General features: G+C 65.1%; 55 protein-coding genes (1 of these 55 running past the window's edge). 29 read left to right on the top strand and 26 right to left on the bottom strand.

What is annotated here, in order from left to right:
- Positions 1 to 936, bottom strand: partial view of a ketopantoate reductase family protein gene (locus JQ617_RS34540; RefSeq protein WP_063692997.1) — the 5' portion only. 39 nt of this gene lie to the left of the window's left edge; 936 of the gene's 975 nt are visible here — the first part of the coding sequence; the start codon lies at positions 934 to 936; the stop codon falls past the left edge of the window.
- A gap of 155 nt (positions 937 to 1,091) precedes the next feature.
- On the opposite strand from JQ617_RS34540, the gene JQ617_RS34535 reads away from it, so the two are divergent.
- Positions 1,092 to 1,892, top strand: coding sequence for an enoyl-CoA hydratase-related protein (locus JQ617_RS34535; RefSeq protein WP_212030272.1), 801 nt, complete (start codon positions 1,092 to 1,094; stop codon positions 1,890 to 1,892).
- An 8-nt stretch (positions 1,893 to 1,900) separates the two neighbouring features.
- Here the strand turns inward: JQ617_RS34535 and ybiA are convergent, their stop codons facing one another.
- The 3 genes from ybiA to JQ617_RS34520 form a co-directional block, all read right to left on the bottom strand.
- Complete coding sequence (gene ybiA, locus JQ617_RS34530) at positions 1,901 to 2,452, bottom strand: riboflavin biosynthesis intermediates N-glycosidase (protein WP_212030271.1); 552 nt, start codon at positions 2,450 to 2,452, stop codon at positions 1,901 to 1,903.
- Between the two features lie 29 nt (positions 2,453 to 2,481).
- On the bottom strand, positions 2,482 to 2,754 hold the full coding sequence (locus JQ617_RS34525; protein WP_212030270.1) for a hypothetical protein: 273 nt from the start codon (positions 2,752 to 2,754) through the stop codon (positions 2,482 to 2,484).
- A gap of 159 nt (positions 2,755 to 2,913) precedes the next feature.
- Positions 2,914 to 3,798 carry a LysR family transcriptional regulator gene (locus JQ617_RS34520; protein ID WP_212030269.1) on the bottom strand — a complete coding sequence of 295 codons (885 nt, stop codon included), beginning with the start codon at positions 3,796 to 3,798 and terminating at the stop codon, positions 2,914 to 2,916.
- A 112-nt stretch (positions 3,799 to 3,910) separates the two neighbouring features.
- Here JQ617_RS34520 and JQ617_RS34515 point away from each other — a divergent pair, with 112 nt between their 5' ends.
- The 4 genes from JQ617_RS34515 to JQ617_RS34500 all read left to right on the top strand — a co-directional run bounded on the left by JQ617_RS34515 (position 3,911) and on the right by JQ617_RS34500 (position 8,064).
- Positions 3,911 to 5,278 carry an FAD-dependent oxidoreductase gene (locus JQ617_RS34515; protein ID WP_212030268.1) on the top strand — a complete coding sequence of 456 codons (1,368 nt, stop codon included), beginning with the start codon at positions 3,911 to 3,913 and terminating at the stop codon, positions 5,276 to 5,278.
- Positions 5,279 to 5,313: 35 nt separating this feature from the next.
- The gene (locus JQ617_RS34510) at positions 5,314 to 6,318 is read left to right on the top strand and encodes an ABC transporter substrate-binding protein (protein ID WP_212030267.1); all 1,005 of its coding nucleotides are present in this window, start codon (positions 5,314 to 5,316) and stop codon (positions 6,316 to 6,318) included.
- A gap of 155 nt (positions 6,319 to 6,473) precedes the next feature.
- Positions 6,474 to 7,247, top strand: a complete 774-nt coding sequence (locus JQ617_RS34505; protein WP_212030266.1) for an ABC transporter ATP-binding protein — start codon at positions 6,474 to 6,476, stop codon at positions 7,245 to 7,247.
- Positions 7,240 to 8,064, top strand: coding sequence for an ABC transporter permease (locus JQ617_RS34500; RefSeq protein WP_212030265.1), 825 nt, complete (start codon positions 7,240 to 7,242; stop codon positions 8,062 to 8,064). The genes JQ617_RS34505 and JQ617_RS34500 overlap by 8 nt, the downstream gene beginning before the upstream one ends.
- Positions 8,065 to 8,176: 112 nt before the next feature.
- On the opposite strand, the gene gtdA is transcribed toward JQ617_RS34500, so the two are convergent.
- Positions 8,177 to 9,217, bottom strand: coding sequence for a gentisate 1,2-dioxygenase (gene gtdA, locus JQ617_RS34495; RefSeq protein ID WP_212030264.1), 1,041 nt, complete (start codon positions 9,215 to 9,217; stop codon positions 8,177 to 8,179).
- Between the two features lie 199 nt (positions 9,218 to 9,416).
- Here gtdA and maiA point away from each other — a divergent pair, with 199 nt between their 5' ends.
- Entirely contained in the window at positions 9,417 to 10,046 is a 630-nt protein-coding gene (gene maiA / locus JQ617_RS34490) for a maleylacetoacetate isomerase (RefSeq protein ID WP_212030263.1), read from the top strand.
- On the top strand, positions 10,036 to 10,548 hold the full coding sequence (locus JQ617_RS34485) for a MarR family winged helix-turn-helix transcriptional regulator (RefSeq protein ID WP_212030262.1): 513 nt from the start codon (positions 10,036 to 10,038) through the stop codon (positions 10,546 to 10,548). The genes maiA and JQ617_RS34485 overlap by 11 nt, the downstream gene beginning before the upstream one ends.
- 320 nt (positions 10,549 to 10,868) lie before the next feature.
- On the opposite strand, the gene JQ617_RS34480 is transcribed toward JQ617_RS34485, so the two are convergent.
- From JQ617_RS34480 to JQ617_RS34470, 3 genes are all read right to left on the bottom strand, one after another.
- Positions 10,869 to 12,482 carry a benzoate-CoA ligase family protein gene (locus tag JQ617_RS34480; protein WP_212030261.1) on the bottom strand — a complete coding sequence of 538 codons (1,614 nt, stop codon included), beginning with the start codon at positions 12,480 to 12,482 and terminating at the stop codon, positions 10,869 to 10,871.
- A complete protein-coding gene (locus JQ617_RS34475) occupies positions 12,479 to 13,645 on the bottom strand; it encodes an FAD-dependent monooxygenase (protein WP_063693023.1) in 1,167 nt (388 codons plus the stop codon). The genes JQ617_RS34480 and JQ617_RS34475 overlap by 4 nt, the downstream gene beginning before the upstream one ends.
- A 457-nt stretch (positions 13,646 to 14,102) precedes the next feature.
- Positions 14,103 to 14,795, bottom strand: coding sequence for a hypothetical protein (locus tag JQ617_RS34470; protein ID WP_502754911.1), 693 nt, complete (start codon positions 14,793 to 14,795; stop codon positions 14,103 to 14,105).
- On the opposite strand from JQ617_RS34470, the gene JQ617_RS40115 reads away from it, so the two are divergent.
- Positions 14,794 to 15,069, top strand: coding sequence for a hypothetical protein (locus JQ617_RS40115; RefSeq protein ID WP_249157785.1), 276 nt, complete (start codon positions 14,794 to 14,796; stop codon positions 15,067 to 15,069). The genes JQ617_RS34470 and JQ617_RS40115 overlap by 2 nt on opposite strands.
- Before the next feature lie 143 nt (positions 15,070 to 15,212).
- On the opposite strand, the gene JQ617_RS34465 is transcribed toward JQ617_RS40115, so the two are convergent.
- Positions 15,213 to 16,214 carry an NADP-dependent oxidoreductase gene (locus JQ617_RS34465; protein ID WP_212030259.1) on the bottom strand — a complete coding sequence of 334 codons (1,002 nt, stop codon included), beginning with the start codon at positions 16,212 to 16,214 and terminating at the stop codon, positions 15,213 to 15,215.
- Positions 16,215 to 16,426: 212 nt separating this feature from the next.
- Between JQ617_RS34465 and JQ617_RS34460 the strand changes: the two genes are divergently transcribed.
- A complete protein-coding gene (locus JQ617_RS34460) occupies positions 16,427 to 17,725 on the top strand; it encodes a dicarboxylate/amino acid:cation symporter (RefSeq protein WP_212030258.1) in 1,299 nt (432 codons plus the stop codon).
- A 9-nt stretch (positions 17,726 to 17,734) separates the two neighbouring features.
- A complete protein-coding gene (locus JQ617_RS34455) occupies positions 17,735 to 18,664 on the top strand; it encodes an amino acid ABC transporter substrate-binding protein (protein WP_212030257.1) in 930 nt (309 codons plus the stop codon).
- 194 nt (positions 18,665 to 18,858) lie between these two features.
- On the opposite strand, the gene JQ617_RS34450 is transcribed toward JQ617_RS34455, so the two are convergent.
- The gene (locus JQ617_RS34450) at positions 18,859 to 19,659 is read right to left on the bottom strand and encodes an ATP-grasp domain-containing protein (protein WP_212030256.1); all 801 of its coding nucleotides are present in this window, start codon (positions 19,657 to 19,659) and stop codon (positions 18,859 to 18,861) included.
- 252 nt (positions 19,660 to 19,911) lie between these two features.
- Complete coding sequence (locus JQ617_RS34445) at positions 19,912 to 20,064, bottom strand: hypothetical protein (protein WP_156528319.1); 153 nt, start codon at positions 20,062 to 20,064, stop codon at positions 19,912 to 19,914.
- Between JQ617_RS34445 and JQ617_RS34440 the strand changes: the two genes are divergently transcribed.
- The 3 genes from JQ617_RS34440 to JQ617_RS34430 all read left to right on the top strand — a co-directional run bounded on the left by JQ617_RS34440 (position 20,063) and on the right by JQ617_RS34430 (position 23,197).
- Entirely contained in the window at positions 20,063 to 20,836 is a 774-nt protein-coding gene (locus JQ617_RS34440) for a ferredoxin--NADP reductase (protein WP_063693042.1), read from the top strand. The two genes, JQ617_RS34445 and JQ617_RS34440, sit on opposite strands and share 2 nt — an antisense overlap.
- A 398-nt stretch (positions 20,837 to 21,234) precedes the next feature.
- The gene (locus JQ617_RS34435; RefSeq protein ID WP_212030255.1) at positions 21,235 to 22,896 is read left to right on the top strand and encodes an FMN-binding glutamate synthase family protein; all 1,662 of its coding nucleotides are present in this window, start codon (positions 21,235 to 21,237) and stop codon (positions 22,894 to 22,896) included.
- A gap of 61 nt (positions 22,897 to 22,957) precedes the next feature.
- A complete protein-coding gene (locus JQ617_RS34430; protein ID WP_063693044.1) occupies positions 22,958 to 23,197 on the top strand; it encodes a PilZ domain-containing protein in 240 nt (79 codons plus the stop codon).
- Between the two features lie 109 nt (positions 23,198 to 23,306).
- On the opposite strand, the gene JQ617_RS34425 is transcribed toward JQ617_RS34430, so the two are convergent.
- Positions 23,307 to 24,602: a hemolysin family protein gene (locus tag JQ617_RS34425; protein WP_212030329.1), complete on the bottom strand. Its 1,296-nt coding sequence runs from the start codon at positions 24,600 to 24,602 to the stop codon at positions 23,307 to 23,309.
- Between the two features lie 229 nt (positions 24,603 to 24,831).
- Between JQ617_RS34425 and JQ617_RS34420 the strand changes: the two genes are divergently transcribed.
- Entirely contained in the window at positions 24,832 to 25,563 is a 732-nt protein-coding gene (locus JQ617_RS34420) for a sulfite exporter TauE/SafE family protein (RefSeq protein ID WP_212030254.1), read from the top strand.
- A gap of 9 nt (positions 25,564 to 25,572) precedes the next feature.
- Here JQ617_RS34420 and JQ617_RS34415 read toward each other — a convergent pair whose 3' ends face one another.
- The 3 genes from JQ617_RS34415 to JQ617_RS34405 all read right to left on the bottom strand — a co-directional run bounded on the left by JQ617_RS34415 (position 25,573) and on the right by JQ617_RS34405 (position 29,144).
- The gene (locus JQ617_RS34415; protein WP_249157767.1) at positions 25,573 to 27,504 is read right to left on the bottom strand and encodes a carbohydrate porin; all 1,932 of its coding nucleotides are present in this window, start codon (positions 27,502 to 27,504) and stop codon (positions 25,573 to 25,575) included.
- Positions 27,505 to 27,934: 430 nt separating this feature from the next.
- Positions 27,935 to 28,198 (bottom strand): hypothetical protein, encoded by a 264-nt coding sequence (locus JQ617_RS34410; RefSeq protein ID WP_063693843.1) that lies wholly within the window; start codon positions 28,196 to 28,198, stop codon positions 27,935 to 27,937.
- Positions 28,199 to 28,337: 139 nt separating this feature from the next.
- Positions 28,338 to 29,144, bottom strand: coding sequence for a creatininase family protein (locus JQ617_RS34405; RefSeq protein WP_212030253.1), 807 nt, complete (start codon positions 29,142 to 29,144; stop codon positions 28,338 to 28,340).
- Between the two features lie 161 nt (positions 29,145 to 29,305).
- Here JQ617_RS34405 and JQ617_RS34400 point away from each other — a divergent pair, with 161 nt between their 5' ends.
- From JQ617_RS34400 to JQ617_RS34375, 6 genes are all read left to right on the top strand, one after another.
- Complete coding sequence (locus JQ617_RS34400) at positions 29,306 to 30,328, top strand: ABC transporter substrate-binding protein (protein WP_212030252.1); 1,023 nt, start codon at positions 29,306 to 29,308, stop codon at positions 30,326 to 30,328.
- 10 nt (positions 30,329 to 30,338) lie between these two features.
- The gene (locus tag JQ617_RS34395) at positions 30,339 to 31,154 is read left to right on the top strand and encodes an ABC transporter ATP-binding protein (protein WP_212030251.1); all 816 of its coding nucleotides are present in this window, start codon (positions 30,339 to 30,341) and stop codon (positions 31,152 to 31,154) included.
- The gene (locus JQ617_RS34390) at positions 31,151 to 31,969 is read left to right on the top strand and encodes an ABC transporter permease (RefSeq protein ID WP_212030250.1); all 819 of its coding nucleotides are present in this window, start codon (positions 31,151 to 31,153) and stop codon (positions 31,967 to 31,969) included. Before JQ617_RS34395 ends, JQ617_RS34390 begins: the two co-directional genes overlap by 4 nt.
- Entirely contained in the window at positions 31,969 to 32,958 is a 990-nt protein-coding gene (locus JQ617_RS34385; protein WP_212030249.1) for a 2-hydroxyacid dehydrogenase, read from the top strand. The genes JQ617_RS34390 and JQ617_RS34385 overlap by 1 nt, the downstream gene beginning before the upstream one ends.
- Positions 32,958 to 33,650, top strand: a complete 693-nt coding sequence (locus JQ617_RS34380; RefSeq protein WP_212030248.1) for an AprI/Inh family metalloprotease inhibitor — start codon at positions 32,958 to 32,960, stop codon at positions 33,648 to 33,650. Before JQ617_RS34385 ends, JQ617_RS34380 begins: the two co-directional genes overlap by 1 nt.
- Before the next feature lie 372 nt (positions 33,651 to 34,022).
- Positions 34,023 to 34,211 carry a hypothetical protein gene (locus tag JQ617_RS34375; protein WP_212030247.1) on the top strand — a complete coding sequence of 63 codons (189 nt, stop codon included), beginning with the start codon at positions 34,023 to 34,025 and terminating at the stop codon, positions 34,209 to 34,211.
- Between the two features lie 46 nt (positions 34,212 to 34,257).
- Here JQ617_RS34375 and JQ617_RS34370 read toward each other — a convergent pair whose 3' ends face one another.
- The 3 genes from JQ617_RS34370 to JQ617_RS34360 all read right to left on the bottom strand — a co-directional run bounded on the left by JQ617_RS34370 (position 34,258) and on the right by JQ617_RS34360 (position 35,088).
- Positions 34,258 to 34,473: a hypothetical protein gene (locus tag JQ617_RS34370; protein WP_212030246.1), complete on the bottom strand. Its 216-nt coding sequence runs from the start codon at positions 34,471 to 34,473 to the stop codon at positions 34,258 to 34,260.
- Positions 34,474 to 34,537: 64 nt separating this feature from the next.
- The gene (locus JQ617_RS34365) at positions 34,538 to 34,780 is read right to left on the bottom strand and encodes a transcriptional regulator (protein WP_212030245.1); all 243 of its coding nucleotides are present in this window, start codon (positions 34,778 to 34,780) and stop codon (positions 34,538 to 34,540) included.
- A 98-nt stretch (positions 34,781 to 34,878) separates the two neighbouring features.
- The gene (locus tag JQ617_RS34360) at positions 34,879 to 35,088 is read right to left on the bottom strand and encodes a cold-shock protein (protein WP_212030244.1); all 210 of its coding nucleotides are present in this window, start codon (positions 35,086 to 35,088) and stop codon (positions 34,879 to 34,881) included.
- Between the two features lie 437 nt (positions 35,089 to 35,525).
- Between JQ617_RS34360 and rpsU the strand changes: the two genes are divergently transcribed.
- Positions 35,526 to 35,801 carry a 30S ribosomal protein S21 gene (gene rpsU, locus JQ617_RS34355; RefSeq protein ID WP_212030327.1) on the top strand — a complete coding sequence of 92 codons (276 nt, stop codon included), beginning with the start codon at positions 35,526 to 35,528 and terminating at the stop codon, positions 35,799 to 35,801.
- Between the two features lie 200 nt (positions 35,802 to 36,001).
- On the opposite strand, the gene JQ617_RS34350 is transcribed toward rpsU, so the two are convergent.
- Positions 36,002 to 37,390: a peptidoglycan-binding protein gene (locus tag JQ617_RS34350; protein WP_212030243.1), complete on the bottom strand. Its 1,389-nt coding sequence runs from the start codon at positions 37,388 to 37,390 to the stop codon at positions 36,002 to 36,004.
- 243 nt (positions 37,391 to 37,633) lie between these two features.
- On the opposite strand from JQ617_RS34350, the gene JQ617_RS34345 reads away from it, so the two are divergent.
- Positions 37,634 to 38,008 (top strand): hypothetical protein, encoded by a 375-nt coding sequence (locus tag JQ617_RS34345; RefSeq protein WP_212030242.1) that lies wholly within the window; start codon positions 37,634 to 37,636, stop codon positions 38,006 to 38,008.
- A gap of 109 nt (positions 38,009 to 38,117) precedes the next feature.
- Positions 38,118 to 38,426, top strand: a complete 309-nt coding sequence (locus JQ617_RS34340; protein ID WP_063693069.1) for a hypothetical protein — start codon at positions 38,118 to 38,120, stop codon at positions 38,424 to 38,426.
- Between the two features lie 68 nt (positions 38,427 to 38,494).
- Here JQ617_RS34340 and JQ617_RS34335 read toward each other — a convergent pair whose 3' ends face one another.
- Positions 38,495 to 40,402, bottom strand: a complete 1,908-nt coding sequence (locus JQ617_RS34335) for an outer membrane protein assembly factor BamB family protein (RefSeq protein WP_212030241.1) — start codon at positions 40,400 to 40,402, stop codon at positions 38,495 to 38,497.
- A 254-nt stretch (positions 40,403 to 40,656) separates the two neighbouring features.
- Here JQ617_RS34335 and JQ617_RS34330 point away from each other — a divergent pair, with 254 nt between their 5' ends.
- Together JQ617_RS34330 and JQ617_RS34325 are read left to right on the top strand one after the other, a co-directional pair.
- Positions 40,657 to 40,977 (top strand): YMGG-like glycine zipper-containing protein, encoded by a 321-nt coding sequence (locus tag JQ617_RS34330; RefSeq protein WP_063693073.1) that lies wholly within the window; start codon positions 40,657 to 40,659, stop codon positions 40,975 to 40,977.
- A 102-nt stretch (positions 40,978 to 41,079) separates the two neighbouring features.
- The gene (locus JQ617_RS34325; RefSeq protein WP_249157765.1) at positions 41,080 to 41,943 is read left to right on the top strand and encodes a DUF1444 domain-containing protein; all 864 of its coding nucleotides are present in this window, start codon (positions 41,080 to 41,082) and stop codon (positions 41,941 to 41,943) included.
- A 90-nt stretch (positions 41,944 to 42,033) separates the two neighbouring features.
- Here the strand turns inward: JQ617_RS34325 and JQ617_RS34320 are convergent, their stop codons facing one another.
- From JQ617_RS34320 to JQ617_RS34310, 3 genes are all read right to left on the bottom strand, one after another.
- A complete protein-coding gene (locus tag JQ617_RS34320) occupies positions 42,034 to 44,064 on the bottom strand; it encodes a hypothetical protein (RefSeq protein ID WP_212030239.1) in 2,031 nt (676 codons plus the stop codon).
- A gap of 262 nt (positions 44,065 to 44,326) precedes the next feature.
- Positions 44,327 to 45,040 carry a RadC family protein gene (gene radC / locus JQ617_RS34315; RefSeq protein WP_212030238.1) on the bottom strand — a complete coding sequence of 238 codons (714 nt, stop codon included), beginning with the start codon at positions 45,038 to 45,040 and terminating at the stop codon, positions 44,327 to 44,329.
- Between the two features lie 54 nt (positions 45,041 to 45,094).
- Positions 45,095 to 45,931, bottom strand: coding sequence for an intradiol ring-cleavage dioxygenase (locus tag JQ617_RS34310; RefSeq protein WP_212030237.1), 837 nt, complete (start codon positions 45,929 to 45,931; stop codon positions 45,095 to 45,097).
- 249 nt (positions 45,932 to 46,180) lie between these two features.
- Between JQ617_RS34310 and JQ617_RS34305 the strand changes: the two genes are divergently transcribed.
- Positions 46,181 to 46,621: an antibiotic biosynthesis monooxygenase family protein gene (locus JQ617_RS34305; RefSeq protein ID WP_212030236.1), complete on the top strand. Its 441-nt coding sequence runs from the start codon at positions 46,181 to 46,183 to the stop codon at positions 46,619 to 46,621.
- Positions 46,622 to 46,665: 44 nt separating this feature from the next.
- Here the strand turns inward: JQ617_RS34305 and JQ617_RS34300 are convergent, their stop codons facing one another.
- Positions 46,666 to 47,604 (bottom strand): DMT family transporter, encoded by a 939-nt coding sequence (locus JQ617_RS34300; protein ID WP_212030235.1) that lies wholly within the window; start codon positions 47,602 to 47,604, stop codon positions 46,666 to 46,668.
- 131 nt (positions 47,605 to 47,735) lie between these two features.
- On the opposite strand from JQ617_RS34300, the gene JQ617_RS34295 reads away from it, so the two are divergent.
- Positions 47,736 to 48,332 carry a bifunctional transcriptional activator/DNA repair enzyme AdaA gene (locus JQ617_RS34295; RefSeq protein ID WP_212030234.1) on the top strand — a complete coding sequence of 199 codons (597 nt, stop codon included), beginning with the start codon at positions 47,736 to 47,738 and terminating at the stop codon, positions 48,330 to 48,332.
- Between the two features lie 11 nt (positions 48,333 to 48,343).
- Here JQ617_RS34295 and map read toward each other — a convergent pair whose 3' ends face one another.
- Positions 48,344 to 49,162, bottom strand: a complete 819-nt coding sequence (gene map, locus JQ617_RS34290; protein ID WP_212030233.1) for a type I methionyl aminopeptidase — start codon at positions 49,160 to 49,162, stop codon at positions 48,344 to 48,346.
- 184 nt (positions 49,163 to 49,346) lie between these two features.
- Positions 49,347 to 50,657 (bottom strand): mechanosensitive ion channel family protein, encoded by a 1,311-nt coding sequence (locus JQ617_RS34285; RefSeq protein ID WP_212030232.1) that lies wholly within the window; start codon positions 50,655 to 50,657, stop codon positions 49,347 to 49,349.
- 224 nt (positions 50,658 to 50,881) lie between these two features.
- On the opposite strand from JQ617_RS34285, the gene JQ617_RS34280 reads away from it, so the two are divergent.
- Together JQ617_RS34280 and JQ617_RS34275 are read left to right on the top strand one after the other, a co-directional pair.
- Positions 50,882 to 52,675: a potassium/proton antiporter gene (locus tag JQ617_RS34280; RefSeq protein ID WP_212030231.1), complete on the top strand. Its 1,794-nt coding sequence runs from the start codon at positions 50,882 to 50,884 to the stop codon at positions 52,673 to 52,675.
- Positions 52,676 to 53,091: 416 nt separating this feature from the next.
- Positions 53,092 to 53,352 carry a PepSY domain-containing protein gene (locus JQ617_RS34275; protein ID WP_212030230.1) on the top strand — a complete coding sequence of 87 codons (261 nt, stop codon included), beginning with the start codon at positions 53,092 to 53,094 and terminating at the stop codon, positions 53,350 to 53,352.
- The last annotated feature ends 122 nt before the right edge of the window (positions 53,353 to 53,474 follow it).

Here is a 53,474-nt window from a genome sequence, read left to right as displayed (position 1 = left end):
CGCAAGCGCGGCGATCAGGTCGAGCGTCGGCGTAGACAGGCCGGCGGTGCGCGCGAAGGCGGCGGGCGCCTTTACCAGCACGTCGATCTCCATGGCGCGGCCAAGCTCGTAATCCTGCAGCAGCGACGGCTTGTGGTTGGGGGCGGGGCCGCTGCGCGTCACGCGTTTGACCTCGGGGATGAAGTGCTGGGCGATGTCGTTGGCCTCGTTCAGCATGCGCGGAATGACGTCGGCAAAGGCGGGGTCGTCGCGTACCCCGCGCGCGGTCTGCCCGGTGAGCAGGCACAGCACCGACAGCGACATGTTGGTCAGCAGCTTTGACCAGATCGCCTCGCGGATCTCGGCCACCGGCGGCGATTCCAGCCGCGCGTCGTTGAGGGCATTGCGAAGCTTCGTGATGCGCTCGCAATTGCGGTCGTCGCATTCGCCGATCAGGAGGCGGTTGCGGTCTGGGGTGAGGTTGTGCACCACGCCGGGCGCGGTCACCTCGTTGGAGGAGAAGATGACGCCGCCGATGATGCGCTCCTTCGGAATGCAGGCGCGCAGACGTCCGCCCGGATCGAGGAAGGAGATGTCGGGCGGGGTCGGATGCCGCGGCGGCAGGCCGATGCCGTACCACCAGGGAATGCCGTTCTGGGCGAAGACGATGGCGGTATCGTCCTGCAGCAGCGGCTTGATGCTGGAGACCAGTCCGGTCAGCGCGGTCGCCTTCAGCGTGGAGATCACGACGTCCTGCGGGCCGAGCTGGGCCGGGTCGCCCGATGCGTTCACCTTGGCGGACACCTCGGAATCGCCGACGCGCAACTTGAGGCCGTTGGCGCGGACTGCCTCGAGATGCGCGCCCCGCATCACGCACGAGACGTCGTGGCCGGCGCGCGCCAGCCGTACCGCAATGTGGCTGCCGACGGCGCCCGCGCCGAAAATGCAGATGCGCATGTTGATCCCGTCCCTGTCCCTTGAATGCCGCCCGGCGGCAGCATGACACAAGCCGCCATGCGATGGGCGCGGCCGCCCCACGCTGGAAAGATATGGATCGGTATGCGTTCCCTCGGCCATAGTGCGAGGCAAGCAAGATGACCGGAGGATCGCCGATGACTGCCAGCCCTGTCCTGTGGACCCTCGATGAGCGTGGGGTTGCGACCGTCACGTTGAACCGGCCGGAGGTGAACAACGCCTATGACGGCGCCTTGATATCAGGCGTGCTGGCGGCGATGGACGATCTCGGCAGCAAGCCGAACCTGCGCGTCGTCGTGCTCAGGGGCAACGGCAAGCATTTCCAGGCCGGCGCCGACCTCAAATGGATCAACGGCGTTCGGCCGCAATCGCCCGAGGCCAACGAGGCCGCCTCGCGCGCCACCTTCGAGGCCGTGCAGCGGCTCAACACGCTGCCGATCCCGACGGTCGCCCTGGTGCAGGGCGGCTGCTTCGGCGGCGGCACCGGCGTGATCGCGGCCTGTGATGTCGTGATCGCCGCGGACAATGCGCTGTTCTCGATCACCGAGGTACGCTGGGGCCTCACCGCCGCGATCATCATCCCGCAGCTCTGCGACGCCATCGGCGTCCGGCAGGTCCGCCGCTACGCGCTCACCGGCGAGCGCTTCGGCGCCGAGGATGCCCGCCGCATCGGCCTTGTCCACGAGGTGGTGCCGCTGGCCGATCTCGAGGCCGCCGGCGCCAAGGTGGTCGAACAGCTGCTGGCCAACGGGCCGGTGGCGATGGCCGAGACCAAGAAGCTCGCGCTGGAGAGCTCGTTCGGCGGCATGGCGGTGGACGATGCCGCTTACACGCGGCTCGTGCAGCTGCACTCGCTCAAGCGCCAGAGCGCGGAGGCGGCGGAGGGGCTGGCCTCGTTCGCGGAGAAGCGGGCGGGGAATTGGGGTCGCGGCAGCTAGGCTGCTCGCTATTTCGACCGCAGCGATTGGCGGGTCTTCATGAGGGCAAAACCCAACAGGTTGAGCCCTGGCCAATCGTGCGGATGCCCGGCTCGCTTGTCGTCGGCGGCAAGACCGATGCCCCAGACGCTATCGACGGGGCTGGCTTCCACAATCACGCTATCCCCGGTCGCGAGCAGCCAGTCTCCAAGCTCAGGGTTCTGGCCGAACTTCGCCAGATTGCCGCGCAGCACCACATCGAAGCGATGAGCGACCCAACGCTCATCGTCGTAATTTTTCACCAACCGGCCGAGCCTCTTCGCCTGAGATGGACCAGGTGCAGCGAGGATGGCGTCGAGGGTGTCTCGATCCCCGAAGAGTTCGGCCTTCTGGGCCATCATGTAGTGCTCGGCGGTTGCATAAGCCCTGCCGTCTATGACGAACGTCGCTGGCCACCACTGGCTGAGCACGTGCTTGTCGATTCTCTGATCCCTCGGGGTGTGTCCCCAAAAGAAGAGAAACTCCGGAACCCAGCCGGAGCTGATTGCGCTTTTCAGGGCATCGATCCCGTCGATTTGCATCCGGCCGGTCCTTCCGTCACCGCGGACTGTCAGCAGCCGCGGCAGATGTTGTTGATGCTGCGATAGACGGCGTCGTCGTCCTGCCGCATCTGGCGCAGCGTTTCGAGCGTCGTGCCATCGCTGGCGGGCGCGGCCGGCTTGCGCTTCGCTGCCAGCTCTTCCTCCTGGCGCTTGTAGCAGGCCTCGCGATCGGGCTTGGCCTGGATGAAGCGGCAGTTCTGCTCCACGGCTGCGGCGGGCGTGGCCGAGATCGCGAGTGCGGTCAGGGCGGCAAATGCGTACTTCAAAATGATCGAATCCATAAGGCGTTCTCTCAGGTCCGCCTGATGAGAGCAACTGCCTTGTTGTGACAAGGGTGCGACGGCGCGTAGCCCGGATGAAGCGAAGCGTAATCCGGGGCCGGTGTCCCCGCATTCCGCTGCGCTTCATGCGGGCTACGGCCCTCTCACAAATGATCCGGCCTACAGCGACGACGCGAGTGACGTCTTCAGCAGGGTCAGCAGCGCCTGCACCGCGGCGGCATTGCGCCTTCGCTCCGGAATGGCCGCCTTCACCCACAATTCCGGAATCGGAAAGTCGCGCAGCACGGGCTTCAGCCTGCCGTCGCGCAAGGCGTCCGCCACGAGGTAATGCGAGATCAGCGTGATGCCGTTGCCGGCGATGGCGCTGCGCGCCAGCACGAGGCCCTCGTTGGAGGAGAGCAGCGGGCTGACCTGGATGCTGATGCGGCCGCGCGGCCCGTCGAACGCCCATTCGGGGCCGGTCGGCATGAAGCTGAGGCAGCGATGCTCGACGAGATCGCGCGGATGCTTTGGCGTGCCGTGCTTTTTCAAGTAAGCCGGCGAAGCGCAGAGCAGCCGCTTCAATGGACACAGCGGCTCGTCGACCACGCCGCCGAAGGAATGCGGGAAGGCGCCGATGGCGATGTCAAAACCTTCCGCAACGGGATCGACCGGGCGATCGATCAGCACGATCTCCAGCTTCAGTCGCGGGTTCTGGGTCTGGAACGCGCTGAAGGCGTCGGCGAGCCGTGCCACGGTCAGCGAGGTCGGCGCCTTGATGCGCAGGTGATCGACGAGATCGTGGCCCTTCTCGCCCATGCGCGAGAGCAAATCGGTGGCATCGGTGACGACGCCGCGGGCGCGATGCACATAGCGCTGGCCGGCTTCGGTCAACCGCAATTGCCGGGTCGAGCGATGAAACAGCGGCGTGCCGATCCGCGCCTCCAGCTGCGTGACGCGTTTTGCCACCACCGAGGTCGAGACATTGAGTTTTCGCGCGGCGGCCGAGAAGCCGGCCGTATCCGCCGTGGCGAGGAAGGCCTGGAGGTTCACGAGGATGTCCATTTTGACCTTTCTCGATTCGCGAAAGCTGATCGCGTATTTTGGTGGATTGTAGCCCGCCTCGCGTTAATTCATAGTCGCCTGCAAGCAAAGGAATTCCGGGAAGGGACGCGCCATGCGGGCCATGACGATCGAAGAACCGGCACGGAAGGTGCCGCTCTACGGCGAATATGAAGTCGTCGTCCTCGGCGGCGGTCCCGCCGGCATCATCGCGGCGGCATCGGCCGCGCGCGCAGGGCGGAAGACGCTGCTGATCGAACGCTACGGCTTTCTCGGCGGCATGGGCACCGCTGCCGGCGTCACCAATTTCTGCGGCCTGCACGGCAATGTCTACGGCAAGGCGCACCGGTTGGTGCAGGGCATGGCGTCCGAGCTCCTCGCGCGCATCGACCTGCTCAATGGTCTCAACACGCCGCACCTTATCCTCGGCAAGGTCTTCGCGCAGGCTTACGACACCGCGGCCTACAAGATCGCGGCCGATCAGCTGCTCGCCAGCCACAAGGTGCACATCCTCTTCCACGCCCTCGGCGCCGGCGTGGTGATGGCCGATGACAGCCGCATCGACGCGCTGCTGGTCGAGACCAAGGCCGGCCGGCAGGCGGTGCGCGCAGACATCTTCATCGATTGCTCCGGCGATGGCGATCTCGCGGTCTGGGCCGGCGCGCCGTTCGAAATCGGTGACGAGCACGGCCATCCGCTCTACCCATCCATGATGCTTCGCCTCAACGGCATAGATCCGGAGAAGGCCGGCGATGCCTGGCGCACCATCCCGCAATTGATGGAGAAGGCCGCGGCCGCCGGCACCCACACCTTCCCGCGCAAGAGCGCGATCGTGCGGCCGCAGAAATCCGGCATCGAATGGCGGGTGAACTTCACGCAGGTGGCGCGCGAGGACGGCCATGCCATCAACGGCATCGAGCCCGACGACCTCACCCGCGGCGAGATCGAGGGCCGCAAGCAGGCGCTCGCCGCGTACGAGTTCTTGCGCAGCAGCGTGCCGGGCTTCGAGAAATCCTACATCGTCGACCTGCCGCCGCAGCTCGGCATCCGCGAGACCCGCCGCATCAAGGGCGGCTACCAGCTCAGCGGCGAGGACGTGCTGGGCTGCGCATCGTTCGAGGATTCCATCGGCGTCAATGGCTGGCCGATCGAGGCCCATGTTCCCGGCGATGTCGTCTTCACCTTCCCGCCGATCCCGGAATCGCGCGGCTATAACGAGCTGCCCTACCGGATGCTGGTGCCCGAGGGGGTCGACAATCTCCTTGTCGCCGGACGCTGCGCCTCGATGACCCATGAGGGGCAGTCGGCGGCGCGGGTCTCCGGTGCCTGTTTCGTGATGGGCGAGGCGGCCGGTTCCGCCGCGGCGCTGGCGCTCTCCGGAAACCGCATTCCACGCGAAATCCCCATTGAAAAATTGCAGGAAACGTTGAAACAACAGGGCGCCTTCATCGGGCGGGACCAGGCGGTGCCCGAGGGCCTGTAACGGACTGCAAAGAGAACGACGGCGGAGGAAACGGGATGATCGGGATGGTGCGGCTCGCACTTGCGGGCCTGGTGGCGATCATGGCGATGGGCACGGCTCGCGCCGAGGACGCGCTGAAGGCCAAGGTCGGCGTGCTCCGCCTGTCGTCCTCCGCGCCGGTCTTCATCGCGCAGGACAAGGGCTATTTCCGCGAGGCCGGCCTGGAGGTCGAGCTGAAATTCTTCGACGCGGCGCAGCCGATCGCGGTCGCGACGACCTCGGGCGACGTCGATTTCGGCGTCACCGCCTTCACCGCGGGTCTCTACAATCTCGCCGGCAAGGGCACGCTGAAGGTGATCGGCGGCATGAGCCGCGAGAAGCCCGGCTATCCCCTGATCGGCTATTTCGCCAGCAACAACGCCTATGCCGCCGGCCTGAAGACGCCTAGGGATCTTGCGGGCAAGCGCGTGGCGATGACGCAGGTCGGGTCGAGCTTTCACTATTCGCTCGGCCTGCTCGCCGACAAATACGGCTTCAAGCTCGCGGATGTAAAGATCGTGCCGCTGCAATCACTGTCGAACGCAGCCGCCGCGCTCAAGGGCGAGACCGTCGATGCCGCGCTGCTCCCCATCTCCACCGCGCGAAAGCTGATGGACGAGGGCGGCGCGAAGTTCCTGGGCTGGGTCGGCGACGAGACGCCGTGGCAGCTCGGTGCGGTGTTCGCCTCGCCGAAGACGCTGACCAACAAGGCGCTGGTGACGAAATTCCTCGGCGTCCTCGCCAAAGCCGATCGCGAATATCACGACGTCATCCTGGCCTCCATGAAGGATGGCGTCGCCCCGATCAACGAGAAGACAAAACCGCTGCTGGAGATCATCGCGAAGTACACCAATCTGCCGGTCGAGCAGGTGGTCGGCAACTGCGCCTATATCGATCCCGACGGCAAGCTCGACGTGAAGAACGTCGACAACCAGATCAAATGGCTGCAGGAGCAGGGTTTTGCGGACAAGGGCTATGACGCGGATGCGATCATCGCCAAGGATTATGTGAAGGCGGATTGATTGATGTTGCGCGCTTCGCTCTCTCTCCGTCATCCCCGCGCAACGGCGAAGCCGTTGTCGCTGGAGGTGCGAGTAGCGCAGTGCATCCGCACTGCGCTGCGAGCCTCGAAGGATGTGCGGCCCGGATGCAGCGAGACCGACACTGAGGCCGTGACATGGACCTGATCGCCAGCCACATCACCCACCGCTTCGGCGATCTCGCCGTGCTCGACGACGTCTCCTTCACCGTCGGCGCGGGCGAGGTGGTGGCGATCGTCGGTCCTTCCGGCTGCGGCAAGAGCACGCTGCTGTCGATCCTCGGCGGGTTGCTGCAGCCGACTTCGGGCGCGCCCGAGCTGCGCGGCGCGCCGCCGGCGGACAGCCTCAATCCGCTCACCTTCGTGTTCCAGGATTTTGCACTGCTGCCCTGGGCGACGGTCGAGGAGAACGTCGAATTCCCGCTGCTGCACACCCAGCTCTCGGCCGCACAGCGCCGCGCGCTGGTTGACGATGCCCTGCGCCGCACCGGGCTGACCGACTTCCGCCAGACCTATCCGAAGCAGCTCTCCGGCGGCATGCGCCAGCGCGTCGGCATTTCGCGCGCGCTTGCAGTGAAGCCCGCGATCCTGCTGATGGATGAGCCGCTCTCGGCGCTGGACTCGCAGACGCGCGAGCTGCTGATGGAGGATTTCGTCCGCCTGCTCGCCGATGGCGGTATGGGCGCGGTCTATGTCACGCATAATCTCGAAGAGGCCGCGCGGCTCGCTGATCGCATCGTGGTGCTGTCGCGGCGGCCCGGGCGCATCCGCGAGGTCGTGACCGTGCCGATGACGCGCGCGGCGCGCGGCGAGGCGGCAGCGCGCGAAAAGCTGCTCGCGCTGCAGAACCAGATCTGGTCGCTGATCCGCAACGAGGCGATCGACGCCGAGCGCGAGGTCCAGCATGCTTGATCGCGCGCCAGGCGATGTGACGTCGAAGGACGACACCACCCGCCGCGTCCGCTTTCGCGGCGCCGGCTTCGTGCCGGCCTCGAGCCGTTTCGGCGGCTGGATCGCGCTCGCCCTCGTCATCGCAATCTGGCAGGCGGCCGGAAGCGCCGGCCTCGTCAATGCGCTGTTCCTGCCGACGCCGTCGGCGATCGCGCGTGCGCTCTACGAGCTCGCGATCTCGGGCGCGCTATGGCAGCATGTGTCCGCTTCGCTGCTGCGCATCGGCGTCGGCTGGATCCTCGGGACCGCGGCCGGGGTCGCGGTCGGTTTCGCGATCGGCCTGTCCAGGCTGGCGCGCAGCGTCGGCATCACCTTCATCTCGGCGCTGTTCCCGATCCCGAAGATCGCGCTGCTGCCGCTCTTGATCCTTTGGCTCGGGATCGGCGAGGAGCCGAAGATCGCGACCATTGCGCTCGGCGTGTTCTTCTCGACCGCGATCTCGGTCTATAGCGGCGTCGACGCGGTGCCGCGCAATCTCATCCGCATGGCGCAGAGCTTCAACGTTCCCTTCGCCACCATCGTGCGCAAGGTGATCTGGCCCGGCGCGCTGCCCGCAATCCTCGCCGGCTTCCGCATCACGGCATCGGTGGCGCTGCTGCTCGTCGTCAGCGCCGAGATGATCGGCGCCCAATACGGCATCGGCGCCTTCGTGCTTCAGGCCGGCAATCTGATGCAGACCGATCAGCTGCTCGCCGGCGTGGTGATCCTGTCGGTGTTTGGCCTCGCGGTCGGCAAGGTGATCGGATGGCTGGAGACACGGCTGCTGCACTGGCGGTAGCCACATTCACCGCAGCCGTAGGGTGGGTTAGCGAAGCGTAACCCACCATCTGTTTCCACGGGAAGAAGCTGTTGGCGGATTACGCCTTCGGCTAATCCACCCTACGAGACCGTTATGCGTTGCCGCGATCTTCCCGGAACAGATCCAGCTTCTGCTGCACCGGCCGGTCCGAAAAGCTGAACAGCACCGCGTCGTCATCCGCCTCGTGCGTCACCCAGTGCCAGCTCGGCACCACGAACAGGTCGCGCGGGCCCCATTCGAACACGGCGTCGCCGATGCGGCTTCGGCCGCGGCCCTCGATCGGGCAAAACACCGTCGCATCGGTCGAACGATAGCGTGCAGTGTTAAAACCCTTCGGCAAGAGTTGGATGAAGGTGCCGATGGTCGGCATGGCGAAATCGCCGGTCTCGGGGTTGCTGAACTTCAGCTTCAGCCCGTGGCAGGCGTCCCATTCCTGGCTCGTGCGCGCCTTCTCCAGCGCTTCGCGGGTGTAGGCATATGGATAGCTGAAGATCGGCGAGGTCTTCGACGAGCGCTTGACGTCGACCGGCAGAAGATTGTGGCCGTAACGCGCAAAGCTGTCGCCGGCGGGCCTCGTGATCTTCTGCTGGTCTTCCTTCGAGCCTTCCGCGAAGGAGCAGTCGAAGAACTGCACCAGGGGAATGTCGAGGCCGTCGAGCCAGAACATCGGCTGGTCGGTCTCGTTGGAATGATCGTGCCAGGTCATCGACGGCGTGATGATGAAATCCCCTGGCTCCATCGTGGTGCGCTCGCCGTCGACAGCGGTATGGGCACCCTTGCCCTCGAGCACGAAGCGCAGCGCCGACTGGCTGTGCCGGTGCGCGGGCGCGACGTCGCCGGGCACCACCATCTGCACGCCGGCATAGAGCGAGGTGGTGATCTTGGATTGTCCGCGCAGGCCGGGGTTCTCCAGCACCAGCACGCGGCGCTCGGCCTCCTTGGCCGTGATCAGCTTGCCGGCCTCCGTCATGTAGTCGCGGATGACATCGAACTTCCAGAGGTGCGGCTGGCAGGCGCTCCGCGGCTCCGGCGTGATCAGATCGCTCATCACCGTCCACAGCGCGGTGAGATTCTCGCCGTCGATCTTCTTGTAGAAGGCCTCGCGTTCCGGCGTCTTGGTCACGGCTTCCATGGCGGCGCTCCCGTTCGTTTTGTTGATTGACAGTATACTGACGATCTAGGTAGCGTCAACATTCGCAGCCGCTAGTTGCCGTCATTCCTGGGCGATGCGATAGCATCGAACTTGGTGCGCACTTGCGCACCTGGGAATCTCGAGGTTCCGGGTTCTCGCTTCGCGAGCCCCGGAACGACAGAACAATGGGAGGGTCTCGATGAAGCTGCACGGCTATTTCCGCTCCAGCGCCGCCTACCGCGTGCGGATCGCGCTGAACCTCAAGGGTCTCGGGGCCGAGCACCTGCCGCATCATTTGCGCAAGGGCGAGCAATGTGCGCCCGCCTATCTCGCCATCAATCCGCAGGGCCTGGTGCCGGCGCTGGAGGACGGGGAAACGGTTCTGACCCAATCGGTCGCCATCATCGAATGGCTCGACGAGACCCATCCCAATCCGCCGCTATTGCCAAAGGATCCGCTGCGCCGCGCCAAGGTGCGCGCATTCGCGCTCGCGATCGCCTGCGACACCCATCCGGTGCAGAACCTGAAGGTGCTGGCCCGGCTGCGCGAGCTCGGCCTCGCCGAAGAGAAGGTCCAGGACTGGGCCGCCTGGGTCAACCGCGAGGGCCTGTCGGCCTGCGAGACGCTGATCCGGGACGAGCCGGGCCCGTTCTGCTTCGGCGATACGCCGACGCTGGCCGATCTCTGCCTGGTGCCGCAGCTCGCCAATGCGCGGCGCTTCGGGGTCGATGTGTCGGCCTATCCGCGCCTGCTCAAGGCGGAAGCGGCCGCCAAGGCTCTGCCGGCCTTTGCCAATGCCGCCCCGGAGAAGCAGCCCGATGCCGAGTAAGCCTGCCGCTCCGATCACGATCGACGCGGTCTATGCCGCGCCGGGCTATCTGTTCCGGCGCATGCAGCAGATCGCGGTCTCGATCTTCATGGAGGAGTGCAAGGCGTTCGACCTCACGCCGGTGCAATATGCCGCGCTGATCGCGATCCACACCCATCCCGGCATCGATGCGACGCGGCTCTCGGCCGTGATCGCCTTCGACCGCTCCACGCTCGGGAGCGTCATCGAGCGGCTGCAGGCCAAGGACTATATCGAGCGCAAGCCGGCGCCCGAGGACAAGCGGATCAAGCTGCTCTATCTGACGAAATCAGGCGCGGCGATCCTGCGCGAGATCATCCCCGCCGTCGAGCGCGCCCAGGCCCGCATGCTGGAGCCGCTCAAGCCCGCCGATCGCAAGGCGCTGATGGGGCTGATGGCGCAGCTCGTCGATCTCAACAACGAGGCCTCGCGCGTGCCGCTACGCGCCGAGGACGCGCTGGAGCATCTGGGGAAGGGCGGGTGAGGCGTTGCGCGCATAGATGCGTCATTCTCCGCCGTCGTCCCGGACAAGCGAAGCGCAGATCCGGGACCCATACGCCGCAGCAGCAGTTTGACGAAGACAGGCAATGACCATCTCGCCCAACAATGACTGCTGCGGCGTATGGGTCCCAGCCTTCGCCGGGACGACAGTAAGGGGGCCGCACCTCATCGCCTCAGCAGCGGTCTCGTAGGGTGGGCAAAGGCGCGAAGCGCCGTGCCCACGATCTCTCGCTCAATAGGCAATGGTGGGCACGCTTCGCTTTGCCCACCCTACGATTTCCGAACGTGTGGTGCGGCCTCGGGCTACATCCTTAGCAACGCCTGCCGGTCGATCTTCCCCGTGCCGGTCTTCGGCAGTTCGTCGATGAAGATCACCTCGCGCGGGTATTTGTACGGCAGCAGCTTGCCCTTGACGTAGTCCTGCAAGCGCCGGGTCGCCTCGCTTTGGTCGGCCGCGCGGTTGTTCATCACCACCACCGCCTTCAGCGTCATGCGCCGGTCCGGCAGCTCGGCGGCGAACACGGCGCATTCGCGAATATCAGGGTGGTCGGCGAGGCACAGCTCGACCTCGAGCGGGTAGACCCACTGGCCGGAGATCTTGATGAGATCGTCGGCGCGGCCGCGGAAGAAGTGGAAGCCGTCGGCATCGCGCACGAAGCGGTCGCCGGTGTAGATCCAGCCGCCCTCGCGAATGGTCTCGGCCGATTTGTCCGGCCGGTTCCAGTACAGCGGGGTGTTGGAATCGCCGCGCACCCACAAGATGCCTTCCTCGTTGTCGCCGACGTCGCGTCCGTCCTTGTCGCGCAGCGCGACCTCGTAGCCGGGCACGCGCAGGCCCGCGGCGCCGAGCTTCTTCCGCTCGGGACGGTTGGAGAGATAGATGTGCAGCACCTCGGTCGAGCCGAGGCCTTCGACGATCTCCAGGCCCGTGAGCGTCTTCCAGCCGTTGAAGACTTCGGCCGAAAGCACTTCGGCCGCCGAAAGCGCCATGCGCAGCGAGGAGAAATTCGTCCTGTCCGCGCCCTCCGCCTTGGTCAACGACGTGTAGAGCGTCGGCAGTCCGAAGAAGACCGTCGGCTTGTACTGTTCGATCGCGGCGAAGATCGTGGCGGGCTTCGGCTGGCCCGGCAGCAGCAGCGTGGTTGCACCGGCCGAGAACGGGAAGGTGACGGAATTGCCGAAGCCATAGGCGAAGAAGATCTTCGGCACCGAGAAGCAGATGTCGCCGGGCGCCAGCTTCAGCACGTTCTGCGCAAAGGCGACCTCGCTATAGGCCATGTCGTGCTGGAGATGCACGATGCCCTTGGGCCGGCCGGTCGAACCGGACGAGTACATCCAGAACGCCATCTCGTTGCGGCCGGTGGCGGCTTCGGCGAGCTCGGCCGGGAATTGCGCGAGCCAGCTCGCCGCCGCGACCGCGGCAGGCGCGGCGTGCTCGCCGACCGCGCCATTGACGACGACCAGCGTCTGCAGCTGCGTGTCCTTGCACGCCTCCGCGTTGAAGCGTGCGCAGAACTCGGCCTCGGCGACCGCAACGGCAGCGCCGGAATCGGCGAGATAGAATTGCAGCAGGTCCGGCGGCGTCAGCGTGTTGATCAGCAGCGGCACGAAGCCGGCGCGCACCGCGCCGAAGAACGCGGCGGGGTAGGCCGGGGTGTCGTCGAGGAACAGCAGCACACGGTCGCCGCGCTTCAGGCCGAGCGAGGCGAAGGCATTGCCCCAGCGGCAGGCGTCCGCGCAGAGCTCCGCATAGGTGCGCGTGCCCGCGGGGCCAATGAGGGCGAGCCTGTCGCCGCGGCCTTGCGCCAGATTGTCGAACAGCACGCGGCTGGCATTGTAGGCTTGCGGAACGGCAAAGCCGATCTCGCGCGCGCCCGCGCTGTCGGCGGGCACCTGGTCACGAATCTCGTTGCTCATGCGGTGGCCTCGTCAGCCGCATCTCCGCCGTCGCCTGCACCGTTCTTGGCGGCCTCGTAGCGTGCCATGAAGGCCGGTGACATGTGGCGCAGCCGTGAATCGTCGATACGGCCGGAGCGCGTGATGTAACTGTAGGCGAAATCCAGCAAATTCATCTGCATGTGCTGGGCGAAGTGCTCGTACCAGAAGGCGCTGGTGCGGGCCGCATTGATGAGCTTCTGCACCACCGGCTTTCGCTCGGCCTGGTAGCGAAGCAGCGCGGTGGTCAGATGTGCATCCGATTCCAGCGCCTTGACCAGCGCGATCGCGTCCTCGATCGCAAGCCGCGTGCCGGAGCCGATCGAGAAATGCGCCGAGTGCAGCGCGTCGCCGATCAGCACCATGTTCTTGAACGACCAGTGCTCGTTCCAGACCCAGGGGAAATTGCGCCAGACCGATTTGTTGGAGACGAGGCAATGGCCGCCGAGCGTGTCGGCAAACACTTCCTCGCAGACGCCCTTGGACTGTTCGACGTCCTTGTAGGCGAAGCCATAGGCCTGCCAGGTCGCGTGATCGCATTCGACCAGGAAGGTGCTCATGGTCGGCGAGTAGCGGTAGTGGTGGGCGTTGAAGGCGCCGCGGTCGGTCTTCACGAAGGTCTGCGACAGCGTGTCGAAGCGCTTCGACGTGCCGTACCAGACGAACTTGTTGGAGGAGTAGGACAGCGAGGTGCCGAAATCGCCCTCATAGGCGCGGCGCACCAGCGAGTTCAGCCCGTCGGCGGCGACGATCAGGTCGTGACCATTGAGCTGGTCGATGGCGTGGATCGGCGTATCGAAGCGCGGCGTGACGCCGGCGTCGAGCGCGCGCTGCTGCAGGAATCTCAACAGCTCGAGCCGTCCGATCGAGGAGAAGCCGACGCCGTCGATGGCGACGCTGTCGCCGCCGAGGTTCAGCGTGATGTTCTCCCAGCTCTCCATATGCGGGGCGATCGCATCGACCGTCTCGGGGTCGTCGGTGCGCAGGAATTCCAGGGCCTGGTCGGAGAACACAACGCCAAAGCCCCAGGTCGCGTCGGCCGGGTTCTGTTCGAACAGGTCGACTTGATCCTCGGGGTGACGCTTCTTCCAGAGATAGGCGAAGTAGAGCCCACCGGGCCCCCCGCCAATCACGGCGATCCGCAACGTCTGCCTCCCTAATTGACAGTATACTTACTATCTAGGGGTAGACTAATGTGCTCCGGCCTGCCGCGCCAGCGGAATTATCGCCAAGGCACGGCACGCCAAAGCTCACTTTCCGGACACGCGTTCGAGGCGTGCCCGAAACCGTCAGGCATGAATCATAGCCAAACCGCGCCGGATTGACCACCCACCGGTCAGACGCAGCGCTTCACGTAGACGCCGTCCACCAGCACTCTGGTGCAGCGGACCACTGGAACCGGCTTGCGGACGACGACGGCCGCGTTCGGCCCGGCGCAACCGGCGCGATAGACGCCGCGGGCGCACACCACCGCATTGGCGTCGGTGGCCGGTCTTGTGGTGATTGAAATCGGCTTTGTAAAAGGTTTGTCGCCACAGGCGCGCGAAAACTCATTCGCGCGCTCGTCATGGCCACGCGCCCGGCGCGTGATGGTGCCCTGCCTTATCGGGCCGCGAACGGAGCGAGCACGTCCTTGCACGCCGGCGACAGCGACGCGGCGTTGTTGGAGATGCATTGGATGATGCGGCCGCCGCCGGGCGCGACGCCGGCGCAGAGCGAGCGGACGTCGGCGCCGCAGGCGGAGCGGACGATGAACAGCTCTTCGCGCGGCCGCAACGGGCGCAGCACGATGACCGCCGGCGCCGCGGCGGGCGCCGCCGCTGCAGCCGGTGCGGCGCCAGCAGCAGCAGGCGCGGCGGCTGCCGTACCGCCGCCCATTGCCGCAGTCACGGCCTTGGCGCAGCCTGCCGACACCTTCGCCTTGTTCTGCTCCAGGCATTCGAGCGCGGGGGCGCCGCCCGGCGGCACACCGGCGCACACCTTGGGATAGTCGCCGCGGCAGGCGCTCTTGATCGCGGAGACCTGGGCAGAGCTCGGCTGCTTCGGTGCTGCAGCTTTCGGAGCGGCGGCAGCCGCCGGTTTGGCCGCGGGTTCGGCGGCGGGCGCCGCTTCCGTCTTTGCAGGCTCGGATTTGGCCGGCTCGGATTTAGCCGGCGCCGCTTCGGTCTTCGGCGCGGAGGCCGGCTCGACCGCGCGAACCGCGGCCTGGCATCCCGACGACAGGCTGGACATGTTCTTGGCGAGGCATTGGAACGCCTCGACTCCGCCGGGCGTCACGCTCGAGCAATGCGCCATGAAGTCCGAGCGGCACGCGGACCGGATGGCGCTCTTTTGGGCCTCGGTCGGCGATTGCGCCAAGGCTCCTGTTGTAAAGGCTCCTGTTGCAGCTGCGAAGAGTGCCGCCGCGAGCAAAGCCGTGCGCGTTGATGCATGTTTCAACGTGTTGAACATTGGGGTGAATTCCTGCCCTGTCGGTAACGCCGACGATTTATTAAAAGTGATGCAAACAATCGTCGCGGGTGATGCCGCGTGCGGCATCATTGGCCGCTTCAGCCTCTACCGCAAGTAGATATTGCCGCTTCAATTGCGACGTAACTGAGAGCATGGCCCGGCTCCGGAGAGCCGCGTGAGCGAAACGTGCGCGGCGGCTTTCCCTTGCGACAAACGCGAAACGCGTTGGCGCGGAGGTCATGCTCGAGCAAGCGATACGCGCTAGAGCTTCACCATGCGCTTGCCGCGGTTCTCGCCGGCGAGCAATCCGATCAGCGCTTTCGGCGTGTTCTCGAGGCCGTCGATGATGTCTTCCTGCACCTTCAGCTTGCCGGATTTCACCCAGCCTTGCAGATCGGCGAGCGCCCGCTGGCTGTCCTTCATGTAGTCCGTCACGATGAAGCCCTGCATCACGAGCCGCTTCACCACGATCAGCCCGGGCACGCCGCGCGGGCCGTGCGCGGAGGGCGCGCCGTCATATTGCGAGATCGCACCGCAGCAGGCGATGCGGCCGTAATTGTTCATCTGTGGCAGGCAGGCTTCCAGAATGTCGCCGCCGACATTGTCGAAATAGACATCGATCCCCTTGGGCGCCGCCGCGCGCAGCGCCTTGAACACGGCGCCGTCCTTGTAGTCGACGGCGGCATCGAAGCCGAGTTCGGAGGTCAGCCAGTTGCACTTGTCGGCGCCGCCGGCGATGCCGATGACGCGGCACCCCTTGATCTTGGCGATCTGGCCGACGATCGAGCCGACCGATCCCGCGGCCGCCGAGACCACGACGGTCTCGCCCTCCTTGGGCTTGCCGACCTCCAGCAAGCCGAAATAGGCGGTGAGGCCGGCGATGCCGAACACGCTGAGCAGGTGCGTCATCGGCTCGAGCTTCGGCATCTTGGTCAGATGCTTTGCCGGCACCGCGGCAAACTCCTGCCAGCCGGTGTCGCCGAACACGATGTCGCCGGCAGCCAGGCCCGGTGCCTTTGAGCTCACGACCTCGGCAATGGCGCCGCCGGCCATCACGCTGTTGGCCTCGACGGCCGAACGGTAGGTCGCGCCGTGCATCCACGCCCGGTTGGCGGCATCGAGCGAGATGTAACGCACGCGCAGCAAGGCCTCGCCGTCCTTCGGCTCTGGCATGCCACCTTCGATCATCTTGAAGTGCTCGGGGCCAAGCTTGCCGCTGGGCTTTTCCACCAGCAGGATCTGGCGATTGGTGCTGCCGCTCATGGCGTTCCCCTCTTCGTTTGCTTGACGATTATTGATGCAGCCGCCGCAAAGGAAACGTGCAAGCCGCATTCGTTGTGCGCTGCATGAAGGCTAGATCGCGCGTCCTCGTTTCGCAACGGGAACATTGCGCCATCGCAAGTGCACGCAAAGCGTGTTGCGTGATCGTCATATCTGCGACATCATGAAGCGGCCGGTGTAGTGGGGGTCTTTCAATGTCGAACAGGTTTACACAATACATCCTGGCCGCGATGGTGCTGGGCATCGTCATGGGCTCGGCGATCTACAATTTCCTGCCCGATACCCGCGGTGAGTGGGCCTCCGCCATCAACCTGATCGCCATGATGTTCCTGCGCCTGATCAAGATGATCATCGCGCCCCTGGTGTTCGCGACCCTGGTCGGCGGCATCGCCCATATGGGATCTGGCTCCAAGCTCGGACGCATCTTCGCCAAGACCATGGGCTGGTTCATCAGCGCCTCCTTCGTCTCGCTGCTGCTCGGCCTCGTGATGGTGAACCTGCTGCAGCCCGGCGCGAACTTCCCGGGTACGCTGCCCCAGGCGGGGCAGTCGACCGGCTTGCCGGTGTCGGCGTTCTCGATCGAGAAATTCCTCACCCATCTGATCCCGACCTCGATCGCGGACGCGATGGCGCAGAACGAGATCCTGCAGATCGTGATCTTCGCGGTGTTCTTCTCGGTGGCGATGGGCTCCATGCCCGAACGTTCGAAGCCGATCCTGGCGATGATCGACGACGTCGGCCACATCATGCTCAAGGTGACGAGCTACGTGATGCTGTTCGCGCCGCTCGCGGTGTGGGCCGCCATCACCGCGACGGTCGCCAAGAACGGCCTCGCCGTGCTCTGGAAGCTCATCGTGTTCATGGGCGGCTTCTATCTCTCGCTGGCGATCCTGTGGACGATCCTCGTCATCGTGGGCTTCCTCGTCATCGGACCGCGCTACAGCCATCTGTTGAAGCTGGTCCGCGAACCCCTGATGATCGCGTTCTCGACCGCGAGCTCGGAGGCGGCCTATCCGAAGACGCTCGAGGCGCTTAACCGCTTCGGCGCCTCGTCGCGGATCTCGAGCTTCGTGCTGCCGCTCGGCTATTCCTTCAACCTCGACGGCACGATGATGTACTGCACCTTCGCGGCCGTCTTCATCGCGCAGAGCTATCACATCGACATGTCGCTCGGCACCCAGCTCGCGATGCTGGCGACCTTGATGATCACCTCGAAGGGCGTCGCCGGCGTGCCGCGCGCCTCCCTCGTCGTGATCGCCTCGACGCTGGCGCAGTTCAACATCCCCGAGGCCGGCCTGCTCATGATCATGGGCATCGACACCTTCCTCGACATGGGCCGCAGCGCCACCAACGTGATCGGCAACACGCTGGCCACCTCGGTCGTGGCGAAGTGGGAAGGCGAGCTCGGGCCCGAGCATGAGTTGGGACCGGACGACGCCGTGCCCGGCGACTTGGTGCCGGGCGAAGTGCCTGCCATGGCCGGCCATGGTTAGGAGCGAACCATGGGCCAGGCACTGGCAAGGTCAGTGATCGGCGGTCTGCTCTGGCTCGCGGCAGCATCGCTGCTCGCGACCACGGCGTCCGCCCAGACGGCCGGCGAGGGGCTCAGCCCGACGCTGTCGGCGATCAAGAAAGCGCACACCGTGCGGCTCGGCTATCGCGAGAGCTCGCCGCCGTTCTCCTTCCTCGACCAGGCCAATCGTCCGATCGGCTACAGCCTCGAACTGTGCGAGGCCATCGTCGAGGAGATCGGCGTCGAGGTCGACGATCCCAATCTCAAGATCGACTACGTCAAGGTGACCTCGGACGACCGCATCGACGCCGTGCTCCAGAACAAGATCGACCTGGAATGCGGCTCGACCACAGCCAACGCCGAGCGCGGCAAGCGCGTTGCGTTCTCGCCCTTGATGTTCGTTGCCGGCACCAAGCTGATGGTGCCGAAGGCCGCGAGCGTCAAGCAGCTGACCGATCTCAAGGGCAAGGCCATCGTGGTGACGAAGGGCACCACCAACGAGCAGGCGATCCAGGCGGCGGACAAGAAGTTCTCGCTCGGCCTCAACATCATCACCTCGCCCGACCACGAGCAGTCTTATCAGATGCTCGTCGACGGCAAGGCCGATGCGTTCGCGACCGACGATATCCTGCTGTTCGGCCTGATCGCGCGCCACAAGGCGCAGGACAAGTTCCGCGTCACCGGCGACTATTTGTCCTACGATCCCTACGGCATCATGTTCAAGAAGGGCGAGCCGCAACTCGCCGCCGTGGTCGAGCGCGCCTTCCGCAAGCTCGGCTCCAACCGCGACCTCGTCCCGCTCTACAACAAATGGTTCATCGCAAGGCTGCCCACGGGCGAGCGGCTGAACGTGCCGATCTCGCTGCAGCTCGAGGAAGCCTTCAAGGCGATGGACGATTCGGCCAGCGCGAATAATTGAGTTCGTTGCGCTCGCGCCGCGATCTCGGTGCCCCCTCTCCCCTTGCGGGAGAGGGTGGCTCGCCGCGCAGCGGCGAGACGGGTGAGGGGTCTCCATCCTCACGAACAGTATTGCGAGTAGAAAGAACCCCTCATCCGGCGCTTCGCGCCACCTTCTCCCGCAAGGGGAGGGAAGGAAGGCCGCGTCGCGCCTGGCTAATTTCCCCCAAACACGCGGTCCAGCGCCGCATCATACGCCGCCTGCACGAGCTCCGGATGCAGCTTGCTCAGCGCTTCCATCATCACGCCGGAGTTGATCTCCAGCACGCGCCAGGCGCCGTCGACGCGGACCACGTCGATGGACGCGAAGACGATGCCGATGGCGTTCGCGGCCTCGATCGCGAGCTTGACGCAAGCGGTGCGAACCTCGCCCCCCTCCAGCAGTACCGGCTTTGCGCCGGCATCGAGATTGTGCCGCCAGTCCGAGCCACGCTGCTTGCTGTAGACGACGAGGGGCGCGCCATCGAGCAGCACCACGCGGACCTCCTCCTCGATCGCGACGTAGGGCGAGATCACGAGCCCGGTGCTCATCGCAAACACCTCGCCGGCCGCATGGTCGAGCTCCGCCTCCGTCGTCGCCTTGAACACCGAGCGCCCCGATGTCCCCTCGTTCGGCTTCACCACCACGCCTTGCGGGTGATCATGGAGCAGCCCGAGCATGGCCTCGCGCCAGGAGGCGCCGACGACGTTCGGGCCCAGCCTCGGATTGAGGAAGAGGTGATGCGGAATGGACGGCACGTCCGCCAGCGTCAGCGCCTCGGCGGTTGCCGATTTGTCGTTGGCAAGCCGGTGCGCGATGGCGCTGTTGAGACCGATGTCGTAGCCGAAGGCGAAGCGGCGCGTGTCGCCGAGATGCATCGCGATCAGCCAGCCGCCGGCGCGGACATCGATCGCGATGCCACGGCTCGCGCAATAGCGCCTGATCGCCTGGACGAAGGTCCGCTCGCTGCCTGCCATCTGCCTTGGTCGCTCTGGTATCGGTATCGCCCGTTTCAGTCGTTCTGGCGCCAAAAGCCGCAAAAATGCGGGTCTCGGCGCCAATCCGAGTGGAAAATCAGAGCTATTCTTAATGAAATTCTCGCGAGCGCGACGGAAATTAAGTGCTGCATTCCCGCCCCAGAGGGAAAAGAAATTGCCCACTTGGCGCGCCCGGCAGCAGATTCATTAATGATGCGGCCAGTTCTGCCGCAAATGCCGCTTTGACCAGCATCAATTGCATCCGAAACGAGGTTGATTATTGGTCTCAATGGCGTAGATCACACACGCGAAATCCTCCGCCATGGCAATGGTGACCGCCCCGATTTCAGGGCCGGGCAACGCTTTTGCCCTAAAACCGCAAATATTCGGAATATCGAAAATCATGAGCGCGTTTTACCGAGAGAAGGTTCTTTCCGTCCACCACTGGACCGACACGCTGTTCAGCTTCCGCGCGACGCGCGATACCGGCTTCCGGTTCCAGAACGGCCAGTTCGCCATGATCGGACTCGAGGTCGACGGCCGTCCGCTGCTGCGCGCCTACAGCATGGCGAGCGCCAATCACGAGGAAGAGCTCGAGTTCTTCTCGATCAAGGTGCAGGACGGCCCGCTCACCTCGCGCCTGCAGAAGATCAAGGAAGGCGACACCATCCTGGTCGGCCGCAAGGCGACCGGCACGCTGATCACCGACAACCTCATCCCCGGCAAGCGGCTGATGCTGCTCTCGACCGGCACCGGCCTTGCGCCCTTCGCCAGCCTGATCAAGGACCCCGAGGTCTACGAGCAGTTCGAGTCCATCGTGCTCGTGCATGGCTGCCGCCAGGTCTCCGAGCTCGCCTATGGCGAGAAGCTCGTCGCCAATCTGCGCGAGGACGAGCTGTTCGGCGAGCTGCTCGCCGACAAGCTGATCTACTACCCGACCGTGACCCGCGAGCCCTTCAAGAACCGCGGCCGCATCACCGACCTCATCAACTCCGAGCAGATCTTCAACGACATCGGCCAGGGTCCGCTCAACATCGAGACCGACCGCGTCATGATGTGCGGCAGCCCGGCGATGCTGGAAGAGCTGAAGGTGATGTTCGAGGGCCGCGACTTCATCGAAGGCTCCGGCAACAAGCCCGGCCATTTCGTGATCGAGAAGGCCTTCGTCGAGCGCTGATAGGCGCCCGTTCTCGTCGTCCCGGCGTAGGCCGGGACCCATACCCCACCGAATCCAGTTTGGCGAAGGCTGGTCGTTGTCAGTCTTCGCACAAACCCCTACGGGGCCCTGGCTCCAGTGCGCGCAGTTGCGCACAAGGCCGGGACGAGGCGGTGGGTTAAGCGCCTTACCCAATTATCTGCGCTTCCCACCCCGCCCCTCTGCTGCACTGCAAAAGCCTATCCTCTCGGCGGATTGATCTGCGCCGGCCGATTTCGCTAGCCTGAAACAAGGGCCGCGTCATATCCGTATGACAGGCGCGGGCGTATCGTACCGCCTCATGCCGGCGGGAGGGTGTTGTGGCCGACAATAAAAATCAGGATTCGCCAAAACGTCTGCCTCTGGCGCAGGAGGGGATCATGGAGACCCTGCTGCTGCCGTTCTCGCCGCGCTTCATCGTGCTGACGATCTGCGCGGTGGTCACGGCCCTGCTGATCGGCATCGGCATTGCCGACCGCAAGATCTTCGACATCCTGCTGATCCCGATCCTGATCTTCGGCGCCCTGACGCTGCTCGGCGTCCGCGACCTCCTGCAGAAGGGGCACGCGGTGCTGCGCAACTACCCGATCTCGGCGCATATGCGCTTCCTGCTCGAAGAGATCCGCCCCGAGATGCGGCAGTATTTCTTCGAGAGCGAGAAGGACGGCATGCCGTTCTCGCGCGACACCCGCTCGCTGGTCTATCAGCGCGCCAAGATGCAGCTCGACAAGCGTCCGTTCGGTACCCAGGAGGACGTCTATCGCGAGGGCTACGAGTGGATGCATCACTCGGTGTCGCCGAAGTCGCATGCCACGGAGAGATTCCGCATCACCATCGGCGGTCCCGACTGCACGAAGCCCTATTCGGCCTCGGTGTTCAACATCTCCGCGATGAGCTTCGGCGCGCTCAGCCCCAACGCCGTGAGGGCGCTGAACGCCGGCGCGAAGAAGGGCGGCTTCGCGCACGACACCGGCGAGGGCGGCTTCAGTCCCTATCATCAGGAGATGGGCGGCGACATCATCTGGGAGATCGGCTCCGGCTATTTCGGCTGCCGCCATCTCGACGGCACCTTCGATCCCGAGGCGTTCGCGCGCGTCGCCGGCCAGGACCAGATCAAGATGGTCGAGCTCAAGATCAGCCAGGGCGCCAAGCCCGGCCATGGCGGCGTGCTGCCGGCGGCGAAGGTCTCGGAGGAGATCTCCAAGATCCGCGGTGTCGCGATGGGCGAGGACTGCATCTCGCCGGCTTCGCACCGCGCCTTCTCCACGCCTGTTGGCATGATGCAGTTCATCGCCGAGATGCGCCGCCTGTCCGGCGGCAAGCCGGCCGGCTTCAAGCTGTGCATCGGCCATCGCTGGGAATTCCTGGCGATCTGCAAGGCGATGCTGGAAACCGGCATCTACCCCGATTTCGTCGTCGTCGACGGCAACGAAGGCGGCACCGGCGCGGCGCCGCTGGAGTTCATGGATCATCTGGGCATGCCGATGCGCGAGGGCGTCAACTTCGTCCACAACGCGCTGGTCGGCATCAATGCGCGCGACCGCATCAAGGTCGGGGCGTCCGGCAAGATCGCCACCGCCTTCGACATGGCGCGCGCGATGGCGATCGGCGCCGACTGGTGCAATTCGGCGCGCGGCTTCATGTTCTCGCTCGGCTGCATCCAGTCGCTGAGCTGCCACACCGACCGCTGCCCGACCGGCGTTGCGACGCAGGACCCGACGCGTGCACGTGCGCTCTACGTCCCGCTCAAGATCGACCGCGTGCACAATTATCATCATGCGACGCTGCACTCGCTGACCGAGCTGATCGCCGCGGCCGGCCTCGAGCATCCGCAGCAGCTGCGCCCGATCCATTTCAACCAGCGGACGTCGACGACCCAGGTCAGGTCCTTCGCCCAGCTCTATCCGGCGCTGCGCCCGGGCGAGCTGCTCGAAGGCACGGAAGACCCGCGGTTCGCCGACGCCTGGCGGATGGCACGGGCGGACACGTTCCAGCCGGCGCTGGTCGCTCCGCCCGCGGCCACGTTGGGCCCGATCGTGTAAATTCACCGCGAGCGGGGCTGGCAATTAGCATTTGCTTCAACTTTGGGTGTAAATTCACCCTATGGACGAACGACGCGACAAGGCCCGACATCGGGTGCTGAAGGCCGGAACGATCGAGTTCGGCGGCGGCGCCATCGACTGCACCGTTCGCAATTTCTCCGACAGCGGCGCCGCGCTCGACGTCACCAGCCCGGTCGGCATCCCCGAGCATTTCACCCTGTTCATTGCTGCCGATGGAAAGCACCTGTCCTGCACCGTGGTCTGGCGCAAGGAAAAGCGGATCGGGGTGAGGTTCGGGTAGGGGCGGGCTCGCGCCGCAAATTCCACCGTCGTCCCGGCCTGGCGCGCAATTGCGCGCTAGGCCGGGACGACGACTAACGCGACGGCATGCGTCCCGCCAGCGCGCCCCCTCACGCCGCAGCTTGCTCCCCCCGCCGGCTCGCCAGGATCTTGTCGATCCGCCTGCCGTCGAGATCGACCACCTCGATATGCCAGTCGCCGAGGTCGAAGGCATCGCCGACATCGGGCAGCACGCTGAATTGCTGCAGCACGAGGCCCGCCACCGTGTTGAAGCGATGCGGCGGCAGCTCGATGCCGAGCAGCTCGCCGAATTCGTCGACCGGCATCCAGCCGGCGACCAGCAGCGATTCGTCCGCGCGCTTGACGTAGGCCGGCTCGGGCGGGCCCTCCTCGGAGTGGAACGCGCCGACGATCGATTCCAGGATGTCGGCCGCGGTGACCACGCCTTCGAAGGCGCCGTACTCGTCGTAGACGAAGCCGACATGGACCGGAGCGGCCTTTAGGATCGTGAGCACGTCGCGCGCATCCGCCGAGGCCGGAATGCTCGGCGCTTCGCGCACCAGCGCACGCAGGTCGGGCGCGCGTTCGCTCATATAGGCGACCAGCAGGTCCTTGGCCTGGAGCACGCCGATCGGCTTGTCGCGATCGCCGTCGGATGCCGGAAAGCGCGAATGCGGGCTCTTCGCGATGACCGCCTGAATGGCCTCCGGCGCGTCGTTCAGATCGATCTCGTCGACCTCCGTGCGCGGCGTCATGACGGCGCCGACCGGCCGGTCGCCGAGCCGCATCACGCCGGCGATCATCTCCTTCTCGCCGGGCTCGAGCACGCCGGCGCTCTCGGCCTCGCTGACGAGGTGATGGATCTCGTCCTCCGAGACCTTCTCCTCGGCCTTGCCGCCGCGGCCGAGCAGCGTGAGGATCAGCTTGCCGGAGAGGTCGAGCAGGAACACCAACGGCAGCGATATCTTCGCAAGCAGGTGCATCGCGGGCGCGACGCGGACCGCGATGCTCTCGGGGTCGCGCAGCGCCACCTGCTTCGGCACCAGCTCGCCGACGATCAGCGTCGCGTAGGTGATGAGCGTGACGACGATGCCGACGCCGACGATGTCGGCGATCCCCGAGGACATGCCGAGCTCGACCAGCCATTGCGTCAGCCGCTGCCCGAGCGTCGCGCCGGAGAACGCACCCGAGAGCACGCCGACCAGCGTGATGCCGATCTGCACCGTCGAGAGGAATTTGCCGGGATCGGCCGCCAGCGTCAGCGCCCGTTCGGCGCCGCGCACGCCCTTGGCGGCGAGCAGCGAAAGGCGGGCCGGGCGAGACGAGACCACGGCCAGCTCCGACATGGATAACAGGCCGTTAATGACAATCAGGACGACGACGATAATGAGTTCGACGGATAACATTTCGCGCAAGGAGAAGGGACACCTGACCCGGCGGACGCCGGACCAAGTCCCTTATATATGAACTCCATAAGCGATTGGCCCGGTTCCGGCCCAAATTGTCGCATCCTCCCATCAAGGACGTTGCGGGGGGAACCCGGCCCTCCTAGACTTGGCATGTCGGGGACGTCGCGGCCTCCCCGTAAAGTGGTGATCCCACGCAAGCGCTGCTCGCTGATCTGTGGAGCGAGCAATGGACGGGATCGCAATCGAGCTTCCGCTTTTTTTCCTGGCCACCTTCGCGGGCGCCTTCGTCGCGGGCCTGTCGGGCTTCGCCTTCGGCTTGGTCGCGGCATCGCTGTGGCTCTACGTGCTGACCCCGCTTCAGAGCGCCAGCCTGATCGTCGGTTTTGGTCTTCTGGTGCAGGGTTACTCGGTGTGGAAGCTGCGCAGTGCGCTCGACTGGCGCCGGCTGTGGCCCTTCATCGTTGGCGCAGTCGTCGGCGTTCCGGCCGGAGTGTCGGTTCTGACCTGGGCTGACCCGAAGAGCGTCCGCATCGCGGTCGGAGCGATTCTGATCTCCTATAGCTTCTATGCATTCTTCCGCCCACAGCTCACGCTCGCCGGTGCCGTGTCGCCGGCCGCCGACATGGCGGTCGGCTTCGTCAATGGCATGCTCGGCGGGCTGACCGGCCTTGCCGGCATCATCGTCACCATCTGGTGCAATCTGCGCGGCTTGCCCAAGGACGCACAGCGCGCCACGTTTCAGCCGGTCGCCGTCGTCGTATTCGCGATGGCGACGCTCTGGCTGGGTGCCAAGGGATCGCTCACACTCAACACGGCGAAGCTGTTCGCGCTCGGCCTGCCGTTCCTGTTCGCCGGAACGTGGCTGGGCCTGAGGCTATTCGGCCGGATCGACGAGGCCGCGTTCCGGAAGGTCGCGCTCGCGCTGCTGTTCGTCTCGGGTGTTGCGTTGCTGTTCTGAGCGGGCAGCTCAGAACTCGCCGTGCAGCCGCCCCGAGAACACCGACACCGGGCCGCGATCCGCGTTGTAGGCGGGATTGACGATGAGCTGGTAGTCGGCGGTGAAGGTCAGCGCCTTGTTCAGTGCGTAGGCGTAGTAGGTTTCCAGCACGCGTTCGTGGCGGTAGTTGAGCTGGCCGTCGCCGATCAGCGGACCGAGACCGCCGGCGGCGATGAAGTCGCGATGGTCCCGCGAGAGGCCGTTGACGGCGCCGGCAATGGCGACGACGTCGTCGGGTCGGCCCCATTTCGCTCCCTTCACCGAGACGCCGCCCGACAGGCTGCGATCGATGTCGGTGAAGGCCATGATCTCGTTGCGGCCGTCGTTCCAGCTCCAGCGGCCGAACACGCCGACATCGTCGGTGATGGCCTGTTCGAGGTTGAACGCATAGCCGTATTTCAGGCGGCCGCGGCGGGTCTGGCTGATGTCCACGCCGAAGGCGGGATTGTCCAGCGTCTCGCGGTAGCTGCCCGAGAAGGCGCTGTTGACGAAACCGAGCGTGCGCAGCTTGCCGGGCTGACCGAACAGCGAATAGCGCAGCTCGAGCTCGCCGACATATTCACCGCGGCGCCCGACATTCATGTCGAAATTGTTCGAGTTGGACTGGGCGTCGATCAGGAAGTAGCCGCCGCGGATCGCCCACTGCTTCTGGTTCAATTCGGCCGTGGCGCCGTAGCCGAGGCCGAGCTTGTCCGCTGCGTAGTCGAAGGCGCCGGAGGCCCAGATCGACCAGTTCATGAAGTCCTTGCGCGGATCATGCGCATAGGAGTTGCCGTCGAACACGTCGACCACGGAGAACTTGCCGACCTGCAAGGTCAGGCGCGAGATGTCGGCCTTGCCTGCAAGCTGGAACTGGCCGCTGGCAAGCTCCTCCTGCTCGCCGCCGAAGCCGAAGGTATGGCGCACGAACAGCCGTGAAGCATTGAAGTGCGGGTAGGGGAAGCCGGACTTCTGCGCTTCGCCGTTGGGGAAGCCCGCGGCGCCCGTCGTGTTGTTGAAGCCGAAGCCCTGCAGCAGTTCGGGATTGAAGTAGACTTCGCCGCCGTCCCACAGCCGCGCATTCAGATACAGCGAATTGCTCCAGGTCTGCTGAAAATCGGGCGACGGGAGCAGGCTGTTGGTTCCGGTATAGGGCGCGTGGAAGGCGGGGTAGCCTTGCCCGAGCACGGTCGACTGGCCGTGAATCTCCCAGCGGCTGGACTCGGTGTCGGTGACGTCGGATTTCGGATTGTAGGTCGGCACGCCCGGCCAGTCGATCTTGCGATTGAGGCCGATGCGCAGGCTCTGGAAATCCATCGACGACGAATATTGCGCGCCGGAGGGGAAGGTGACGCTGGCGTTGTCGAACTTGCTGTAGAGATATTCGAGGCGCGCGCTCCAGTGCGGCGCGAAGGCGTATTCGACGCCGCCGCCGGCGGTCCAGCCGAACCGCGTGTGCAGCACCTTCTCTTCGATACCGCCCGTGGGCGTCGACAGAAAACGCTCGCCGGCAAAGGCGGCGCCGCCGGTCGCGTAAAACAGCCAGTTGCCGCTGGTGTAGCCGAGCCGCGCGCGCAGGCTCGCGACGTAATCCCAGCGCTCCTCCGTGCCCGACAGTGCGGTCGTCGCCGACGACACGACGTGATTGGAAGGCAGATAGTTCGGAAACGAGATGTCGCCCTCGACGCCGAGCAGGAGCCCGGAGTTGAGGCGCCAGTTGTAGCCGGCCTGCACGCCGCCGGTCGCGCCGGTGAATACGTGGTTGTCGGTTGCGACGGTGGGATCGGTCAGTGTCGCCGAGGACGTGCCGTAGGTCACGCCGGCATGCGCGCCGATGTAGAGACCGGTCCAGTCATAGACGGCTCTCAAAGCCGGGGCCTTCAGCGGCAGATCGGCCGCGCGGCTCGCGCTGGGCAAAACCATTACGCCCGAGGCAATCGCCGCGGCCGTTCGCAAGTATTTGTAACGATGCCCTCTCAACGTCAAAACGCACGCCCCCAAACGCGAATGTGTCCCACTCGCCGCGATATCCCTGCAGATTCGCGGCGGCCCTGTCATCAGGCTCCGGTCGTCCACGACGTCGGCCGAGATGATCTCGATTCGACGCAGTTTCTTCCCAGGTTACTGAACTTGCTGCGAACCTTATTGCGATTAATTCGCAATAGCAACTGGCGCGCATTGCCGCAGTTGATGGTTCGCACTGCTGTGTGACGGGGCTGCAACAAATTCTCTCGGCCCCAAAATGGTTGACCCGCCCGGGGGGACAACCGGGCGGGTCGGGGCACGACACGGGGTGGATGAGGCGCCCGTGTCGGACGCAGGATCCACGAGAGATCGGCCTCAGGTACTCAAATCAGTAGCAGGAGCGAACGCGGCCGACGTACTGGCCGAAGGCGTTGTATTGGGCGACCCAGCCGCAGCGATGATAGCCGTAGTAATAGGGGTCGTTGCTAGCGGCGATCGCGGAGCCGACGACGGCGGCGGTGGCGATGCCGGCGCCCACACCCCAGACCCAGCCGGGCTGCTTGGCTTCGGCCGCGGAGGTGGTGGACACGATGCTGCCGGTGACGGCGAGGGCAGCGAGAGCGACGGCGGCAATCTTGGTCTTAATCGACATGTGAAACTCCATCCGGGTTGAGGCGGTCCGTTGTGGCCCGCGTTCCCAGTTGGACGGAGGCATGGCAAAACCGGTTCGAAGGCGCCTCGAACGCGCCCCGAATCCTGATATTTTACCAGCGAATTCAGAAGGATAAGGGTTAGCCGAGGGGGCCTTTGGCGAGCCTGTTCACGTCGAAGTTATCGACCTCGCCCAGCAGCTCGCAAAAGGCGCGGGCGCCCTGGTCGATGAGCTGCTCGCCCTTCTCAGGCAACGCCTGCGTCGCGTTGCCGACGGCGCCGCTGGCGTTGAGATCCTGCGCCTGCCAGGCGAACGGCGCGGGCCGCTGCGTCGAGAGCCAGCGATATTGCTGCTCCATCGCGATGCTGCTTGCGGGAAAATCCGCGATCGCATCTGTCCGCACCTGACCGGGATAGCGCGCAAGCATGATCGAGGTTTCGACCGCGCCGCCGTGGATGCCGTGGCGCACTTCCTCAGGCGCGAACAGCTTGTCCGCGCCTGACAGTCGCGACCATGACGTCGTCACCACGAACATCTTGTGATGCGCGCGCAGATCCTGCGCGACCAGCATCATCGCCGCGCTGTTGCCGCCATGGCTGGTGATGATGACGAGCTTCCTCACGCCGCGCCGCGCGACCTCCGCGCCAATTCCGGTCCATCGCTTCAGCGCGGTCTCGGTCGGCAGCGTCTGCGTGCCCGGATAATCGATGTGCTCGGTCGAAATGCCGATGGGCTCGACGGGGAGGAAGCTGGCCGGAACGGATGCCGGCAACAGCGCGCGCACGCGGGCGAGATAGGCGTCGGCGATCAGCACGTCGGTTTCGAGCGGCAGATGCGGGCCATGCTGCTCGGTCGCCGCCAGCGGCAGCACCGCGATCCAGCGCGACACATCCGCCGGGGCAGCATCGGCCCAGTTGATGTCGATCCAGTCGCGGGACGGCGTCATTGAATGGTCCTTGGAGGTTTCTTTGCCCGAATTTGTCACGTAATTTGGGGTAGGAGGGGACGCGGGCCTGGCCGGCTCGCGTCCCCGAACTTCATGCGGTTCTATCGCGTTGCCCTCACTTGAGCCAGACGCGATTGGGCCAGCCACGACGGAGTGCCATCATGACCCCCTCTCATCTGCGGCGAGCGCTGACGGCAGGCCTGCTGGCCGCCGTGGTCTGTCTTGCGCCGGTTCACGCCGAGACGCTCGACAAGGTCACCTTCGGCACCAACTGGGTCGCGGAGGCCGAGCATGGCGGCTTCTTCCAGGCGGTCGCGGACGGCACCTACAAGAAATACGGCCTCGACGTCACCATCGTCCCCGGCGGTCCCAACGAGAACAACCGGATGCTGCTGATCGCCGGCAAGATCGATTTCTTCATGGCCGCGAACACGCTGATGTCGTTCGATGCGGTCGCCAACAACGTGCCCGTCGTCACCATCGCCGCGGTGTTCCAGAAGGATCCGCAGGTGATGCTGACGCAGCCCGACGCCAAGGTCGCCAAGATCGAGGACCTCAAGCCGCTGACGCTGTTCGTCTCCAAGGAAGGCATGACCAGCTATTTCCAGTGGCTGAAGTCCGAATACGGCTTCAACGAGAAGAACGTCCGTCCCTACAATTTCAACCCGCAGCCCTTCATCGCCAATCCCAAGAGCGCGATGCAGGGCTATGTCACCTCCGAGCCTTTCGCGGTCGAGAAGGCCGCCGGCTTCAAGCCGAACGTGCTGCTGCTCGCCGATTACGGCTTCAACACCTACTCGACCCTGATCGAGACCCGCCGCGACGTCGCCGAGAAGAAGCCCGACCTCGTGCAGCGCTTCGTCGATGCCTCCATGATCGGCTGGTACAATTACATCTACGGCGACAATTCTGCCGGCAACGCCATGATCAAGAAGCTCAATCCTGAAATGACCGACGATCTGCTCGCCTATTCCGTCGCCAAGATGAAGGAATACGGCATCGTCGATTCCGGCGACAGCTTGAAGAACGGCATCGGCGCGATGAGCGACGAGCGCTACGCCTCCTTCTTCAACAAGATGGTGAAGGCCGGCGTCGTGAAGGCCGATCTCGACTTCCGCAAATCCTACACGCTGCGCTTCGTCAACAAGGGCGTCGGCGTCGAGCGGCGCCCGAACAAGCCGTAGCGCACGGTCGATGTCCGCTGCCCAAACCTCCTCGACCGTCGAAGCCGGCCTGACGCATCTCGCCGTCAGCCTGCGCGGTGTGACCAAGGCGTACGACAACGGCGTCATGGCGCTCGGCCCGCTCGATCTTGCCGTGCGCAAGGGCGAGTTCATCTCGCTGCTCGGTCCATCCGGCTGCGGCAAGTCGACCGCGCTACGGCTGATCGCGGAGCTCACGGCGCCGTCTTCCGGGATCGTGCGGCTGGCACGTCACGAAGGTCCCGCGCAGCCCGGCCGTGGCATCGGCTTCGTGTTCCAGGAGCCGACCCTGATGCCGTGGACCAGCGTGCGCGAGAATGTGCGGCTGCCGCTGAAGCTTGGCGGTGTCCCCAAGGCGGAAGCGCGCGCGCGCGCCGATCAGGCGCTCGCCAGCGTCGGGCTCGCCGATTTCGCCGATGCCTATCCGCGCGAGCTCTCTGGCGGCATGAAGATGCGGGTGTCGCTGGCGCGCGCGCTCGTCACCGACCCCGACATCCTCCTGATGGACGAGCCGTTCGCTGCGCTCGACGAGATCACGCGCTTCCGCCTCAACAACGATCTGCTCGCGCTGTGGCGCAGCCTCGGCAAGACCGTCATCTTCGTCACCCATTCGGTGTTCGAATCCGTCTATCTGTCGCAGCGCGTCGTGGTCATGACGGCGCGGCCCGGCCGCATCCAGGCCGATATCCGCGTCGAGACGGTCGAGCCGCGCGGTGAGGAGTTTCGTACCTCGGCTGCCTATTCCGATTATTGCCGGCGCGTGTCGGCCGCGCTGGCGCCGTCCTATTCGGGGCAGTCGACGCTATGAGCGTGCAGCCCCCCGTCACCGCAAAGCGATCCGGCGCCCAACGCGCGCTACGCTTCGTGCTGCCAATCATCGTGTTCGCGGCCGGGCTTCTCGCCTGGGAACTCATGGTCCGCATCAAGGACATCCCGCCTTACGTTCTGCCGGCGCCCTCGATCATCGTCCTGACGCTGATCAGGGATTGGGCAGTACTGTCACAATCGCTCGCGACCACGCTTCTGACGACGCTCGAAGGTTTCGTGGCCGCCAGCATCGGCGGCATCGCGCTGGCGCTGCTGTTCAACCAGTCGAAATGGGTCGAATATTCGCTGTTCCCCTATGCAATCGTGCTTCAGGTGACGCCCGTGATCGCGATTGCACCGCTGCTGCTGATCTATCTGGAGCAGCAGACCGCGGTCGTGGTCTGCGCCTTCATTGTCGCCTTTTTCCCGGTGCTGTCCAACACCACGCTGGGGCTCAATTCGGTCGATCGAAACCTCGCCGGCCTGTTCCAGCTCTATGGCGCCTCGCCCCCGCAAACCCTGCGCTTTTTGAAGCTGCCTGCGGCGCTGCCCTACATCCTCGGCGGCCTGCGCATTGCAGGCGGCCTGTCGCTGATCGGCGCGGTCGTGGCCGAGATCGCGGCCGGCACGGCCGGGGCGGGCTCCGGGCTGGCCTACAGGATCGCCGAGTCGGGCTACCGCTTGAACATACCCCGCATGTTCGCCGCGCTGCTTTTGTTGTCGCTCGCCGGGATTGTCATCTATGGGGTGCTGGCGCTAGTTTCCCACCTCGTTTTACGGCGCTGGCACGAAAGCGCGCTTGGAAAGGAAAGCTGATGTCTACCGGTTCGATTTCGTCCGAAAAGATCGATCTTTTGATTTATGGACCGGTGCGGCCGATCCTCGAGAGCGGGTTTTCCGACCATTTCGTCGTGCACAAGGCCGAGACGCGCGGTGACCTCGAGCGGCTGACGCCGGCGATCCGCGAGAAGATCCGCGGCGTGGCGGTGACCTATCACACGGTCCGCGCGGACAAGGATTCGCTGTCGCAATTGCCCAAGATCGAGATGGTGGCGAGCTTCGGCGTCGGCTACGACCATATCGACGCGAAATACGCGGCCGAGCACAACATCATCGTCACCAACACGCCTGACGTGCTGACCGAGGAGGTCGCCGACGTCGCGATGGGCCTCCTGATCTCGACCCTGCGCGAGTTCATCAAGGCCGACCGTTACGTCCGCTCCGGCCTCTGGCAGACCCAGAACTATCCGCTCAGCGTCGGCTCGCTGCGCGACCGCAAGGTCGGCATCGTCGGCATGGGCCGCATCGGCCAGGCCATCGCGCGCCGGCTCGATGCCTCGCTGGTGCCGGTGGTCTACCACTCGCGCAATCCATCCAAGGACGTCTCCTACAAGCACTATCCTGATCTGATCGAGATGGCGAAGGCGGTGGACACGCTGATGGTGATCGTGCCCGGCGGCGCCTCGACCAACAAGATGATCAACGCCGAGGTGTTCAAGGCGCTCGGCCCGCGCGGCGTGCTGGTCAACGTCGCGCGCGGCTCGGTGGTGGACGAGGAGGCGTTGGTCCAGGCGCTCAAGTCCGGCACCATCCTCGCCGCCGGCCTCGACGTGTTCGCGGCCGAGCCGAACGTGCCCGACGAGCTCAAGTCCATGCAGAACGTCGTGCTGCTGCCGCATATCGGCTCGGCCTCGGTGGTGACGCGCAACGCGATGGACCAGCTCGTGGTCGACAATCTCAAGTCATGGTTCGCCGGCAAGGCGCCGCTGACGCCGGTCGCGGAAACGCCGTTCAAGGGGCGCTGATGAGAGCTCTTCGGGCCGTCGCATTCGCCGTCGCGGCCTCCCTGGCCGCGATCGGCATCGCGCATGCGCAGGATGCGGCGAGCCTGAAGAAAACGATGCCCGGGCAGTGGGAGCTTTCCACCACCGAGCGCAGCAAGACCTGCGTCGTCACGCTCAAGGCCGACGCCGCGGGCCAGGGTTACAAGCTGGAACTCGAGCCGGCCTGCAAGACCGCGCTGCCTTTCACCAAGGACATCGTCGCCTGGAGCGTGAAGGGCCTCGACATCGTCCGCCTGCAGGATGCGACCGGTGAAGCCGTGATCGACTTCACCGAGGTCGAGGCCGGCATCTTCGAAGGGCTGCGCCAGGGCGAGGGCGTCTACATCCTGCAGGACCTCGCCGCCGCCCGCTCGATGGCCAAGTCGATGGACCAGATGATCGGCGACTGGTCGATGGTGCGCGGCAACGGCCAGCCGGTGTGCGGGCTGACGCTCACCAACACGGAAGCGGGCCAGGACAATTTCCAGGTCTTCCTCAAGCCGAAATGCGATCCGGCCATCGCGCAGTTCAACCCGACGCAATGGCGGCTCGAACGCGGCCAGATCATCCTGATGTCGAAATCAGGCGACGTCTGGCAGTTCGAGGCCGACGACAACGCGCAGTGGCGTCGCGTTCCCGACACCGCCGATCCCCTGATCATGCTGCGCCAGTAGGCGCCGGAAGCGCTTTTGCGCGTCGGCTGACAGGAACACATCGGCAGATCGGCAGTTGGTCCTGCGGTCCCGGCCGGCGGTGCGGGTGACCGCGCTATTCCTGCCTCAAGCCTGCATGGACCGATGCGAAGACCGAAAACAGCGCCACCGCGCGCTGATCGGGTCGCTGGAAACAGCGCGCTCGGAAAATGGCTGGCGATACGATCGATCGCATGGGCGGCACAACGACGACGGCAGACGATCGGGCAATCCGGAAACGGGATCTGCTCGACAGGCCCGAGGAGTTCGACCGCGCGCAGTGATCGCGAGAAGCGCCGCAACCGATGCGCCACTCATGGGAGTGCAGATCACAGGAAACAGGGAGGACAAGCAATGAGACGGAATTACCCGTCGGACGCAGCCAATGAGGCGAACAATCTGTTCAAGCAGACCGCGAAGAAGACGTTGACCGAATACGAAAAAGCAGAACAAGCTTTCCATGCCAATCGGGAACGGCTCAAGGCCGAACGGCTGGCCAGGGAAGCGGAGCGACGGAAACAGCCCAACGCGGTCCCATCCTGAGAGCGACGTTCATCTGCGAAAAAGTGCAGCCGCCCAATTGAGATCGCTACAGCATCGAAAGCACGACAATCCCGTCTTCGAGATCGCCTGAAGCAAGACGTGCGCGCGCTATACGCTCGAACTCGGTTCGATGCTTCTGCAGATAGCTGAAGGCCTGTTTCTGCGTGTCGAATGTCGTCGCAAGCCGGCACATCTGCCGATGTGCGCCGAAGGCGAGAAAGAAAGTGATGGTCCCGCCGATGTCCGACTTGGCTCTACGCACGATCCGCTCTCTCCGGCATGTGATCGGCCCTTCCAATGTTCGGCGTGGGCGTTGCGGGGGGCTGCTACGTCTGCGGCTTCCTCGAACGCGTCTTGGGCGAGGGCGCCGGCGAGGCGACTCGAAGCGCGTCATCAGCCGCTTCCTTGGCCTCGCGAGCCTCTCGAAGCCGCGCCATGTTCGTGCGAACCTCGATGGCCCGTCTTTCGACGTCTGCCAATGCCCGTGCTCCCTCTTCAGCGGCCAGGCGCTTGCGGTCCGAACGCGCGATGCTTTCCGGTGACGGCTCTGCCGGCTTCTTCTCGCTCATCGCTCACCTGGTTTCATAACGGACAAAACCCGCTCAATCCGGGGATCGAGCGGGCAGAGGGTCCGTTTCATTACATCCGTGAAACGGCGCCGTAGATATCAAGCCAGCGAGAGGTTCTCAGCGCTGACCTTGCCGCGCATCTTGTCGGTCTTGGCCTCGAAATTGACCTTCTGGCCCTCTCCGAGACCCGCAAGACCGGCTCGCTCGACGGCGCTGATGTGAACGAACACATCGTTGCCGCCGTCGTCCGGCTGAATGAATCCGAAGCCCTTTTGGCCGTTGAACCACTTGACGGTACCTGTCGTCATTCTCTTCTCCAAAGCGCACGAGCGCGTTCCGCGCGACAATCACGCAGTTAACTTCAACTTCGACGATGTCTTTGGAAAAGGAGCCCGCGGGCGCATTCAACAAGGCACAGCGGCTGATCGAACACAGTCAATATATACCACCTTCACGATTATGCAAGGACGCCAGCGGCTTTGTTTCGGCCGCGCTGCTCCGATGTTCCGATCGCGCGGCGTCAGGTGAGCATGTGGATCTGCAGGCAGACTTAATCGATTGACAGGGCTGCATGGGAGTGGTCACGTTGACGGCACGAAGCTGCATCGCTTGCGACAAGCAGATCAGCACGTCGACGCTGGCGACGGATATCGCCGTTACTATTCTCAAAAATCGCGAAGAAGCTCCTGCGCAATTGGCTGCCTGCAGGACGTGTCGCATTTGCAGCCCCAGCGAGGAGGATCGATTGCACGTACTGGTCAGAGACAACAATGTTGAGCAGGCACTGCGCGTTCTCAAGAAGAAGATGCAACGCGAAGGCGTCTTCCGGGAGATGAAGCAGCGGCGTTCCTACGAAAAGCCGTCGGAGAGAAAGGCCCGCGAGAAATCGGAAGCTGTTCGGCGTGCCCGCAAGCTCGCACGGAAGCAGGCGATCAGAGAGGGATTGCTGCCCGCGCCGCCGAAAAAGAAGCCCTTTGAGCGCAAGCCGCCTTTGCCTGAGGTCAAGGCGCGGGCGGAGTAGCGTGAGACCCTCGTTCGTGTGAGCCGCACGTCGAGAGACGCTGGTTGTCGAAGCTCATGCCATCCTAGCTGTGCCACGCCGGCGCAGCTAAGATGACGAAGATCATGCATCCCGTCGTCGTGCGCCCCTCCGTCGGGATCTCCGGCGGTGTTGAGGGTTGAGCCGCGATCGGTCGGTGAGTTGCATGACGCGTCCACGTCCTACGTCGTCACCTTCGGCGCCGGTGCCGTGCCCTGTGCCCATTTCTCCAGCTTGCCGAGCACGCCCCAGGCGGTGAGCGCGAGCGAAATCGGCATCGCGAACTGGCCGAGGCCCGGCACCGCCGAGACGATCGTGCCGAGCAGGCCGGCGATGCCGCCCGCATTGGGGCTTGCCGTCACCGACGACAGCAGCGCGGTGGCGAGCGTGCCGCCGATGCCGAGCGCGGTCTTCCTGCCGTCGAGCAGCTTGCCGATGGTCTCGCCGAGCGCACCGTTGACCTGCCCGAGCATGGGCTTGCCGTTCTTGTTGAGCAGCGTGCTGAGCAGGTCGACGACCTGCTTCAACTGATCGACAGGGGCGGCGCCCGCCGGGGTGACGGGTCCCGGCAACGGCGTCGTCTTGTTGACGAGGGAGAACAGCCGCTCGAACAGGCTGATCGGATCGTTGGGGACCGGCAGCGTGTTGCCCGGCGTCGTCGGGACCGGCAGCGTTCCGCCGGACGGTGGCCGCAGCACCTGCGCGAGGTCTTCCAGCCGCTTCAGGACCTGGGACAGATCGCCGTTCTGCATCGCCCCTCCCGATTGCGCCGCGCGCGTGATGGCCGCGACCGTGGCGCCGTCGAGGAGGCCGGTGTCCCTGAGGCCGTTCTGCTGCTGGAACTGCGAGACCGCGGTTCTGGTCTTCGGACCGCTGATGCCGTCCTCGGCGAGCTGCGGATTGGCGCCGAGCCTGTTGAGCGCCTGCTGCATCAAGACGATGGTCGAGGCCGCATCGTCCTCCGGCTCGATGCGGCCCCCGAATTGCGGGTTGCCGTCGAGCGTGATCGAGGAATCCAGCTCCAGCATCGCATGCAGGATCACGGCCGTGCCGAGCTGGGAATCGACATGGCCCGAGTCGAACACGTGATCGCGGACGAACTTGCCGGCCCTTGCCTCGGGCGGCCCGTACAGGTTCGAGCCGCCATAGAGATAGGGCGAGTTCACACCCTTGGCGTGGTAGCCGAAGCCGTTGAACGCCTCGAGCCGGAACAGCATGCGCGCGATGCTCCAGTCCCGTGCGCCGATGAAGTTCTCGATCCTGAACGCGTCCACGGCGCCGTCCACGAAGGTGGCAAACGGGCCGCGTCCCTTCGGCACCAGCGTGGTCGTGCGATGAAGCGTCTCGCCGTTGCCGAGATAGGTGTCGAAATCGAAATTGGATTCGCGGTAATGGCAGAGCGCTGTGAAATACCAGGGAACGCCGGTGAGCCGCTCGATCTGCTGATAGGTCGCCTTGCCGTTGATCGCCTTGCGCGCGACCGCGCTCGCGTCGGCATGACGTCCGGACCGGATCTCGAGGTTGGCCCAGTTGCGCTCGTATTCGCTCCTCAAACCTTCGAAAGACACCATGTTCCGCTCCCGCAAATTGATGAGTAATTGAATCTCCGTGCAGTCAGAATGAACTTGGCGCCGTGATCGGCGCGTGAGCCCAGCGTGATTGCTGCAAATCTGGCAGGTTGTTCGCGCTGTGCATGTGAACTGGGTTACAGCATCCGCGCGAAAATCAGCCGAAGGTGGCGGGATCGCCCGCGAGGGAACCGGCGGCGTCGTTCGCCCGTTAGCTATGGCACAGGATCCTGCAAGGAGGCCTGCATGGCCAAGCGCGTCCTCGCGATCGGCATCGAACCCGGCGTTGCGGATTACAGCGCATTCCCGCAGCTCACGCCGGAGCTCGTGCGCGACTACATCGAGGCGCAGCTGTTGCGTCTGCGCGATCGCGGCTTCGAGGTCACGAGCTGCCTGATCGATCTCGACGCGGCGGCCGAAGCCGCCGTCACGGCGGCGCTGCGCGACGAGCGCTTCGACTGCATCGTGATCGGCGCCGGCCTGCGCGAGCCGAAGGAACGTCTGCTGCTGTTCGAGAAGGTGCTCAATCTGGTCCACCGCCTCGCGCCGGACGCCGCGATCTGCTTCAACACCACGCCGGCCGACACCGCCGAAGCCGTGCAGCGCTGGATCCAGCTCTGACTACCGGCGCTGAGGCCGGTGCATTGATTTTCCCAATGCAACCACCCGTTGACGTCGCCAGCGCTATCGCCAATCATGGTCGTGGGGTCGTCGCTGTCAGGGAATCCTCATGTCCAGATTTGTGCTGCTGCTCGCCTGCGCAATGATGCTTGCGGGCTGCGACGCCTTCAGCACGGTGACGGAGGGGTTCACGCAGTCGAAGGCCGTGGCGGCCGATCTCGAGCAATCAACCGGCGTCAAGCCGCAGGTCGGCTTCAACTGGCACAATGGGCGGCTGGTGTCGGTCACGGTCCAGTTTCCGCGGCCCTATGAAGACAAGCCCCTGAACGAGCTGGCAGGGTTGGTCCGCGAGGCGGTCACCAGCGAATTCAAGCAGACGCCGGAGCACATCGTCGTCGCCTTCGTGCTCGTCAAGTGAGACTGCCGCGACCGAAGTCCCGCGAAGCCTCGGACCGCCGCGCCTCCTCGTAGATCGTGTCGCTTCGCCTATTGCCCGTCCACGGAGAAGGCGAGCAGCACGTTGCCGGGCGTGGTCCCGTAATTCGTGTAGCCCGAGTTGACGTAGAGAATGCCTCCGGCGATCACCGGTCCCGGTCCATCGAGCGAGCCGCCATGCGCCGACACGCCGTTGACGGTCGCATAGTCCCTGATGGTGTCGACGTCCCAGATGATTTCGCCGCTCTTGGCGGCATAAGCCCTGAGATGGCCGTCCAGCCCGCCGGAGAACACCACACCAGGCGTCGCCGTGACTGCAGCCGACTGCGCAGGGCTGCATCCCGGCCGGTCTCCGCAGCCCGGATGTGCGGTGTGCCAGACGATCTCGCCCGTCGCCTGGTTCAACGCGTACAGCCCGCCGCCCTGACTTGGATCGAGCTTCATGGGAACCCCGAAGACCGATTTCTGCGCGCCGGCGGTGGACGGCGGCACGGCCTTCAAGCCGACATCGGACACCGCGACATAGACGTTCGCATCGTCCGCAGCCGAGCCCCATTGCACGCCGCCGAGCGTGCTGCCGAGTCCCACCCGGCGCTGCCAGATGATCGCACCATCGCGGTCCGGATCGAGCGCGTACACGATGCCGGATTTTTGGCCGGCAACAAGTGCCCGGCGTCCGTCGGGTAGATCGATCAGGATCGGAGAGGAGCCGAAATCGAAATCGGGTCCCTTGGTGCCGGGGCAGTTGGCGCGATACTGGCCGCTGCATGCGATGTTGTAGGCATCGCCCTCGGTCATCTGTCGCGACCAGGCGAGCCGGCCCGTGCCCAGATCGAAGGCCACAAACGCATCGGAGGTCGTGGAAGCCGGGTCCAGATAGCTGTCGCCCGTCGTTGCATAGATCCGGTTTGTCTTGAGGTCGACGGTCGGCGACGACCAGATCGCGCCCCCGGAAGGTCCGAACAGTTGGACGCCGATCTCGTTCAGGCGGATCGGCTGGGCCTGTGGGCTGACATAGCCGCGCCACAGCACCTCGCCGGTCCTGGCGTCGAGCGCGGCAATCAGACCGCGGAACGTGCAGCAGGGATAGCGCGGATCGATCGCCAACACCTCCTCGACGGAGGAGACCGGCACGTAAAGCACATTGTTGGCCAATGTCGGCGCGCCCGTGATCACGGCTCCCGCATGCGCATCGACACGTCTCCTCCACAGCAGCTTTCCGCTCTCGGCATCGAGCGCATAGGCTTCGCCGCGCTGATCGCCGAAATAGGCGGTTGTCCCGCGCTCGTCCTCGCCGATGGTGATCGCGGTGCGTACGCCGAAGCCGGCGTCGAACACCCAGCGCTGGCAGCCAAGTCTGGCATCCAGCGCATAGACCTTGCCGCCCGCACTGCCCACGAAGATCCGGTCGCCCCAAACCGTCGGCTGCGCGTAGGCTCTGGTATCGCCGGGAAAGCCGAACGCCCATTTGAGCTTCAGGCGCGGAACATCGTCCGGCGAAAGCCGGGCCATGCCTGCGGGTTGAAACCGGTGCTGGGCGATGTCGACGCCCCAGCCGTTCCAGCGCGGCAACGACGCGTCCGCAAGCGCGGGGCCGCGCTCGCCACAGGTGGAATCCGGCAGCGGCTGCTGCTGCTCCGGAGTAGTTCCGACGAGATAGCGAACGATGGACTGAATGTCGTCCTGGCTGAGGTCGCGCCCCTGCTGGCTCATCATGCCGAACATCAGGGTAAAGCCTATCCGCTCAGGCCTGAATTGGCGCAGAGCGCTGGCATCAGGCGCGCGTGCCACGCCACCCTCGTGGCAGGATGCGCAGTGCGTGCGGTAGAGCGCCTCACCACGCGCGTTCAGCGCCTCCTCCGCGTGATCCGGACGCACGCCCATGAGCAATATGCCAACGGCAAGCAGGAGGCGTGCGGAGAGACCAAATCCAAAGCGGTGCCCGGCCGTACTCGTCATTCTCGCCACCCTCGCATCAATGAAGCGTGTTTCGGCAACAGAAGATCAGCGCGCGGTCGTCAACCCGTACCACGAATACACAACCAAAGCGAGCGCGAGGGATCCGGGTGGTTGGTGGCTGACAGGCTGGCGGCCGACGGCCCGACCTTCGTTCAACTCGACAATGGTGCCCGGAGCAGCAAGGTGCGCGAATTGATCTGGCTCGAATCCGCGCGAGGCGTTAAAACTCGCGTCTCCAAAAGGTGAGGGTGGCCATGCCTAGAAGTCTTCGCATTGGAAGTTTTTCGATCGCGGCCTGTTTGGCCGTCGCCATGACGATGCCGGTCCATGAAGCATCTGCCCAGGATGCCATCGGCGGCGCGATCATCGGCGGCGTCGGCGGGGCGATCCTCGGCGGCGCGCTCGGCGGCGGCCGTGGCGCTGCCATCGGTGCCGTCGTCGGTGCCGGCACGGGTGCCGCGATCGCCTCGGAAGGCGAACGCCGCCGCTCCGGCTACTACGCCTATCAGCGCGGCTGCTACATGCAGCGCCCCGACGGCTATTACGTCCGGGTCGATTCCCGCTATTGCTATTGATCGATCGGCCGCCGGCGATCATTGGATCGACGGCGGCCTGCGGATTGGACTGGGACGGGTGAGTGTCGGCCGGCGAGCCGCCATCCCGGGATGGTGGATCGCATGAGCTTCCGGTCTCGCATGTGCGGGTGGCTGATCGCCCTGTTTGTCGCGGGCGATCTTGCCGGCGCCGGGGTCGCCCGGGCGCAGCCAATTCCCACCGACGAGCCCGCGTTCACCGCTTTCGTGGCGGCGCGCATCCGTGCTGCGGTTCGTGACACCCCGGTCGATATCAAGGGGCCGCTGACGCTGTCGATCGGCTCCCTGCAAGCCAACCTCGACCGCGTCTATGCCTTCTGCAAGGCCAATGCGAGCGCCTGCAGCAAGGAGATCGGCACCTATGTCAGCGGCGTCGTGGCGACCACGGGCAATCGCAACGATCCCCCGAGCCGGGCAAACCTCCGCGTGGTGGTGCGCTCGGCCGACTATATGCGGCAGGCGCTCCGGGAGGTTGATGCGCGCGGCCCGGCCTTGATGCGGCCGCTCGCGGAGGGGCTCGTGCTCGTCCCGGTGCTCGACTCGCCGCAGACGGTCAAGGTGTTCAACGACAAGGATCGTGCCGCGCTCGGCCTGACGCCGGACCAGGTCTTCGACATCGCCATCGCCAATGTCCGCAGCAATCTGAAGCCGCTGATGTCCGCTGCGAAGCCGGCCGTGCCAGGGCAGTTCGGCACGTTGCAAGGCGACTACTACGCGACCAGCCGGCTTGCGCTGATCGACAGCTGGGCCCCCCTGGCGCAGGCCCAGGGCGGTGTGCTGATCGTGGCGGTGCCGTCGCCCGATCTCGTGATTTATTCGGGCCAGGACAGCAGCACCGCCATCGATGCGCTGCGGACGCTTGCGAAGAACATGATGGCGCGCGCGCCGAAGCCACTGTCCGCCACGCTGCTGCGCTGGACACCGAAGGGCTGGCAGATCGTCCGGTAGGAAGCCCGTCACCGGGCGCTCCTGCCGACGACGAAGTGGGGTGCACGACATGCACCCCACCGATACGCTCTTCCGCGGAATGAAGTCAGCCTAGTTTCTTTTCTTGAAGACCTGCATCCTGCTCGAAAAATTGGCGAAGCCGACCACGCGTCCGTCGGCAATACCGGTCGCATCCGTGACTGCGCCGGCGGTCGAGGTCAGCTTCTTCAGCGTCTGGCCGGTATTCGTGCCGGTCGCGTTGTAGGGAATGTCGTCGCCTTCCTCGGCAACGATCACATTGCCTCCCGAAAACGCGCAACTCGTTCGCGCCAATCCGATGAAGGCGCCGACGGCCGTATCCGTCGCCGGCTGAACGCCGTAAAACAGGTTGCAGACCGCCTGTTGGGCGGTGACGGCATGACCGTTGTACGTCGCCCAGACATGCCCCTTGTAGCAACCAAGCGCACCATCACCATGCGTATGCTCGACCGCCATGCGCTTGCAGGCAAGGTCGATCGCCCTGAACAAGAGGGGCGTAGAACCGGCTGTCCCTCCGATCGTGAATGTTGCGCCCGAACCGGAGCCGCTGGTCGACGCCTGTGTCGCGGTCGTCGGCAGCGTCGAATAAAGGCCCGTCCCCCAGATCGTGACCGATGCGACCGCGGTCCCCGTGACAGTCGCGACGCGCAGGATTGCGGCATTTGCATTGCCGACCAGGGTGCCGCCGGCCAGCACGATGAGGTCGCCAACCGCATAATTCGAACCGCCCGATGCGACCGTGACGGCGGAATAGATACCCTGACCGCCTACGGCATTGCAGCTGGCGATGATGGCTTCGATATCTCCCGTGAGAACGCTCTCGCCATACATCGACCCCTGAACATCGATGAGAGGACGCGTGCAGCCGGTCGCGTCCAGCTTTGTGACGTTCTCGAACCGGCAGCCATTCATGTTGCCGATCAGGATATGGCACCTGTCGTAATTGGGCAGGCGGAGCGCGTCATTCCAGCCCGGCAGCGTCAGATTGCGGAAGACGCATCTGTCGAGCGTGGTGGCGTTGGTGTTGCCGTTGGCCCGCTGGTTGTCGTCCCAGATGAAGGCGTTTCCCAGGGCTTCGACGAACAACGCATCGAACGCGATCCCGGCGAGGAATGTTCCGGCGGGCGTCACCGGGTGGGAAGCGGGTGTCGACTCCTTGAAGAAGCAGAACGGTGACGTGCCCATGAACATGCGGCCCGATATCTGCCAGGTGCCCATGGCGCCGCCATAGGCAAATCCGACGCATGCCATTCGACAATTGCCGATCGAACATTTGCCATCGGTCGCGAGGTCTCCGTACAGGTACGGCGAGTTCTGGTTGATGTACCAGCCATAGTAACAACGGTCGACCTGCACATGCCTGAATGCAGTGTGGTCGCCGACGATGTCGAGGCCCGCATAGAATCCCGAAACTCGAACATTGGTCAGCATGCGGTGTGCTGCCCAGCAAATTCCGCTCACATTGCACCCGACGGCGCCGATCGTGGTGGTGCCGATGGCCGGTCCGATGAGGCAGAGATCGCGAAACCAGGCCGCGCTGGTTGCGCCATTGTTCGCCCAGTAGCGCGAGTCGGTCTGTTGATTGATCGGATCCCCGGCTTGCTGCCCGCACATGACGGCATAGGCCGTCCCCGGCGATGAACCCATGTCGACGGTCCATTGCAGTTGAGTGATGATGTCGCCGTCACCCATCCAATGGACCTGCGCATTATTTGGTCCAGGAGCCGCCGTGGCATTGTCGATGCGAAGAGGAAACTTGAGCGAGTTCGGCGCTGTGGCCGTCGCGGCCGACATGATGTAGGTGCCGGCCGGTGAATAGATAATGCCGCCGCCGGCGCTCGTCGCCGTATCGATGGCCAATTGATGAGCGTGCCATTCGATGGACTCCGTGAGAGCCGTTGCCCGTGGATACACGGCCTGGGCCGCCGCAAGACTGGGAAAAAACCCACTCAGCGGATGCGCCAGTCCATCGCCGACCGCTCCAAAATCTTTCACATTGAATACACGTTCACCAAAACGCAGAGGTATGCCGCCTGACATTGATTGCTTTCCAAGATTTACAGAATGAGCCTTACGTGCTCTCGACAATTGCATCGGAGTCATGAAGCGATCCTGACGCAATATGCACGGTCAGGATGCAACATCATTTCGGTAGAATTACGACCCCGTCGCGTCGAAGCGGTGCTGCGTGTTGAAAGACGTTTGATCGATGGCTGTTCACATCTTCGATACGGTCGCGCGCGTGATGCAGGAGATTGCACAGATCTGTGCCGATCCCGTCGATCGTCTTGCGAGCGGAATGAACAGATCGCGCGTTAGGCAGTTTGTGCGGCCGGTTGCGAGATGTTGATCTCGTCGTGCGCCTTTAGATCAATCGCAGTCCGCGCAGGCTCGCATGTCCGTTCTTGCCCACGATGATGTGATCGTGCACGGCGATGCCGAGCGGCTTGGCGATGTCGATGATCGCCTTGGTCATCTGGATGTCGGCCTGCGACGGCGAGGGATCGCCCGACGGGTGGTTGTGCACCAGGATCAGCGCGGTCGCCGACAATTCCAGCGCGCGCTTGATCACCTCGCGCGGATAGACCGGGGTGTGGTCGACGGTGCCGGTTTGCTGCACCTCGTCGGCGATCAGCTGGTTGCGCTTGTCGAGGAAGAGCAGGCGGAACTGCTCCTTGTCGGCGAACGCCATGCTGGAGCGGCAATAGTCGATCACCTCGTTCCAGGACGACAGCGCATTGCGGCTGTTGACCTCGCCCTTCGTCACGCGGCTTGCCGCGGCGGCGATCAGCTTGAGCTGGTGGATCGTGGATTCCCCGATGCCGTCGACCTCGCGCAGCCGCGCCACGGGGGCATGCACGACCTCGGCGAACGAGCCGAAAACCTTGATCAGCGTCTTCGCCAGCGGCTTGGTGTCGCGCCGCGGCAGCGCCGCAAACAGCGCCATCTCCAGGAGCTCGTAGTCGCTGAGCGCATCCGCGCCGGCGCTGTAGAAGCGTTCGCGCAGCCGCTCGCGATGGCCGTGATAGTGCGGCGTGTCCTCGGGCTTGCTCTTGTCGTGGTCCGGCTTGGCGGGCATCGGCCACCAGCATCGCCGGGGGCCTTCCGTATTTGCAACCGCCAATTGCGCCGCTCAGCGGTCGCGCTTCAGCCCCGGCACCAGCGCGGCGAGCCGGTCCTTGATAGGGCGGCCGAACATGCCCGCGGGTGGCGGCCCAGGCGGCGGCCCGCCGCGCATTCCCGGCGGTGGCGGGCCGGCGCGTCCGACGGTTGTCTCCGCGCGGCGGTCGACGCCGAGCGTCAGGCTCGCCACATAGCGGTCGCGCTCCTCCTTCACGGCGCAGAAGGCGCGATGCTCGGGGTCGGAGCGTTCGATGACGTGGTCGTTGGCGTTGATCACCATGCGCTGCCGTGCACGGTCGCCGTAATCGGGCACATTGGTGTAGATGAACTCGTTCAGCGCGTCGGGCAGGAAGGTCTGTCCGGTCAGCACCGTCCGGTCGTCGAGAAACACCTTGAAGTGGATGTGCGTGGTGCGCCCGTCATACCAGCCGGGATAGATGGTGTTGAACGTGGCCCACCCGGCCTCGTCGGTCACTTGCGTGCCGCGCAAAAATGTCTTGCCGGTCTCGTCGACATTGTGCGCATCGCTCTGGCCGGGAAAGGCCGAATACAGCCCCTTCGCGTCGCAATGCCAGATGTCGACCCGCGCGCCCTTGATCGCCGTGCAGGGACCTGCCTCGATCACGCGCAGCCGCAATGTCAGCGGCACGCCAGGTCTGCCTTCGGCGATGTCGGACCGGACCAGCCTGGGATCGGAGTAGAACGGTCCTTCCTCCGCATGCGGTGTCAGGATGCAGGCGGGCTCGTCGCTCGGCGCAGCGGGAGCGGCACCTGCGCGGCCTGGCAACAGGCCGGCGGCGGTTGCCGATACAAACCCCAGGAATCCGCGCCGCGTCGAATTGGTCACCCGCTCACTCCAGCCTGTTCGATCGGAGATCGTCATCGACAAGCAGGATGGCAAGATCAGGCTTTGAAGATGGCGACAATCAGCCCCGTGGTTTCCGGCTGTGTCTCGGGACGTTGCTGGTCAGCGCGCCGCTCCCGGCGAATGAGCACCGAAAAAAATCCGTTTCGGCTGTCTTCAAGCCCCAGCCTCGTTCGTCTGAGCATCAGCCCCCTCGAGGGGGTAGCCAAACCTGCTCAATGGAGAAAGCCGATGTCCCAGACCAAACCCACGCTTTCGCGCCGTACGCTCGTCGCCACCGGCGCCGGAGCCGGTGCGTTGCTCGCCGCCCAGGCGGTCCCGTCCCGTGGCCAGAACGGCACGGCGAAAACGGAAGCGACCATCCGCACCGGCAACGACATCACCACCCTCGTCAACGTCTTCACGGTCGAGCCTGCCAACCAGCAGAAGCTGGTTCAGCTCCTGAAGGAGGGCACCGAGGCTTTCTTCAGCAAGCAGCCCGGCTTCATCTCGTCCAGCGTCCACGCCAGCACGGAGGGCGAGCGCGCGATCAACTACTCGCAATGGCGGAGTGCGAAGGATATCGAAGCGTTCCGCAAGGATCCGAGATTCTCGCCGTACGTCCAGAGCCTTGCCGCGCTATCGAAGGCTGAGACGATCCTGTGTGAGGTCGTCGAGGTCAACCACGCCTGACCTGACCGCGCGGGGCGGTCCAAAGGACCGCCCTTCCGCCCCGCTCACCGGTTCGAGACGACGGTGCCGTTTCGGCGGGGCATCGTGACGGCGATGACACCGGTAAGAATGAGTATCATGCCGAGAAGGGTCGACCAGGTGAAGCGTTCGCCGAGCCATGCCGAGCCGAGCGCCACTGCGAAGCCTGCGCGCAGATAGCTGCCACTGGTCGTGCCGAGCGGGCCGAGCGTGCGGATCAAGCGGAAATAGATCACCATCGCGAGCGCGGTGCAGACCACCGCGAGAGCGATCACGGCCGCGACGGCTTGGGTCGTCGGCGCCAGCGTCCATGGCTGTTCGAGCACGGCGGCCGCGGGAAGCATCAGGATCGCTGCGCCGCTCATGGCGCCTGCGGCCGTGACGATCGCCGGAAGTTCCGAGAACCGCTGCCCCCAGATGGGCGCCAGCGCATAGCAGAGGCTGGCGCCGAGTACGGCGGCTTGCGCCAACGGCGCGGCGGTGGCGATCCCGGCGAACTGGTCGGACCCTATCGTCACTGCGACCCCGACCAGGCCGAGACAAACGCCGATGATCTTCGGGCCGCTGACGCTCTGGCGCCCGCGCCCGGTCATCAACGTGATGACAAGCACGAACATCGGCGGCGTCGCGTTGAGCACGCCGGCGAGGCCACTCGTGATATGCGCCTCGCCCCAGCTGATCAGCGTGAACGGCAGCGCACTTTGCAGCAGCCCCTGCACGAAGAATGCCGCCCACAACGATCCCTGGCCGGGAAGGGCGTGTCCCTGCGCGCGCGCGATCAGGACCAGGAGCGCGGCGGCGATCGTCACCCGCGCGGCGACCATCGTGAAGGGCGGAATGGTCGGGATCGCGATCTTGATCAGGGTGAACGAGCTGCCCCAGATCAGCGAGAGCAGCAGCAGGAGCCCGATCTCGAGGGCGAGCGTGGTTTGTGGTGACGTCGTCGATTGGGCCTGCGTGCTCATGCGATTTGCTCCGGAAGGTATCGGCACCATGAGCCGGAGCGGCGGCGCAGGCTGGCCGGATTCGGACCTCATCGCCTGATCGGGTCCGTTTTCGGCTACGCGACGTCAGGCGCGGCGATTATCCTTCCGTCATGACGACTGGCTCCACGCATCGGCAGACGCTGCCGCCGCATCTCGATTGGGACACCTGCGATCGGGCGCGGCTTGCGCGTGCGCGCGCGTTCGACGGCCTGTTCTTCTCCGGCGTGCGCTCCACGCGGATCTATTGCCGGCCGGTCTGCCCGGTTCGTCCGGCCCGCTCCGAGAACGTCACCTTCTACCCGACCGCGGCCGCGGCCGAGCGTGCCGGCTTTCGCCCGTGCCTGCGCTGCCGGCCGGAAACCGCGCCGGGCTCGCCGGCCTGGATGGGAACGGCGACCACCGTGGCGCGCGGCATGCGGATGATCGATGACGGTTTTCTGAATCGTGCCACCACGGCGGAGCTGGCTGAAGCGCTTGGCGTCGGGCCGCGTCACCTGCTCCGCCTGTTCCTGCGCCATGCCGGCGCGAGCCCGAGCGAGATCGCGGCGACCCGGCGCGTGCAGGAGGCCAAGCGCCTGATCGACCAGACCGACATGAATTTGGCGGAGATTGCGTTTGCCGCCGGCTTCGGCAGCGTGCGCCGCTTCAACGACGCCTTTGCCGCGACCTACAAGCGGGCGCCGTCGTCATTCCGGCGCCGGCGATAGAAACGACGGGGCTAGCCGATCTGCTTCTCGCCGTGCCGTTCCGACAGCGTGAAGATCTCGACGCCCGTGGCGGTGACGCCGACGGAGTGCTCGAACTGCGCCGACAGCGAACGGTCGCGGGTGACGGCGGTCCAGCCGTCGGAGAGGATCTTCACATGCGGCTTGCCGAGATTGATCATCGGCTCGATGGTGAAGAACATGCCGGGCTTGAGCTGCACGCCTTCGCCGGGGCGGCCGACATGGATGATGTTCGGCTCGTCGTGGAACATGCGGCCGAGGCCATGGCCGCAGAAATCGCGTACCACGCTCATGCCTTGCGGCTCGACGAAGCTCTGGATGGCGTGGCCGATGTCGCCGGTGGTAGCACCGGGCTTCACCGCGGCGATGCCGCGCATCATGGCCTCATAGGTCACCTCGATCAGCCGCTCCGCCTTGCGCGCGATCGGGCCGATCACATACATCCGGCTGGAATCGCCATACCAGCCGTCGACGATGAAGGTGACGTCGATGTTGACGATGTCGCCTTCCTTCAGCGGCCGGTCGCCGGGCATGCCGTGGCAGACCACGTGGTTGAGCGAGGTGCAGGTCGAGTAGCGATAGCCGCGATACATCAGCGTCGCCGGATAGGCGCCGTTGCTGAAGGCGAAATCGCGAACGAATTCGTCGATCTTCGAGGTCGGCACGCCCGGCCCGACGATGTCGGTGAGCTCGTCGAGGCACTTCGCCACCAGGGCGCCCGCCTTGCGCATGCCGGCAAAGGCGCTCGGCCCATGCAGCTTGATCTGTCCGGTCTTGCGCAGGGAGGTCTCGGTGGCTTCGACGTAGCTCATGCTTGTGCGGTCTTCCGGTGTGGTCTCGATCTCGGCGGAAAGGCTTGATTTCAGGCCCTAATTTAATGATTGCCCGCCTGCATGCAAGCTAAGGCGGAGCGTTTCGGGCGACGTGGCGACCGGTTCGCGCAAAGAAAACGCTTCAAAATGAGAATCTGACCGGCCCTTGCGCCCGAAAGCGGGCCTAATTCGGGACTTCTACGGTGGTTTCCACCGGCAGGGCCCCGCCGCGGACGCGGATTTCGCGGACCGGGTAGGGAACCCGGATGCCCTCGCGCTTGAAGGCGTCCCACAGCGCCAGCATGACGTCGCTCTTGACGTTGTCCATGCCGTCGGGGTCCGCGATCCAGAAGGTCAGCGAGAACTTCATCCCGGCCTCGGCGAACTCGGTCAAAATGCTGTTCGGCGCCTTGCCCTTGGTGGCGCGCGGATGGGCGGCGGCGGTCTCGGCGGCGAGCTTGGTGACGAGCCTCGGATCGGCGTCGTAATTGGTGCCGAAGGCGATCTTCACCAGGGTGTTCTTGTCGGTATAGGTCCAGTTGACGACCTTCTGCGTCACCAGATCCTCGTTCGGCACCAGGAATTCGCGTCCGTCGCCGGCGGCGACCGAAATATAGCGCGTCTTCATCGCGCTGATGCGGCCAGTGTTGTCACCGATGGTGACGAGGTCGCCCGGCTTCACCGATTTGTCGGCCAGCAGGATGATGCCCGAGATGAAATTGGCGACGATCTTCTGCAGGCCGATACCGATGCCGACGCCGACCGCGCCGGAGAACACCGCGAGCGCCGACAGGTCGATGCCGACCGCGCCGAGCGCGATCACGATGGCGATCGCAAGCAGGCCGATGCGGATGATCTTGACCAGCAGCACCTGCACCGACGGCGTCAGGTCGGTGGCCGAATTGATCCGGCTCTCGGCGAAATTGCTGGCGATGTTGGTGGCCCACAGCGCGATCAGCAGCAGCGCGCCGGCCTTGATCACCAGCAGCGGCGTCAGGCGGAGGCCGCCGAGCACGATCGCGAAGGAGTCGAGCAGGTCGATCGTCGCATCGAGCTGGCCGAGGATGGACAGGGCTGCGACGAGCCAGGCCGCGATCGACACCAGCTTGACGATGAAGGCGTTGCGCAGCACCGAGGTCACCAGCCGGATCACGAGCCAGGCGAAGCCCAGCTTGGCGGCGACCATCAGCAGGTAGCTGCGGCTCGGCCAGGTCGCATGGTACATCACGATGCGGGAGATGATCACCAGCAGGGTGAACACCGCCGTCGAGGCGCTCGACATCATCACCCGCGAGAAGTGCCGGAGCGGCAGCGGCCAGCCCATCGCCAGCGAGGTCATGTCGACGCGATTGCGGACGCCGGCTTCCGCGGCATAGGCAATGCCGGCCGCCGCGAGAATGAGACCAAATTGCAGGTAGAACCAGGGTGAGGAAATCTCGGCCCCGACGCTGCGTGCGGTCGTCTGCACGAACTCCATGAAGTCTTTGAGGTCCATGTCCGTTGGTCTCGGTCCTTTGGTCTCGTCGGGAAGCGGGGGAGGATTGATTCGAGGACGCCGCAGAATCCCACAAAGGGTGCGGCCGCCATCGATACACCGTGAAGTGAAGCGCGTTAAGGCCGCAAAATACGGGCAGATTGCCGCGAGCCGCGAAAATGGGTTGGCGCGGGGGAATGCCGACGATAAGGATGAAATTCCAGCGATTTTTACCCGGAAGGTGGATGGCCTCCCTCGACTCCTTCAGCCTCGCCATATTGCTCGGTGCCGTCCTGGTGATGGCCGGTATCCTGTCGAGCCTGCTTGCGCTGCGCTTCGGCGCGCCCCTGCTGCTCGTGTTCCTTGTCATCGGCATGCTCGCGGGAGATTCCGGTCCCGGGCAGATCCAGTTCAACGACGTCGGCACCACCTATCTGGTCGGCTCGGTGGCGCTGGCCCTGATCCTGTTCGATGGCGGCCTGAAGACGCGCTTTGCCAGCATCCGGACCGTGCTCGCCCCGTCCCTGGTGCTCGCCACCGTCGGCGTGCTCCTGACCGCGCTGGTCACCGCGCCGTTCGCCAAATACGCGCTCGATCTCAACTGGGCGGAATCGCTGCTGGTCGGCGCCGTCGTGGCCTCGACCGACGCCGCCGCGGTGTTCCTGCTGGTGCACACCCAGGGCCTGCGCCTGCGCCCGCGCGTCGGCGCGACGCTGGAGGCGGAATCCGGCACCAACGATCCGTTCGCGATCTTCCTCACCTTGATGCTGGTCGAATACATCTCGATCGGCTCGAGCTCGCCCGGCCACGTGCTGATGGAGTTCGTGCAGGAGGCGGCGCTGGGCGCCGTCGTCGGCGTGTTCGGCGGCCGCCTCGTCGTGATCGCGCTCAACAAGGTCGCGCTGCCGCAGGGCCTGCACGCGCCCTTCGTGACCACGGGCGCGCTGGTGATCTTCGGCGGCTCGCAGATCATGCACGCCTCCGGCTTCCTCGCGGTCTATCTCGCCGGCATCATCATCGGCAACCGGCCGACGCGCGCGCATAATTCGGTGGTGACGTTCCTCGATGCGGCCACCTGGCTGGCGCAGATCGTGATGTTCGTGCTGCTTGGCCTCCTGGTCTCGCCGAGCCGGCTCGGGGCCAGCGTGCTGCCGGCGGTCGCCGTCGCACTGGTCTTGATGCTGGTGGCGCGGCCGCTCGCGGTGTTCGTGTGCCTGGCGCCGTTCCGCTTCAACTGGCGCGAAAAGATCTTCATCGCCTGGACCGGCCTGCGTGGTGCGGTCGCGATCTTCCTGGCCTCGATCCCGATGCTGGTCGGCCTGTCCAAGGCCTATCTCTATTTCGACGTCGCCTTCGTCGTCGTCATCATCTCGCTGCTGCTGCAGGGCTGGACGCTGGCACCCGCCGCGCGCAAGCTGCACGTCGCGCTGCCGCGCGCCGAGCGCGGCCCGCGCCGCGTCGAGCTCGATCTGCCCGGCCAGCTCGAGCAGCAGCTGGTCGGCTATTCGGTCCGCCCGAAGAGCCTGTATTTCCGCCGCGGCCTGATCCCGTCCTGGTCCAAGCCGACGCTGGTGATCCGCAACCAGAACATCCTGACGCCCGCGGAGGCCGATCCGATCGCGCCCGGCGACTACATCTATCTGCTGGCGCCGCCGGAGAAGGCCGAGTCGCTCGACCGCTTCTTCGTCGACATGCAGCCGAGCTCGGCACCCGATCCGCATCTGCTCGGCGACTTCATGGTCTCCGGCGAGCACACGCTGGCGGAGCTTGCCGGGATCTACGGCGTCAAGGTCGGCGAGGACGAGAGCAAGCTGACGCTCGCCGACTATTTCGACGTCCATCTCGACCGCGCCCCGAAGGAGGGCGCCGAGCTCGCGCTGGACGAGATCGTGCTGGTCGCCCGCAGCATCTCCGGCGGCCGCGTCAACGTCGTCGGCCTGCGCCTGCCGGAAGACGACGAGACGCCGGCCCCGCTGACGCGCCGCCAGGCGCTGCGGAAGAAGCTCGCGGATGTCTGGAGCTCGGTGGCGGGGGTTTGACGACGCTCTCCTGTCCCGGACGCGGTGCAGCGTGAACGCTGCTCCGCAGAGCCGGGACCCATGACGACCATCGTTGTGGCAGACAATGCCAACCACTCGTCATTGCGAGGAGCTCTTGCGACGAAGCAATCCAGAATCTCTCCGCGGAGAAAATCTGGATTGCTTCGCGGAGCCTGTCATCGGGCCGCGCTTCGCGCGGACCCGGTGGCTCGCAATGACGGAGTTTTTTGAAACGACTTGCTTCGATAGCGACGCCACGGCGTGCGGACATGGAACACCGACCGCCAGACAACCGCCACCAAATCGCCGCAACCGCCCAGGATTTGCGCGGCGTCGTGCCTCCTGGTTCCGGAACGCTTCGCGTCGCAACTCGTTCTTAGCCGCGTAACGGTCAACGCATCTGACAGGAGCACCACATGCGCAATCTCATCCTGCCCGCCATCGTCGCCATCGGCCTGGGAACAGCGGCGCCGGCGCTGGCCTATGACAGCGGCGATCAGCTTTCGATGCAGGCCGCGCTCGATGTCGCCGCCGATCTCGGCGTCATGACCATCTCGCACACCGAGTTCGCCGGCGATGAATGGCAGATCGAAGGCCGCGACCGCACCGGCCGCTGGATGGAGGTCGACGTCGATGCCCGCACCGGCGAGGTGCGGAATGTCGATCGCGGCTGGTAGCCATTCGGGCTACGGGGCTCTCCCCACCGTCGTCCCGGCGCAGGCCGGGACCCATAACCACAGGGAGAAGTTTGGCGAAGATTCGCAGTTATTCTTCGCCGGGACTCAGACCTCAATCCCTC

The sequence above is a fragment of the Bradyrhizobium sp. KB893862 SZCCT0404 genome, assembly GCF_018130885.1.
Lineage (GTDB): Bacteria > Pseudomonadota > Alphaproteobacteria > Rhizobiales > Xanthobacteraceae > Bradyrhizobium > Bradyrhizobium stylosanthis.
Note: the sequence above shows the minus strand (reverse complement) of the source record. Positions and strands in the feature narration are given on the sequence as shown.

Excerpts from the sequence above, each read along its gene's own strand:
- JQ617_RS34510 (WP_212030267.1), top strand. The coding sequence starts at position 5,314 with ATGATCGGGATGGTGCGGCTCGCACTTGCGGGCCTGGTGGCGATCATG.
- map (WP_212030233.1), bottom strand. The coding sequence starts at position 49,162 with ATGAGCTACGTCGAAGCCACCGAGACCTCCCTGCGCAAGACCGGACAG.
- JQ617_RS34275 (WP_212030230.1), top strand. The coding sequence starts at position 53,092 with ATGCGCAATCTCATCCTGCCCGCCATCGTCGCCATCGGCCTGGGAACA.
- JQ617_RS34515 (WP_212030268.1), top strand. The coding sequence starts at position 3,911 with ATGCGGGCCATGACGATCGAAGAACCGGCACGGAAGGTGCCGCTCTAC.
- JQ617_RS34485 (WP_212030262.1), top strand. The coding sequence starts at position 10,036 with ATGCCGAGTAAGCCTGCCGCTCCGATCACGATCGACGCGGTCTATGCC.
- JQ617_RS34420 (WP_212030254.1), top strand. The coding sequence starts at position 24,832 with ATGGACGGGATCGCAATCGAGCTTCCGCTTTTTTTCCTGGCCACCTTC.
- JQ617_RS34295 (WP_212030234.1), top strand. The coding sequence starts at position 47,736 with ATGACGACTGGCTCCACGCATCGGCAGACGCTGCCGCCGCATCTCGAT.
- JQ617_RS34280 (WP_212030231.1), top strand. The coding sequence starts at position 50,882 with ATGGCCTCCCTCGACTCCTTCAGCCTCGCCATATTGCTCGGTGCCGTC.
- JQ617_RS34400 (WP_212030252.1), top strand. The coding sequence starts at position 29,306 with ATGACCCCCTCTCATCTGCGGCGAGCGCTGACGGCAGGCCTGCTGGCC.
- JQ617_RS34480 (WP_212030261.1), bottom strand. The coding sequence starts at position 12,482 with ATGAGCAACGAGATTCGTGACCAGGTGCCCGCCGACAGCGCGGGCGCG.
- JQ617_RS34470 (WP_502754911.1), bottom strand. The coding sequence starts at position 14,795 with ATGGCGCATTGCTCGAGCGTGACGCCCGGCGGAGTCGAGGCGTTCCAA.
- JQ617_RS34340 (WP_063693069.1), top strand. The coding sequence starts at position 38,118 with ATGTCCAGATTTGTGCTGCTGCTCGCCTGCGCAATGATGCTTGCGGGC.
- JQ617_RS34445 (WP_156528319.1), bottom strand. The coding sequence starts at position 20,064 with ATGATTTTCGATATTCCGAATATTTGCGGTTTTAGGGCAAAAGCGTTG.
- JQ617_RS34460 (WP_212030258.1), top strand. The coding sequence starts at position 16,427 with ATGTCGAACAGGTTTACACAATACATCCTGGCCGCGATGGTGCTGGGC.
- JQ617_RS34435 (WP_212030255.1), top strand. The coding sequence starts at position 21,235 with ATGGAGACCCTGCTGCTGCCGTTCTCGCCGCGCTTCATCGTGCTGACG.
- JQ617_RS34335 (WP_212030241.1), bottom strand. The coding sequence starts at position 40,402 with ATGACGAGTACGGCCGGGCACCGCTTTGGATTTGGTCTCTCCGCACGC.
- JQ617_RS34330 (WP_063693073.1), top strand. The coding sequence starts at position 40,657 with ATGCCTAGAAGTCTTCGCATTGGAAGTTTTTCGATCGCGGCCTGTTTG.
- JQ617_RS34300 (WP_212030235.1), bottom strand. The coding sequence starts at position 47,604 with ATGAGCACGCAGGCCCAATCGACGACGTCACCACAAACCACGCTCGCC.
- JQ617_RS34360 (WP_212030244.1), bottom strand. The coding sequence starts at position 35,088 with ATGACGACAGGTACCGTCAAGTGGTTCAACGGCCAAAAGGGCTTCGGA.
- JQ617_RS34320 (WP_212030239.1), bottom strand. The coding sequence starts at position 44,064 with ATGACTCCGATGCAATTGTCGAGAGCACGTAAGGCTCATTCTGTAAAT.
- JQ617_RS34415 (WP_249157767.1), bottom strand. The coding sequence starts at position 27,504 with ATGGTTTTGCCCAGCGCGAGCCGCGCGGCCGATCTGCCGCTGAAGGCC.
- JQ617_RS34405 (WP_212030253.1), bottom strand. The coding sequence starts at position 29,144 with ATGACGCCGTCCCGCGACTGGATCGACATCAACTGGGCCGATGCTGCC.
- JQ617_RS34325 (WP_249157765.1), top strand. The coding sequence starts at position 41,080 with ATGAGCTTCCGGTCTCGCATGTGCGGGTGGCTGATCGCCCTGTTTGTC.
- JQ617_RS34285 (WP_212030232.1), bottom strand. The coding sequence starts at position 50,657 with ATGGACCTCAAAGACTTCATGGAGTTCGTGCAGACGACCGCACGCAGC.
- JQ617_RS34430 (WP_063693044.1), top strand. The coding sequence starts at position 22,958 with ATGGACGAACGACGCGACAAGGCCCGACATCGGGTGCTGAAGGCCGGA.
- JQ617_RS34440 (WP_063693042.1), top strand. The coding sequence starts at position 20,063 with ATGAGCGCGTTTTACCGAGAGAAGGTTCTTTCCGTCCACCACTGGACC.
- radC (WP_212030238.1), bottom strand. The coding sequence starts at position 45,040 with ATGCCCGCCAAGCCGGACCACGACAAGAGCAAGCCCGAGGACACGCCG.
- JQ617_RS34410 (WP_063693843.1), bottom strand. The coding sequence starts at position 28,198 with ATGTCGATTAAGACCAAGATTGCCGCCGTCGCTCTCGCTGCCCTCGCC.
- JQ617_RS34305 (WP_212030236.1), top strand. The coding sequence starts at position 46,181 with ATGTCCCAGACCAAACCCACGCTTTCGCGCCGTACGCTCGTCGCCACC.
- JQ617_RS34390 (WP_212030250.1), top strand. The coding sequence starts at position 31,151 with ATGAGCGTGCAGCCCCCCGTCACCGCAAAGCGATCCGGCGCCCAACGC.
- JQ617_RS34380 (WP_212030248.1), top strand. The coding sequence starts at position 32,958 with ATGAGAGCTCTTCGGGCCGTCGCATTCGCCGTCGCGGCCTCCCTGGCC.
- JQ617_RS34395 (WP_212030251.1), top strand. The coding sequence starts at position 30,339 with ATGTCCGCTGCCCAAACCTCCTCGACCGTCGAAGCCGGCCTGACGCAT.
- JQ617_RS34520 (WP_212030269.1), bottom strand. The coding sequence starts at position 3,798 with ATGGACATCCTCGTGAACCTCCAGGCCTTCCTCGCCACGGCGGATACG.
- JQ617_RS34500 (WP_212030265.1), top strand. The coding sequence starts at position 7,240 with ATGCTTGATCGCGCGCCAGGCGATGTGACGTCGAAGGACGACACCACC.
- ybiA (WP_212030271.1), bottom strand. The coding sequence starts at position 2,452 with ATGCAAATCGACGGGATCGATGCCCTGAAAAGCGCAATCAGCTCCGGC.
- JQ617_RS34345 (WP_212030242.1), top strand. The coding sequence starts at position 37,634 with ATGGCCAAGCGCGTCCTCGCGATCGGCATCGAACCCGGCGTTGCGGAT.
- JQ617_RS34365 (WP_212030245.1), bottom strand. The coding sequence starts at position 34,780 with ATGAGCGAGAAGAAGCCGGCAGAGCCGTCACCGGAAAGCATCGCGCGT.
- JQ617_RS34525 (WP_212030270.1), bottom strand. The coding sequence starts at position 2,754 with ATGGATTCGATCATTTTGAAGTACGCATTTGCCGCCCTGACCGCACTC.
- JQ617_RS34505 (WP_212030266.1), top strand. The coding sequence starts at position 6,474 with ATGGACCTGATCGCCAGCCACATCACCCACCGCTTCGGCGATCTCGCC.
- JQ617_RS34425 (WP_212030329.1), bottom strand. The coding sequence starts at position 24,602 with ATGTTATCCGTCGAACTCATTATCGTCGTCGTCCTGATTGTCATTAAC.
- JQ617_RS34535 (WP_212030272.1), top strand. The coding sequence starts at position 1,092 with ATGACTGCCAGCCCTGTCCTGTGGACCCTCGATGAGCGTGGGGTTGCG.
- JQ617_RS34385 (WP_212030249.1), top strand. The coding sequence starts at position 31,969 with ATGTCTACCGGTTCGATTTCGTCCGAAAAGATCGATCTTTTGATTTAT.
- JQ617_RS34465 (WP_212030259.1), bottom strand. The coding sequence starts at position 16,214 with ATGAGCGGCAGCACCAATCGCCAGATCCTGCTGGTGGAAAAGCCCAGC.
- JQ617_RS34375 (WP_212030247.1), top strand. The coding sequence starts at position 34,023 with ATGAGACGGAATTACCCGTCGGACGCAGCCAATGAGGCGAACAATCTG.
- JQ617_RS40115 (WP_249157785.1), top strand. The coding sequence starts at position 14,794 with ATGAAGTCCGAGCGGCACGCGGACCGGATGGCGCTCTTTTGGGCCTCG.
- gtdA (WP_212030264.1), bottom strand. The coding sequence starts at position 9,217 with ATGGAAGCCGTGACCAAGACGCCGGAACGCGAGGCCTTCTACAAGAAG.
- JQ617_RS34450 (WP_212030256.1), bottom strand. The coding sequence starts at position 19,659 with ATGGCAGGCAGCGAGCGGACCTTCGTCCAGGCGATCAGGCGCTATTGC.
- maiA (WP_212030263.1), top strand. The coding sequence starts at position 9,417 with ATGAAGCTGCACGGCTATTTCCGCTCCAGCGCCGCCTACCGCGTGCGG.
- JQ617_RS34455 (WP_212030257.1), top strand. The coding sequence starts at position 17,735 with ATGGGCCAGGCACTGGCAAGGTCAGTGATCGGCGGTCTGCTCTGGCTC.
- JQ617_RS34350 (WP_212030243.1), bottom strand. The coding sequence starts at position 37,390 with ATGGTGTCTTTCGAAGGTTTGAGGAGCGAATACGAGCGCAACTGGGCC.